The following is a 46475-nucleotide window of genomic DNA, read 5'->3' on the forward strand; positions in this document are numbered from 1 at the left end:
TTTTCACAGGAGTAAAAAAGATTGAGCAGAAAAAGTATAGTTAAAGGATATATAACAGATCTATTCATTTTGGCGTAATTAATTTAAAGTTATAATAGCTCTTCATTATTTATATTTCCTGTGTTAACGAATTAGCTTGATATTTATTTTTGAAGAGTTAAAATTATGAATAAGGTTTGACTCAAAGAACTGAGTTATCTGAATTAAGAGGATGAAACAACTAATGCTCGTCCTTTTTATCTTCTAGAATTTTTTTCAAAATATTAATTACGTTAGGTTCATCATAAATCCTATTATTAATTATTAGTATTGGAGTTTGAAATATAAAATTATCTTTTAAAACGTCAATATTCCTCAATATTTGTTTATGGACATTTATCGAATTATAATCTTCTTTAAAATCTTTTATATTTAGTCCTAAATGCTCCGCAAATGATAATATAAGAGAGTCACTCAGAATACCATCGTGTACTCGCTCAATTACGAAATCGTTCATAGCATCAAATGCATTCTGATTATCTGCCGCAATTGGGGCCTTTGCAAACTTTAGCAATTGATCACTGAAGTATACAAATTTAAATTGGGCAATATCTTTATATCTGTCAGCAAGTAGTTTTATATCATCGTAAATAGTATAACAATGCAAACATTCATAGTTTGAAATCACTGCAATTTCCAAGCAACAGCCATTTCCCGTTTCCATGATATGTGGCCCCTCTAAATTGCCTTGAAATTCCCTGTGAAAATCTTTTTTTAAAAAAACGGATACTTTGGCATCATCAATTAACTCACTTTTAACTCCATTAAGACTTACTTGATAAACCGCAGTGTTATATATGGCTTCTGCCCTTATCGAATCATTTGCTAAAACAGCTTCATAATCATTGTTTTTTAATTCGATTTCAAGAGCTGAAGTAAAGTTCTTAGGAGTGTAACTTTTTATAAATTCATATTTAGTTTGATTCGCTCTATGCGCCTCTTCTTCCAGTAACATATCAATAAAAAAATCGCTTATAGCGTTTAATTTTAAATTATAAATTTCATTTGAAACTATCGAATCCAAGTCCTTATCAGTTAAATTGATATCTTCATATTTGGCAATAACTACATCATTTCTATTCTCGTTTGAAGAACAACTGAAGAATAAAAATAAAGTAAAAATGAAACAACTTTTTTTCTCATTTTAATTTATTAAACAGGAAGGGCTAGCCCACCTCCCCCATTGGTTTAAAAATTATAATTCACTAAATTTATATGATTTTATCAATAAGTTACGATTCCAAATATACTCTTTACCAACTGCATCGTTTGGAATTTTAACCACCTTACAATTTGCTAAATCTGAACCGCTCTCAATTTCTGGTTGCCATGGACAGGAACCGTTAACAAATGTATACATAAACCAAGTCCCACCTGCACCATAATTATAAGTGAATGCAGTTGACCCTTGTGGAACAGTCCCATAATAGCACTCACCAAAATTATTACTATCGTAACTCCCTAAAGGACAAACCTTACTATACGCGTATTCAGAATCCAAAGAGTAAAATACATAATAGTTATAATTATTTTGACGAAAATCTTGATAAACTAACATTGCAACTTTTTTCGGATTTCTACTTTCGTAATCCCAATAATGTGCATAACCATAATTACCGGGATAAATAAACCAATTTCCAATTCCATTTACTTCATAATCCTTCCACAAAGTACTATACCAGTTATTTTCCTTGTATTTATATTTCAACATATTGTTATATCCGTAGCCTTTGTGAATTGCACCTATATGTGTTTGTGTATTAGTATTAGCCACATAGGTGATTGGCGCTTTCGAAAATAAGCCATTTTTCAAACCCTTACTTTTGATGTTTAATGAAAAGAACTTCATATTTGCTTCAAAACTATGGTTAACAAGCTCTATTATGAGGTTAGATTCAAGCTGTTCGCCTTCCAAACTAACTTCATCATTACTTTCTCTTGGAGAATTCAAAGCAATGTCTATTTGCTTATTATTGTTAGTGCTTATTTCTAATTCATTATTATTTAGAAAATCAGTTATTACACTCATATTATCAGAATGCAATGCATACATAACGTAATTTTTATTTGTTTCATCATAAACAATAATCTCATGTTTAAAATTTTTGTATTGTGTCTCCTCAAAATTAGAAATTTCCGTAGAATTAGAATTAACTTTTTCTTTAAAATCCTCTTTCTTGCAAGAAAGCATTCCCAATACAATAAGTGCATAAATTAAATACGATTTTTTCATAGTAAATATTTTTATTTTATATGTTTTAGTTCTTAAAGGCAACTAAAATTAACCTGAAATAATTTGACTAGTATTATTTTTTTGTAAACTTAATATGCTTCCCCGCAATGTTACCACTAATTATTTGCAACGGCAATAACCAAGCGATCAAATAGCCTTTCGCCAAAATACCTTCTATTCAGTTTGTAGCAGAACTCATCTAAATACAATTGTAAATATTTGCGTTTTATTTTGTGATAAACGCCAAGGAAATTCCGTTTTGCATTACTAATTGCAATATGCACCCACTTAAGAGTCTCTTTAGTTGTTTCCTTTGTAGACTTCTCCATTATGTGCGTTTCAACTAAATCAGCAATATCAACATAACTTGTGCTCTTATCAGAAAAAACAATAGATTGTTCATCTACATTCTCAGATATAGTTTCGTTTACAGATTCTTTCTTATGACTGTCAAGTACTTTCATTTTATAATATCTACAAGATTTTGAGACTTTTCCTGTTTCAATATCCTCTAAATAGGTTGATTCAGCCATAACTGCAACATTTTGTTGTTTCTGACTTCCTTTACCTCTTTTCAATTTTATTCCATCTGGTGTAGCTTTTTCAAAGTAAGCTTCGTCAAATTCTATCATTCCTTCAAGCGTGTATTGGTTGTCTCTATTTCCCATAGCGTTTCTAATTCGATGCATCAAAGACCAAACAGTATCATATCTATTGTGGCCTAGTTGTCGTTGTAATTCACAAGCTGAAAAACCTTTTTTAGTACATGTCATGAAAATCATAGCTAAATACCAGGTTCGCACTGGTAAGTTGGACGCCTTCATAAATGTACCACTTCTCAAAGTAGTCCTAAAACGACATTCACTACACTGCCATTGCCACTTGGACTTTAGCCAATAATGTTTTTTACATTTACACTTTTGACAAGTGATCCCTATCTTTTCTCGTTGCTCTTTAAAGTGTGTTTTACAACTCTCTTCAGTTGGAAAAATTTCTACAAATTCTAGAATATTCATGCCTTAATGTTTAAATTTAAAGCAAAGTTAGATCACTACTACGTAATCTATTTATGTTCTAGTGGTATGATTGCGGGGAAGCATTAAACTTAATTAAAAAATCAATCTGACCTAATTAAACATTTCAAATAATATGTATCTTTTGAAAATATAATATCATTGGTGATATCTTTATGTAGTGTTTTTTTGATAAATTAACTTTAGATATTACAAAATTTCATAATTAAACAGTCTGAAATCTTGTGGTTCAAAACAATTAAAAAATATCTATAATGCTAAGTAATGATTACAAAGGCTTTTATCCTTAATTAATGATTAGTTTTAAAATAGAAATTTGCTTAAATTCATTTGAAATATGTGTGTAATCCCGATGATTATTTAAGAAATGACCTTTATTCAAAAATTGATCCTCGCCATTAAGACATACTTATTGAATTTCTAATGCTCGTTGTGATTTGACTAAAATATCTATAATATCTCACACCATTTAATTTTAGAAATATATCGATGATAGTGAACTTCTAAAAGACACCATGGATAAAATTTAATCTTGTTAACACAAAAAAAGGCGATTACCTTTCGATAATCGCCTTTCTAAAATATGTATTCAGTCTAAACCTTAAATCCTTGGCATAACGCCGTATTTAAGACTTTTTTGTCATAGACTATTTTCCAGCTCTCTTACGTGCACCCTCATCCAAAAGAATCTTACGAATTCTCAATGATTCTGGTGTTACCTCAACGTATTCATCGGACTGAATGTATTCCAAACTTTCCTCTAAAGACATTTTGATTGCTGGAGCAATACTGATTTTATCATCAGCTCCTGAAGAACGCATGTTTGACATTTTCTTCGTTTTCGTAACGTTAATTACCAAATCTCCTTGTCTAGAATTTTCTCCAATTACTTGACCTCCATAAATTGCCTCGTTAGGATTAACGAAGAATTTACCTCTGTCTTGTAAGTTATTCAAAGAATAAGGAATTGCTGATCCTTTCTCCATAGAAATTAAAGAACCATTTTGACGTCCAGGGATTTCTCCTTTGTACGGTTGGAACTCAATAAATCTGTGGTTCATGATTGCCTCACCAGCAGTTTGAGTTAACAAATAGTTACGTAAACCAATAATTCCTCTTGAAGGCACGATGAAGTCAACAATCATACGGTCACCTTTGGCTACCATATTCGTCATTTCACCTTTTCTTCGAGAAACTGCCTCAACCGCTGTTCCAGAGAATTGTTCAGGTAAATCAATTGTTAATTCTTCAATTGGTTCGTGCTTCTTACCATCAATTTCCTTGATGATTACTTGTGGCTGACCCACTTGTAATTCGTAACCTTCACGACGCATTGTTTCAACCAATACAGCCAAGTGCATTACCCCTCTTCCGAAGACCAACCATTTATCCGCTTTTTCAGTTTGCTGAACACGCAACGCTAAGTTTTTCTCTAATTCCTTCGTCAAACGCTCTTGAATGTGACGAGAAGTAACAAACTTCCCTTCTTGTCCGAAGAATGGTGAATCGTTAATAGAGAAAGTCATGCTCATTGTTGGCTCATCAATAGTGATGGTTTCCAATGGCTCAGGATTTTCAGCGTCACAGATAGAATCTCCAATATCAAATCCTTCAATTCCAGTTACCGCACAAATATCACCAGGCTGAACACTGTCTACCTTAATTCGCTCCGTTCCTTCGTAAACAAACACATCTTTGATGCGGTGTTTTTCTTGCGTTCCATCACGTTTAGCAAGAAGGATTGGCATTCCAGGCTTAATTGTTCCTCTTTGCAAACGACCAATTGCGATACGTCCAACAAAAGAAGAAAAGTCTAAAGAAGTAATCAACATTTGGGTATTTCCCTCTTCAATTTTCACTGGAGGGAAATATTCCAAAATTGAATCTAAAAGCGGCTCAATAGAATCGGTTTGTTTTTTCCAATCTTTAGACATCCACTTATTCTTTGCAGAACCATATACCGTTTCAAAATCTAATTGATCTTCATTCGCTTCAAGTTCAAACATCAAGTCAAAAACTTTCTCATGAACCTCATCAGGTGTACAGTTGTCTTTGTCTACTTTATTTACAACAACTAATGGTTTTAATCCCAATTGAAGTGCTTTTTGTAGTACAAAACGTGTTTGTGGCATTGGTCCTTCAAAGGCATCTACCAACAAACAAACACCATCCGCCATGTTCAATACACGTTCTACCTCACCACCAAAATCGGCGTGACCAGGAGTGTCAATGATGTTAATCTTTGTTCCTTTATAATTTACAGAAACGTTTTTTGATACGATGGTAATCCCTCTTTCTCTTTCTTGATCATTATTATCCATCATCAATTCGCCAGCATTTTCACGATCTCTCTCGCTAAATGACTCTCCTGCTTCGATTATACGGTCAACCAACGTAGTTTTACCGTGGTCAACGTGTGCTATAATCGCTATATTTCTAATTTCCATTCTTCGTTTATCTGGGTTTTAGTGTAATTTTATTATTATCTTCTTCTTCTGCTTGAACCACCGCCTGAGCGACCTCCACTTCTGCTTCCGCCTCCGCTTCTTCCACCACTGCGTCTATCTCCACCAGAGCGACTTCCTCCACGGCTTCCACCACGACCTCTACCACCTCCACCTGAAGATTTTTCTTGGGTTTTTTCAATGTTCATGCTTTTCCCTTCGAAATCTGCACCATTTACTTGCGCTAGAATTTTATCTGCATCAGATTTATCTGCATCAAAAAATGAGAAGGCTGGCATAATATCAATTCTACCAATCGTGTCAGATTTTAATCCTGTAGCATCGCAAATTACACGCAATAATCCACCCGGATTCAAACCATCTTTATCTCCTAAAGAAACGAAGAAACGTTGTTTGTTTTCATCTGTTCTTCCTCTGTCTCTTCTTCGTCCTCTATCTCTATCGCGACCTCTATCGTCACCACCTCGATCAGATGCTTTTGCATTCAAGTCTCCGGCTTTCTTGTAATAATCTAAGAAACGGTTAAACTCAGCAGAAACGAATTTTTTAATCACTTCTTCTTTAGTTAGTTCCTCTAAATCTGCTAAGATATGTGGAATGAAAGGAGCTATTTCTTCTTCGTTTACTTTCGTTGCTTTTACTTTGTTGATCATCGATTCCAACTGGATAGCACAAATTGCTTCCGGTCCAGGAATTTCAGCTGGAGTAAATTTCTGACCAATAATCTTTTCGATTTGATTGATCTTATATTTCTCACGTGTGTTGATCAAAACAAGAGATTCTCCTGTATTTCCAGCACGTGCTGTACGACCACTACGGTGCGTATAGTTTTCTACCTCATCTGGCAGATTATAGTTAATTACGTGAGTAATATCGTCCACATCAATTCCACGAGCAGCAACATCAGTAGCCACAAGCAATTGAATGCTTCGGTTTCTGAATAAGTTCATTACTCTGTCTCTTTGTGCTTGGGATAAATCTCCGTGCAATGCTTCTGCGCTGTACCCTTCTTTTCCAAGTTTTTCAGCTACTTGCTGCGTTTCTCTTCTTGTACGACAAAAAACAAGTCCAAATATCTTTGGGTTAAAATCGATTAAACGCTTCAATGCAGCGTAACGATCTCTTTCTTTTACTGAAAAATAAATGTGGTCAATGTTGGCATTACCTTCATTTTTGTTTCCTATGCTCACCTCAAGTGGATCAGTCATATACGTTTTCCCAATTCTTGCCACTTCTTTTGGCATTGTTGCAGAAAACAACCACGTACTTTTTTCTTCTGGCGTAGCGCTCAAAATGAAATCCAAATCTTCTTTGAATCCCATGTTTAGCATTTCATCTGCCTCATCCAATACTACTACTTCAACTTCATTCAGTTGAATTGCTTTGCGTTTGATCAAATCAACTAAACGTCCTGGTGTAGCTACAATAATAGAGACTCCGTTTCTGATGTTTTTGATTTGTCTTTGAATGTCTGCTCCACCATAAACGGCTTCCACAGTTGCACTTTTTTCGTACTTAGAATAGTTTTGTAAATCTTTTGCAATCTGCAAACATAATTCCCTAGTTGGACAAATAATTAAGCCTGTTGGATATTTTCGGCTTTCTGTAATTCTGTTCACTAATGGTAATCCAAAAGCGGCAGTTTTCCCTGTTCCAGTCTGTGCTAATCCTACAAAATCACTCTTAGACTTGAGTAAGTGTGGAATGGCTTCTAACTGAATTGGCGTTGGCTGTTCAAACCCCATGTCTGTAACAGCTTTGACCACTTGGCTTCTCAGCCCTAAATCGTTAAAGGTCATACTTTTATTTAAAATTTGAGTGCAAAGGTACGACATTCTCAAGAGAATCAAGATTTTGAGGTTTTTTTTATTGGTTTTTTTTCGCGGACTAGGCTGAAAAGTCAAATAGAGGGTGTTTTTTAAGATGTTGATTTTGTGGAGCGTATGAAATAATGGTTAATTTTTAATTGTTAATCCGCCATTTGTTGGACAAGTTGCTTAACACCTTCATTGTCATTTACTTGTAAATATAGATTACTTCCCTCTCTTTCTCCTCTCTCACTCTTAGCTTTACCACAATGAGTGCGCGAGATTTCACTTAGAGAAGCAGCGTCCTTGATTGGCATGAAGGAAATGAGAAAAGTACACCTGCGGTGTTGGAAAAAAAATGAAACCTAAAAAACATGGTCTATTTAAATAAAACGGAGTTCTAATGCAAACATACCTGACAAGGAAGGTGCGATTCCATTTCAGCATTCAAAAAACAGAAGTTACGAGGAGATTGCATATATTTTAGAAAAAGTAGGAGCTGAATAAAAATTAATGATATTTGTGAAAAATGTAAAAATTGTCCACCAGGCTGGTGGACAATTGCAAAACAATAAAGGTTCCTTATAAAGAAGCCAATGGGGATAAGCGAGTTCACTTTTGGTGAATTACCGAAAATAATTCAAAATAACATGCCTACGGTTGAGGAATTAGAAACAGAACTTAACAGAAAAAAATAAATGTATTGAAATACATTATCAGAACTGGCATAACTCCCTACTGGTGCATTTAAATATTAAATGCGTATCCGATACTTTACCAGTAAATTTAGAATTAAACTTAAATCCTCCATAAAACCTGCGTTTTATGAAATATGGTATATTATTAATTTCAAGATATGACAATATTTAGGATTCATGACGCAAGCAATCCGTGTTTATCCGAATTCGCCTGAGGTGAAAATCCGTGTTTATCCGCGTTGCTTGCAGTTCTGCTGAGCTTGCCGCTGCATCCGTGTCATCCGCGTTCCATTACAGCGCAAACCATTTGCTAGGGAATAGAGCTTAAATGATTTCACTACTGGCAAAGATCCCGACAGGTATTAAATATTATTTCTATCTTAGAAAAAACAGGAGCATAACAGCACCAAAACAGAAACACAAAATTTAAAAGAAGATGAAATTATTTTATGCTACATTGGTTTTCATTTTTGTTAACGGAATTGCTTTCGGGCAAAGTGAAAACGAGAGACAACAGAACAAGAATCACAAACAAAAAGCTATGTCAGAAAACAATACAGAAACGGTATTTACAGAAACAGACATCAAATTTTTAAGACATTGTTTAGTCTTGGCAGAAGAAGCTTTGCAAGCGGGCGACCAGGCTTTTGGATCTATACTTGTCAATGCGGATAATGAAATTATTGCTGAGGCCAGAAACAGAATCAATGAAAAGAATGTATTCGCTCATCCAGAAATTGAGCTTGCAGAATGGGCTTTAGAAAACTTAACTTTAGAAGAACGAAGAGAAAGCATAATGTACACCACTGGCGAACATTGTCCGATGTGTGCCGGGGCTCACGCTTGGTCACAAATAGGTGGTTTGTATTATTTAAGTTCTGCAAAACAACTGCAACAATGGTTAAATGAGTTTGGAGTTGATGAAGCACCAATAGTTTTTATTCCAGCGGAAGAAATCTTAAAAAATGTAACAATTAAAGGTCCAGCAGAAGGAGCATTATTAGAAGAAATAAAGCAAAAACACAAGCGTTATTTTACAGAGTAAAACTGATAAAGAAGAAATAGATATCTCATGAATTAGCAAAACTTGTAAAAATGCGAGTTTTGCTAATTGATATTTTAGCACCTTTAATTTTATTGTCCTCAAATTTGTCAGGCACTGATGGCCATATCTGAAATCATGTTTAGAATACGATAATCATAAAAAAATTAAAGTTTAGAGACAAAACTCATAAAACACACCAATCAAAACTTAAAATTGTCAAGTATTATGTTTCATTTACTTGACAATTTAATTAAATATCGTACATTTTCCTTAAATGACAGTCACTCAAAAAATACAAACCAAAATTAGCACGATAAAAGAAGGCAGCACTTTTAAATACCAGAAATCTCCTTGATAACCAAACAATTAAAGAGTCAACACAAAAGCCATCGAGGGATTTATAAAAAGAAAATTAAAAGAGTTTCTTCTGGTATTTTTCAAAAACCTAAACAAACTATTTTTAGAGAACTAAATCTCATCAACTCCAATCTATCCAAACAAAAACCCACCCCCCAATCCACAACAACCCCCCAAACTTCCACCCACAAACCCTCACTCCCTGAAAACAAAACCCTACTTTTACCATCTTTAACTAAAGGATGGAAAAACTCGACGAAAACGGATTAAATAAAGCATCGCGCACCCTATTATTGATAGGTGTATTATTCGTGGCTATAAATCTAAGACCAGCACTTTCAGGAATTGGGCCTTTAATAGAATTTATCCAACAAGATATTGCCATTTCAGAAACCTTGTTGGGACTTCTAACCACACTCCCTTTGTTGGCTTTTGGAGTTATTTCAACCATTACTCCTTTATTTACCAAGCGTTTTGGTATTGGAAATACTTTAACTGGCGCATTAATTTTGTTGACTTCGGGAATCTTAATTCGTTCTATTGGTGGTATTTTCTCTTTGTATTTAGGAACGATTCTATTGGGAATAGCGATTGCTTTTGGAAACGTACTTATTCCTGCTTTAATCAAGAGAAATTTTCCGCATAAAGCCGGAATTGTCACAAGTCTGTATTCTGGAATTATGTCCTTTGGCGCTGCAATTGCCGCTGGACTAAGTGTTCCTTTAGTTGTAGAATTAAATTTAGGTTGGAGAGGATCCTTGGCCATTTGGGCAGTCTTGGCAATTATCGCATTAATCATCTGGATTCCAAACATCAAACGCATCAATAGAACTCCACCAAGACGAAGCTTTAAGGAAGCCATGAAAAAACTAAGTGGTTCATTATTGGTTTGGAAATTGGCGCTTTACATGGGCTTACAATCTTTGGCTTTTTATGTTGTTTTGGCGTGGCTGCCCGCAATTCTTATCGACCGTGGAATTGATGCTTCCTATGCGGGTTGGATGTTGTCATTATCACAAGCCACAGGAATTATTGGAGCAATTTTGATTCCCATTTGGGCGGGCGCTAGAAAAGACCAAAGATTAGTTATTGTCTCTTTAATCATCGTTGAAGTTCTGGCCTTGATTGCATTAATGATTCCTCAATTGGGCTTAATGGAATTGTGGGTGGGAATCATTGGATTGGTGCTTGGAGGGTCTTTTGGATTGGCACTTTTACTTATCGTTCTGCGCTCTAGCGATGCCGAAACCGCAACAGAACTCTCTGGAATTGTACAATCCATAGGCTATTTCATTGCAGCAACAGGACCCTTTTTAGCAGGTTTAATCTTCGATTTAACTGAAGTATGGAATTATTCCTTGCTTCTTTTAATTCTCGTCGCAGTTCTCAAACTAATTATGGGTGTAGGCGTTGGAAAAGACCAAAAAGTCTAGTTCTTTGCAAGAAAACTTCAAATACTGCGTTATGCTTGTTTTAAATTGTAGTCATTTATAAAAATAAACTCGTGACAATTTAAAACTTCACATGCCTTGTCTTTAAAGCTTTCTTATCAAAGACCTAATAATGAAAAATTTTCTAACCGAGGAAGAACGACAGAATTTCCGCGACTTCCTTCCTAACTATGATTTTTCCCTCCATGGCTCTCCCGAGTAAATTGCGTGACTGAAGTCTGTGAAATAACACCAAGTGCCACAGGCGCTCCCTACTCAACTCTCATCTTCCTCTTCCCCTTCTCTGCGAATCTCTGCGTCATTCTCCCAAAACTCTTCATTTTTCTCCCTTCATCTCTGTGAAACCCCCCCATTTATCTCCATGAAAAAACCAAGTACCGAAGGCGCTCTCCGCATACCTCTGCCCCTTTGCGTAATCCTCCCCCCTCTCCCTTCTTCAACTCTCCCCTCTTCTCTGCGAAACTCTGCACCTCTGCGAAACTTTGCGTCACCTTTTTTTCCTTATCTTCCCCCCATGTTTAAAAATCTTACATTCATTTTTCTCGTGAGCTGCACATTTCTCACTCCAAATCTATACTCTCAGAAATTCTCCTTGGGAATATTCGGGGGAGTAACTTCTAGTCAGATTAGTGGCGATGGGATTCATGGTTTTGCGCAGTTTGGAGCAATCGCTGGGGCAGATGTAGCCTACAGAATTAATGCAAATTGGTCTGCTTCTTTGGGGTTACAATTTAATCAAAAAGGAGCGAGAAATTATCAATCAAAAACTGTTGCTAGTGCCTATAGACTAAGGGTAAATTATGCAGAAGCGCCTGTAATGTTCCATTATCATCTTAATAAATTTCAATTTGGCGCTGGACTTTATCTGGGGGCGAAAATTAATCAAAAGGAAAGAAATAGCTTTGGTCCTTTAGATCCAACAAGAGAATTTAAAGCTCTGGATTTAGGTATGCAACTGGGAATTAATTATGAAATAAGGGAAGATTGGCAAGTGGAATTGCGTTTTCAGAATTCTATTGTTCCTGTGAGGAATCATTCAGCTGATCAGCTTTATCCGCCTGCGCTGTTTGTTTTGGGTGAATGGCATCAGAGGTATTTGAATAAAGGACAGTTTTTTACTGGTTTGAGTTTGGTGATGAGCAGAAGATTTTGAAAATAATTTCACCTGTGGTGTGAATTTCTCCCACTGATTTCCGCAGATCTTTTTGGTGGGCGCTTCGCTTGTTTTTCTCCCGCAGAATTTCGCAGATTTCGCAGATCTGTTTGCTTAGGGTTGTTCTGAAGGTTTCCCCGCAGATTTCACAGATTTTTTTTACAAAAATGGTTTGATGATGCGGTACACAATAGAAAATAAAGAGTGAGAATGAAATAGAGTAAGTGAGACACGACAGCTAATTCTTAATCAAGCAGTTTTCATCAAAGCATAAATCAAGCCTACTGCATAAAGCCTATAGCCCGCAGCTAAGATGTTTGGTGGCCGCTTTGCTTGTTTTTTCCCCACAGATTTCACAGATTTTTTTTACAAAAATGGTTTGGTGATGCGGTACACAATAGGAAATGAAGAGTGAGAATGAAATAGAGTAAGTGAATCACGACAGCTAATTCTTAATCAAGCAGTTTTCATCAGAACATAAATCAAGCCTATTGCATAAAACCTATAGCCAACAGCTAAACACCTTTCACTCTTTCCCAAAGTTCTCCAATCAATTTCTTTCCGTCGGCTACATCCTTTTCCGTTTCTTCTAAAGTGATCGTTCCATCGTTATTTTCTATGATTTTATATTGAAAAACGAAATTTGTGGCGTCTCCTTTTGTACTCAGCAAACCGAATCTTAAATCATTGTAAAATAAATCTCCGTCTTTTTCAGTTACGGTGAACCATCCATGAGAAATACGGATCATGCGTTGCATTTTTTCATTGTCAACCAAATGGTCTATCAACTCATGATTTTTTGGATAACTAGAAAATTGGATATCACTTTTGTCGAAGAAAGAATAACTTCCTATTAAAAAATCATCTTCTCTTTTGATATTTGCGGTCCAAAGGATTGTATTTAAAGGTGCTGGCTTGGTGTCAATTTCTTGATAAGTGATATTTTGCTGTTCCAAAGCCTCTTTAAATTGATAAAAAGAAACTCCTTTCAGCAAGAATGTCAAGGCCAAATAACTAGAACTAATGAGCAATCCTAACCTATTGTAGCTCTGGCGTTTTGGTGAGTCTTTCTTTTGAAACATTGCCATAATCAGAAATGTTAAGAAAGGCAATGTATATAGAGGATCGATAACAAAAATGGTTTTAAATGCCAAGCGAATATCTAAAGGCCAGAAAAGTTGTGTTCCCCAAGTGGTGTGCGAATCTAAAATGGGATGAGTAAACAAAGCCCAAAAGAACAACATGGACCAGCCTTTAACCGATTTATAGGAATCTATTTTGGAGACGAGCCAACCAAAAATTGGAGCAAAAATGACGGAAAAAAGTATGGAATGCGTAAAGCCTCTGTGAATTTCCAAAGCCCTTACCGTATCTACAAAAAAGGAGGAAATCACATCTAAATCGGGAATTGTACCCGCTATCGCACCATAAAACATGGCTCTATTTCCCACTTTCTTACCTAAAATCGCTTCTCCAACGGCAGCACCTAATACAATCTGGGTTAAGGAATCCATACTTTCTAACGCTTATAAAATGAAAAATAATTTGGCAAAACTAAGAATTAAAACAAGCCCTAAGGTATTTAGTTTAAATTGACTATAATTTTAAGGTGTATTGTAACATCAATGTTCTTGGTGCTTCAATTTTTAATGGTCTCAACGAATAACTATTGTTCAATAAATTACTGCAAATTAAGGCAATCTTGTGCTTTTTATTCATGGCATAACTCACCCTTGCATCAACAATCAAAACTCCGCTATTATTGGTTTCGTAATAATCCATATAACGAATGTTCTGAATTGTACCTACAGCTTCTGTAAGCTCTTCGAACTCTTCAATTACACCATCCATATTTTCCATTTTACTGAAATATTTTAAGGATGCGCCAATAGAGAGTTTTTCGTTATAGGTCCATGAAACATCTGATTTTATACTGTGCAAAAATCTATACTTCAGTATTTGACGACTAGAATCTAAAGACGTATTGTTGTAAGTATACTCTTTCGGGTTTACGGGATGTTCGTCAATGGCATAAACGTCATCTGAATTCAATGTGCGCGGAAGAACATAGTTATAACCCAACATAAACACAATTTCGTTCTTTTTATTCGGCTTTGCAATTCCAGAGAATGAAGCGTCAATGCCCAACACTCGGGATTTTCCTGTGTTTAGAAATTTGAATCCTGCACCTGTTGGACTTGATATGTCCCAAAACCCAAACAAATATTCTATGGTATTGTCATATTCCTGCCAAAATCCTGCAACATCAATATACCCATAAATCTTCCCAATTTTAACTCCTTGTTTTATTCCCACTTCGCTATTGGTAGAAGTTTCTGGTTTTAGATCAGGATTGGCAAAAACTCCAAAATTCCCCACTCCTGTTTGAATAAATCGTTCCGTAATTGTAGGAAAACGATAGCCTTGACCATAAGACATTCGTAGGTAAGTTTCTTGGTGTAGTTTTATATTTCCGCCCGCTCTAAAAACGGGTTGAATTGCGGTTTCATTGCTATTTAATTCAAAATATTCTAATCTTCCTCCAACAGATAAATTAACAATTTCCCACATCTTTTTCTCTACTTGAGCATATCCCGAAACATTCAGCAGGGTGTTTTCTGGAGTTCCAGAACCGGCATACATTTCAGCGTAAGAATCGGTGTAAGTTGAGCTAAGTCCACCAATAAACTCAATTCCCGCTAGTTTTCGGTAAGAACGTTGAAATTGATAATCGATATAATATAATTCAGATTGATTGCTTTGACCTGCGGTGATGTCATTATCGGTGTACAAAAATCTTGCTCTCAATTGGTGTTTTGTACCCGATTCTAAATTCAAATCAACATAAGGATCCAAATTAAAAATAGTTTGCTTTTGCAAGAAAGTTGCTCCGGGATAGCCTTGATAAAGTCCTGAAGTGTCATTCAACCATGCAAAAGTCATTGGCGATTCGCTTAGCATTCCGTTTCCATTTAATCCGTATGAAAGCCCTTTCAACTTTTTGGAACGGCGACGAATATTGAAGTTAATTCTCGCGCGTTTAGAAATCATTTGTTCGTTGGTGAAATTAGAAACGGTATCAGGAAAAGACTGCGCAATATATGGATCTAATCGTGGTGCTCCAATATAGCCTTCATCATAATTCAAGTTTCCGCCAAAAGTGATGTCCCAATTCCCTAGTTTTCTAGAATGAAGAAAATTAGCACCTGAAATCAAAGAGGGGCTTTTTTCTTGCCAAATCTGGCTTGTATCATTCGGATAACTATAAAAACCAGTATATAAATTCACTTTCGTTAATGGCGTATTGGAAGGATATTTCGTTCGAATATGAATCGCTCCTGAAAGTGCAGAGCTTCCAGAAAGAACAGATCCTGCTCCTTTCACTACTTCAATTTGTTTGATGTTTTCAACGGGAACAAAACCCCATTCTGGACGTCCAGCATCACCCGAAAGCAGAGGCATATCATCAACAATAACTGCCACTTTGCTTCCTACTCCAAATGTAAATCCGCTTCCCCCACGAATTTGTGGTTCACCATCCATGATATTTAATCCAGGCGTTTGATCCAAAATAGTTTCGACGCTTCGGGTATTTTTGCTTTCTATAATTTCTGGCTTTATAATTTCCAAGGAAACTGTAATGTCCTCTGGTCGCTTATCAAACTTCCCTACACGAACCTCAACCTCGTCGAATTCTGTGACATTTCCATAACTTTTCAGTGTAATATTGTATTCAATAAATTGATTTTCTAAAATTGTTACCGTAAAGGTATCAGTGATCCTATTTGTAAAGCGACAAATAATTTTGTTGTTGCCTACAGGAAGTCTCAACTTATAATTTCCTTCCACATCTGTTGAAGCGCCAAGTGTAATATCTCCACGGTAAATGACAGATGCGCCAATAAGCGGCTGACCTTTTTCATCTACAACCTTACCAATTACAGTACCTTCTTGACTATAGCTAAGGAAAGAAAGAAAACAAGTTAAAATGAGCGCAAACCTCATGAGAAAATCTTTGAGTTAACAATCAATTATTGTAGAATGTACAGTTTTTTGGTAAAAATTTCACGCTCATTTTGAATCATAATGAAGTAAATTCCTGAATCGTGATTAAAGGGTATTTTAGTTTTTGCCTTCCCGGATTGAATCACTTTTCCAGAAAGATCGGCCACTTGATAACTCACATTTTCTTGATTCTCTAATGTAAAGTATAAAAATCCATTCGATCCATTCACCGCAATCTCTGTCGCAGCAAAGTCATCAACTTCAAGGGAGTTATAAATTAACTCTAAATCGTCGATAATTAACTTTGTTCCTTCTTTTGAAATTGTGCTATCCCCAGCTGCAATTGTAGTTAAAATATACGCTGGATTCATTGCACTTTTATAGTTGAAAGCCTTTGAGAAGCGCGTCCATTCTGTTTGAGGTGTTACAAAATCAACCCTTAGATTTGCTATTTCATTGTTTATTGTTGCGTTATTCCTAGGCAGTCTTCCTTCAGTACCCGAATGTAAGATAATTTCAATTTTTCCCTTATCGCCGCTCATAGGTGCGTATTTATACCATCCCACTAAACTATCAGGTCTACCAGAAAATTCGGTATGCCATTTTGGATTTCCAGCATCTGTAAAAACATATCCATTACTTGGAGTATAATCTGCATGCACCCTTCCATTGGTAATAATTCCGTTTGCAGAAATACCGATCAGTGTTTTTACTTCTAATTCTATGGCATAGTTTCCTGTTCTTCCTGCCACCCTATGTAAAACCTCTGGAGCTATTGCTGCCAAGGCATCAGCTGTTTTTATTGAACTCCAATTAGTAGGTTCTGCAATTGCAGAACCTTCATCATCCCAGTTTTCAAAGCCAGAATTTTGCATTTGCTGCTGGGCAGAAAGGGTGTGCACAAATAAAATTAGCGGAATAAAGAATAAAGGATTTTTCATAATCTTTTGTAATGATTGAAATACAAAAATACATTTTATTCGTTTGAGAAAATCTAAAACAAAAAAAGACTCAAAAAAAACTGAACCACATCGCTTGAATGCTTGATTAAAGTCTTTCTTGAGTCAACTCTGCAAGAGAAAGTTTGCCTGTTAAAATTGAACCCCTTCAATAAAAACCCAAACAAACTATTCAAAAGACGAATAGAAAAGCGAAGGGGTTGTGTCTTTTTGAAAAAAAAAGTGGTTACCCGCTATCATACCAGTTCTTTATTATAGAAATAACTAGCTATAAATTATGACTTTGAAGCCAAATTAATATTTAACGATAATCAAAAAGAGATTCCTCAGTCGTTTAACTCCTTAGGAATGACAGGTGTTATGTATTATTGATTGGGGAAAGTTGCTGAAGCTTTGCTTCAGCAACTTTCCCCACTAAACAACCTATCGATTGTCATTCCGAAAATACCGAGTATTGAGGAATCTCTTTTGTTGATTAGAAAATCTTCAATAAGTCATATTAAACTAATCTCAAAGGTTTAAATTGAAATTAGTGGTCACTTTAAGTGGAATCACTAAAAAAATGAAAATTTTAAAATTTCGCATATACAATTGACTACAGGTTTACCTATTAAAAAGCAAGCATAACTGATTTCAGAGGACGGAGTAAAATCAAGGACAAAACCATAAAACCATAAATTAACAGAACTTAGCATCTCCTATTTTTCATTCCATCTTATAAGCAATAGTTTTGAGGATAAATTTAAACAGTTAACTATGAAAATAACAACAATTCTATTGGCAAGTGCATTATCATTTGGAACCGCAGTAATTGGTCAGCAAGAAATGATTCCAGCACCAGTTCAAGAGCAAAACAAAGAAGTCACGGATCAAGAGTTAGAGAAGTTCGCTCTAATCTATCAAGATGTTCAAATAGAGAGTCAGGAAATGCAAAAAGAAGCCATTGCTATTATCCAAACAGAAGGAATGGAACTTGAGCGATTCAACGAAATTTCTCAAGCCCAGGCCGATCCAAACAATACGAGCGAAGCCAGTGAAGAGGAAAAAGCACAAATAACAAAAATCAATACACAGATGCGAGAAATCCAAAGCTCATTCCAATCTAAAATTGCGGAAATAGTGCGAGAAAAAGGAATGACAGTTCAACGCTATCAAGAAGTTTATACGGCTGTTCAACAGGATACAGAACTACAACAAAAGTTTGGTGCGTTAATTCAAGGATAAAAACTATTTTATTATAAAATACTGATAAACAGAGGTGAATTGAATTTTACCCCTGTTTTTTTTATCTAATCGGTGGGTGTTCCCGTCAGGAATAACTATATTTAATCAAAATTATAAATTATGAAAGCGCCGTTTAACTTATTCAAGTGGATTGAAGACAATAGAGATTTATTAAAACCACCTGTTGGAAATAAAAATCTTTACGTTGAAGCTGGAGATTTTATTGTTATGATTGTTGGTGGACCAAACTCAAGAAAAGATTATCATTACAATGAATCTGAAGAACTGTTCCTCCAAATTGAAGGTGACATTACAGTTCGAATTCAAGAACAAGGAAAAGCGAAGGACATTCAAATTCGTGAAGGCGAATTATTTTTACTTCCCGCAAGAACTCCCCACTCTCCAATTCGAGGTGAAAACACCGTTGGTTTGGTGATTGAAAGAGTGCGCAAAGGAACCAATCTTATTGATGGCTTGATGTGGTTTTGTGAATCCTGTAATCACCCACTAAAAACTTATAAATTCAAATTAGAAAATATCGAGAAAGATTTCCTTCCACGATTTAAAGAGTTTTACGGCTCAAAAGAAAATAGAACTTGCGATAATTGCGGCAAAGTGATGGAAACGGACGAACGTTTTATATAATTGAAGCTTAAAACATCTGACTTTGAAAATTGAGCTGATTAGTGTTTTCGATCTTATGGTTGGTTTTGGATGGCTTATCATTCTCATGATTTTCTTTTGGATTGTGCGCCTAATCAATGTAGAAAAACCACATTTTAAGCTTTTCTATCCCGCTATGCTTTTCAAACTGGGCTTTGGGTTGTTATTTGCACTTACTTATACTTTGGTATTAAAAGGAGGTGACACAACGGCCTATTGGGAGGGAGCAGTAAAACTAAACCATTTGTTTTGGGATAGCCCGGAGGCATATTTCAGAGAAATGATTCAAATTCCTTCCTCAGAAACTATTCGTAATTATTTTAATCAACGTACTGGTTATCCTCCCTCCTGGATTTATAGAGAACCGGAAAGCTTTTTCGTGAGTAAAATTGTGTCTTTGTTTACTTTTGTGACCTTTAATAGCTATTTAGCGATGTCCCTATTGAGCGCTGCAATTGTAGGGTTCACTTCTTGGAAACTATATGAATTAGTTAAAGACTTTACATTTTGTAAGCATTGGATTCTCGCGGGGGCAACACTTTTTATTCCAACTGTTGCTTTCTGGTCTTCGGGAGTTTCAAAAGACACTTTTGTATTGGCCGCATTTCAAACGATAGTTTACATTGTATTTTCATTGCTCTTAAAAAAGAAGCAATTCAATCTGAAGTACTTTTTATTGCTTTTCATCTCCATCTTCTTTCTCTATAAAATGCGTGACTTTATGCTAATTGCAATTGCTGTCCCTTTAGCCACTGTAATGATGTCTCGTATAATCAAAAACATGAAGAGCAACCCATTAGTGCTTTGGACTTTTCGAATACTATTTACAACTGCGGCAATTGGACTCACCCTAATTTATTTGCAAACACTAGGAAATCAGTTAGCGGAAAATGCCTACTTAGAGGAATTAGCTGTTGTGCAGCAAGATTTTGCTCAAAACAAATTATATACGGGACCAAAATACGACTTGGGAATAACAGATTATTCGCCTATTGGTATTTTAGGGGCGGTTCCAATCTCCATTTTCACGGCTTTTTATCGTCCATTTTTATGGGAAGCTAGCAGCGCATTTCTTTTACTCAGTGCCTTAGAAGGTATCTTTATGATGGCCTTAACTTATGGCTTCTTTTTTAGATCTGGTAGAATTAAAAAACACTTTCAATTTATTAAAAGCAAGGAGTTTTTAATATTTGCGCTTCTATTTTCTTTAATACTGGGATTTTTTGCTGGGTTTACCTCTGGGCTATTCAATGTACTGATTAGATTTAAAGCGCCTTTTATGTCGCTTATTGTTATCTTTTTAGCATCACGACAACCAAAAATAATTAAACAAAGTGTTGGTGGAGATACTCAGCGGTAAAAGCAAATATCCGGATTTCCAAGTGAAAAGGTAAACATAATTCCGAACATAGAATACCAATCTTTGGTTTCCGCGTTTCCTCTACTGCCTGTCATTTTAATTTCAGAAGGCGATCTATCAGCTAAGCTTGCAGCAATATTTCCATTTTGTTGAGCCAATTCAGCTGCATTCAAAAACTCCCCTTTTCCCACATCATCTAAATAGTCTGTGAAAGTTTTACGCAATCCATATTCTAAAGAAACGGCTGCTCTTTTTCCTAAATTAATCTTGAATCCAATTCCGAATGGAATAGCCAATTGCACTAAGGGATAAGCGTTTTGGCTTGTCAACTCACTGTTTTGCCCTTCTGTTCCTATGGTTTGCAAGCTCACCAATTCACCGTTATAATCTGTTTTGGGATCCATTTTAAATACTCCCATATCTATAAACATATAGGGAGTGAAAAAATAATCTTTATTTCCCATTTTATAATTGAGATAATTAAACTCAAGTCCTCCAGCCACTTCGAAAATAGACGATTCAAAAGAAAGGTTTCGTGCAATTTGATCTGCATATCCTGATTCCGAATCATAAGCTTCTACCTTTCCATAGCGAACAGTTCCTCTTAACTCTATCCTGGAATTGACATGAAAGCGATAGATCATCCCAAATGATAAATTGGTGTTATTAAAATGCTTGTATTTGTTTAAATCTCCAATGTAGTAGCTCCCTCCCCCCATAAAACCAAGAGAAGAACGCGATTTGAAATTTTCTAACTGCCCGTGAGTTGATCCGATGATTGAAAAAACCACTGCTAAAGTCAATACTATTTTAAAAATGAATTTCATTGGGAACAATCAAACGACAAAAATAGATAATTATTGTTGAAAGTCCCTCAATTATTGAAACAGAAGCTCAACTCCATTTTCCTTTTCATTCTTCTCGGCAATACTTCCTCAAGAAATTTCCCTCCGAATTCGGTGCCTTCGACAAGCTCAGTCACCGAAGAGTATCCCGATGACCGAGCCTGTAGAAGCCATTGAAGAAACAAAGGAAAAACCTCAAATTTGGCAAGCTCCGTGCAGCTCTACACCGGCAGACTCAGCACAGGTGTGAAAACCCTCGTTTACCTCTATATAAAAACTAATACTAAGGCGATCTTTGCGTATCCCTGACGTCACTCTGAGAAATTCGTAATTGATAATTCGTAATTACTTCACAACCTCTTTTTTCTCTTTGTCCCTCAGAATTCGGCAATACTTCCTCAAGAAATTTCCCTCCGAATTCGGTGCCTTCGACAAGCTCAGTCACCGAAGAGTATCCCGATGACCGAGCCTGTAGAAGCCATTGAAGAGACAAATGAAAAATCTCAAATTCGGCAAGCTCCGTGCAGCTCTACATCGGCAGGCTCAGCACAGGTGTGAAAACCCTCGTTTACCTCTGTATAAAAACTAATACTAAGGCGATCTTTGCGTATCCCTGACGTCACTCTGATGTAAATTTCTTTTTCAACTCGTTGGAAATAGAAATTTGCGAGGAATCTTGTCAGTTAACCGCTTATTCACATTATTGCGGTATTAGGTATATTTATCGGTAAAGTTACGGGTAGACATTACAGAAAAATTAAAATCAAACTACTCATTTCTTTGATCAATTCCCCACATCATTTTCTCTCGAATGGTTTTAAAGAAACCGTTTTCACTAAATTTCACCACATTAATCATGAAATCTGCTTTTCGCAACTCTATTTCTGTACCTGTTTTTACTGGCTTTGAATGCGAGTCTAAAGTCAGTAGGAAATTCCTGTCTCTCCCAATCGCTTTTAAAGTAATGGGAATATGGTCTGGTACAATCACAGGACGCACATTTAAGTTATGCGCAGCAATTGGAGTTAAAAAATGAACGCCACAACTCGGATAAATAATTGGCCCTCCACAACTCAAACTATAGGCTGTAGATCCTGTAGGCGTTCCAACGAGTAATCCATCGGCCCAGTAAGAATTCAAATATTCTCCTCCTAAATAGGCTTCCACAGTTATCATTGAAGCGGTGTCTTTTTTGTGTACCGCAAGTTCATTAAGTGCTAAATTTCTATCTCCAAAAATATTTTCTTGGGTTTCTACATTAATCAAACTTCTCTTTTGGAAAGTGTAATCTTTCTTTTGAATTCTATCGATCGTTCTTTCAAAATCTGCCGTATTTGTATCTGCCAGAAACCCTAAACGCCCCGTATTTATCCCCAAAATTGGCACACCGCTATTTCTCACGTAGCTCACGCATTTCAAGAACGTACCGTCTCCTCCAATACTGATTGCCATATCGATCCCAGAAATAAAATCGGTGTGGCTGTTGAATATTTGGTAGCCTTCCTTTAGTCCAATTTGCTGTTTTAGCTGCTTATAAAAATCTTCCTCAATAATAGGATTCCAATTCAAATCTTCCATTTGCTTAAAAATCCTATTAAAAAATAGAACTTCGTGCTTCATTATTTTACGAGAATATATCGCTACGTTCATTGATTAAATATTCAAATAATTCATTAATTCATCATAACGATCTTTCAAATCATCATGATAGCTATTGCGCTGAAAACTTGCCTTAACGTGATAATCATAGCGTTCCAAAGCTTTAATTACCCTCCCCAATTCCAGTTGGTTAATTTTAAGGGTTAATTCCAAATTCTTGGACATTTCGCTCGAGGTAATGAAAGAGCTTAAAATTTTTGCATTTTCGCTTTCCACAATTTGAGAAATCTGAGCTAAAGAATAGTCAGTATCGCTCATTTCTAAGACAATAATTCCACCCGCTTCCTTAATACTTCCAGTTGCTGCAATATTCTGCATTAAATTCGAAATACTAATATTTCCCAAGTAGTTCTCTTCCTCATCCAACACCGGAACCACTGTTAAATGGTCGATGGATGCCAGGTTTAATACTTCGTAAACATGGGAAGTACCTTTCACGTAAGGGCGTGGCAAATGGCTAAACAATTCTGTTAGGGTATAAGAAAGATCCGCTTTATCCAGCAAATCATCTTCTGAGACCAAGCCCACAAAACTCTCCCCTTTTAGCACAGAAAGATGATTTACTTTAAATTCATCCATCCAAAGCAAGGCCTTTTCTCCCGTATCCGTATGTTTTAACGGCGGTATTTCGTCTGTTATAAGTTCAATTCCTATCATTATAGTGACCAAAGTAGTAATTCTACGTTAATGTATATAACTTTGTTGCTAAAAAATAATTCTAGCATGGCAAAATTAAGCGTTAATGTGAATAAAATAGCAACAATTCGTAACGCCCGTGGAGGTGATGTTCCTAATGTTGTTCAAGTAGCAAAAGATTGTGAACGTTTTGGAGCTGAAGGAATAACCATTCACCCTCGCCCGGATGAAAGACATATCACAACGAAAGATGTTTACGATTTAGACAAGGTAGTAACTACGGAGTATAATATTGAGGGATATCCTGATGAACGTTTTATGAGACTCGTTGAGGAAACCAGGCCTACTCAAGCCACCTTGGTTCCTGATGGACCCGATGTTTTGACTTCGAATGCAGGTTGGGACACCGTAAAATACAAGGACATGCTTACGGAAATATGCTCACAACTGGCAGAATGGGGCGTTAGGTCAGCTATATTTGTAGATACCAACCCAAGCAACATAAATGGAGCTAAAGAAGTTGGTGTAGATCGCATAGAACTATATACTGGCCCTTATGCAGACCATTACGAAGAGGATAAAGATGCAGCCATTAAAGACTATATTTCTGCTGCAAAATTGGCCCATGATTTAGGCCTAGGAATCAATGCTGGACATGATTTAAGCTTGCTTAATTTAGCTTTTTTCAAACAGTCTATTCCCAACTTAGCGGAAGTAAGTATTGGACATGCATTAATTGCTGATGCGCTCTATTTAGGACTGGAAACAACGATTAAGAAATACTTAGAACTGCTTAAATAAATAGTCTTTTCGATTGTCTTTTAAGGCGTCTTTACAACTTTTTTCATCATAGGCTTTAAAAGGACGAAGACACGAGCAAGCATTCTTATAAAACAAAATAAAAATGGAATTACACTATAAACAATTTGGAGAAGGGAAGGCATTTATTGTATTACACGGACTTTTTGGATCGTCGGATAACTGGCAAACCCACGGAAAAAAATTAGGGGAATATTTCGATGTTTATCTCGTTGACCAAAGAAATCATGGTGAATCTGGCTGGAGCGATGAATTTAGTTATGATGTTATGGCAGAGGATTTACATGAGTTTATTCAATCTCATCACTTGGAAGAAATCATTTTAATGGGGCATTCTATGGGCGGTAAAACAGCGATGCGCTATGCCCAGAAATACCCAGAAATGATAGACAAACTCATTATAGTAGATATGGGAATCAAGGAATATCCTGTCTCTCACGACACCATAATAGAGGGCTTAAAATCTATCGACTTGTCTGTTATCCACTCTCGCAGTGGGGCATCAGAACAGCTATCAAAATACATCAACAATAAATCTATTCGTCAGTTTTTATTAAAAAACCTGTACTGGAAAGAAAAAGGTCAATTGGCTTGGTCGATAAATCTTCCCGTGTTGGAGGAAAAATACGCTGAAATAATAAAAGCGCTACCAGAAGTAGAGACTCTAATTGATACTTTATTTATTGCTGGAGGAAAATCAGACTATGTCTTAGAGGAGGATCATGATGCCATTAGAAAACTGTTTCCTTTGGCCGATTTTCACACCATTGACAGAGCGGGACACTGGATTCATGCCGAGGCACCAGAAGAATTTATTGAAGAAGTTTTAGGTTTTGCTTTGAGGTAGTTGACTTGGACTGCGCTCAGCCAAATGCAATATCGCAAGAACAATAACAACAAAGACCACTATAAAGACCACTATAAAGAAGACTACAAATACAATCATTTTTGGTTGGCTTAGCGTAGCTACAGCCACCAAAATAAAAATCCCGCACTCCAATTGGATGCGGGATTTTTAATTACATAGTGCTTGGACGGAAACACAACAAATTTAAAATTGAATCTTTTGAGTTTATTTTATCTTTTTTCTTGTCGGCTGATGCTAAGGCATCTCCTAAAGAAACAAAAATAAAATAATTCTCAAAATCTATACAATTTGTAAAAATCGTCTGTTTCCGACCAAGCACTAAATAGAATAACTATTCAAAATTTTCAAATCATTATTCTGCTGATTTATCATTGTTGGCAGAGTAATCCATTCTCATTACTTCACCTTCCGTACGACGGTTGAACTGGTGTAGTTTTTCGAATACCTCTTTGTTCGATGTTTTAAACTGGTTAATGTACTTTTCAGTCAATTCAACTGCGGTAAACTCTCCTTCTGGCTTGTTTGCATAATATTGGTCATTTTGTAAATAAACAATACGTGGAGTGCTTTCCCCTTTACCCACTGGAACCAATCTTGCTGGATCAACACCTTTTTCTTTTACCAGATAGTCGATACAAGATTGTGCTCTTCTTTTTGATAGAGAAGCATTCGCCGAAGCTGAACCACGTGCATCTGAGTGAGAAACCAATCTCAATACCATTCCAGGATATTCATCTAACAATTCGTAAACATAGTTTAATGAATCTTTAGAGTTAATTTCACCCTCTTTTACTAAAAGATCTGCACGACCTAAAGCATAACGTACCTCTGGAAGAACAATTGGTGTTTTTGGCAATAGACTCATTTCAAGAATAAAGTTTTGGTCATAAGCCAATCCTATGGTTGAGAACTCTTCCACATTGTCACTTGGGTGATAACCTTCTAAAGGCAGAACCTTAATGGAGTAATCTCTATCCTCATTGATAAAACGACTTCCATCTGGTTGTTTGTCCCAAAATATTTCACCTGAAGAATTTGTAGTTCCTTTAAATACAATTGGTTCTACTTCATCTTCACCTTCCTCTGTTTCTTCTGGAATTTCAGTTACTTCAACAATTGCTCCATCAATTCTAGATGCTCCACCTATTTCTGCAACAATTACTTTCAAGTCAAAAATATTTGGCGGTAACTCATAAGACCAAATGTCTGGCAACTCACGTGTACCTTTAGAGCCTTTTCTGTTTGAAGTAAAATATCCAAACTTCTCAGTAACCTCCGTTAAGTGATAGTCATTAGCATCAGAGTTAATTGGTGTACCCATATTTTCCGGCTTACCAAACTTCGCTGTGCCCTCTAGTTTTGGGGCTACAAATATATCCAATCCACCCAAACCTTTGTGTGCATTTGATGCGAATAACAAATCTCCATTTAGTGCGTATGTTGGGAATAACTCATCACCGTCTGTATTAATTTCTGGACCTAAGTTAACAGGTGTTGTCCAAGTGTCTTCTCTTCTTTTGTATTCAGAATACCAAAGGTCTCTTCCTCCAAATCCACCTGGCATATCAGATGCAAAAATCAACATTGAACCATCTTCGTTTGGCAATGGATGCCCTACACTGATAGAATCTTGTAATCCTAAAACTACTTTTGAAGGAACTCCAAAACCTCTACCTTTTTTCTCGGCAGACCAAATCTGGCAACCTAGGTTCTTTTTAAATTCAGAAGGACATCTTGTAAAGTATATTGTTCTAAATCTTCCATCCATAGTTATGTGACCTTCACTAAACTCTGTATTTAAGCTATCTGCCTCAAATAATTTTGGTTCTGTCCAGTTTCCTGATCTGTCCATTTCTGCTTCCCAAATATTGAAATAACCTTCCCCTGTAATAGGATCTTTTCCTGGACTCACAGCTGCTTGGCGTGTAGAAGAAAAAGCGATTGCAGTACCTCGACGGTTAGAAATAACAGGAGCCATCTCTAAACCTTCTGTATTAATTTTGAGTTCTGACTTAACGGTATAACGTGTACGGTTATCCTTCATCACTGCAGCATCTTCGAGAGAAGCCAGTGCATTTAAAGCTTGCTTATCATTCGGTACTAACTCCAAAAAGCTTTCATAGTTTGTTCTGGCTTTATCGTATTCACCTTTAATTTTGTAAGCACTTCCTAGCCTGAAATAGACATAAGGATTTTGTTTAAAATGCTTTAAATCGACAGCACGCTGATACCAGTCAATAGACTTGTCGGTATTAAAGGCTTGCGCATAAGAATATGCAGCTTTATAGGCCAATTCTGATTTTAAAGCGAGTGCTTTATCATTTTTAGGAGAAATCCGCTCATAAGCTTTAACCGCTAGCTCAGCAGCTTCATAGTATTTCCCACTTTCAAAAGCCGCATCAGCTCTGTGTACCGCAGCTGGCTGTGCAAACGCCAAAGCTGAGATGAATATTGAAATTAACAATAAATAGTTTTTCATAAAAGCAATATTTAACAAGTTATTTTTCCGAAAGAAACTAATTTAAAAAATTAAACACAAGTAATACCTCTAAATTTATGGCGTTACCTCGAATAATCTTATAAAATTAATACTTTTTAGTTATTTAATAGCCATTCTTCATAATATTTCAAAGGCCTCAACGAGAACAAGCTCACTAGCAAGCCATTAAAATCGTAAATCGATTCACAAGAAGCAAAAACGAAGCCAGAACATTCAAAGACTTCCTATTTTGACACTTGTTAATTTTTATCTCGTGCAGAAAGATATACTTCCCAACGTTCTAAAACCGCAGCAAAATCGCTCGGAAGATCAGAATCAAAACGCATAAACTCTTTTGTTTTAGGATGAACGAAACCAAGGGTTTTTGCATGAAGAGCTTGACCGGTAAGCAAGGCAAAATTATTTTGCACAAAAGATTTATACTTGGAAAAAGTAGTTCCCTTTAATACTTTATCCCCTCCGTACTCCAAATCATTGAACAAAGTATGCCCTATGTGCTTCATGTGCGCACGAATTTGGTGTGTTCTTCCTGTTTCCAGCTTACACTCTACCAAAGTAACGTAACCAAAACGACGTAAAACTTTATAATTGGTTACTGCATGTTTACCATAATCTCCTTCAGGAAAAACAGTCATTAACTTCCTGTCTTTGATGGACCTTCCTAAATTACCCGTGATGGTTCCCTCATCTTCTATTACATCTCCCCATACCAAAGCATGATAACGTCGCTCGGTAGTGCGGTCATAAAATTGCTTTGACAAGTTGGTTAACGCATCTTCCGTTTTCGCCACAACCATAAGTCCGGTGGTGTGCTTATCTAATCGGTGAACCAAACCCGGGCGACCATAAAAGTCATCAGACTTAGAGGGCAGCTGATCAAAATGATGTATCAAACCATTCACTAGAGTTCCAGAATAGTTTCCATATCCTGGATGCACAACCATATTAGCTTGCTTATTAATTACAATTACGGTATCGTCTTCATAAATGATATCCAATGGAATGTCTTCGGGAATTAATTCAAGCTCACGCACTGGATAAGGCATCACTATTGCAATCTCATCCTCTGGTTTAATCTTATAATTCTGTTTTACCGCCACTCCATTCACCAAAATATTGCCATTTTTCGCAGCGGTTTGAATTTTGTTTCGTGAAGTATTTGCCAAACGATCAAGTAAAAACTTATCAATTCTCAATACTTCTTGACCTTTATCGGCGGTAAATTTATGGTGTTCGTATAACTCTTCGTTTTCTGTATCTTCGATGTTATCGTTTTGATTTTCTTGCTGCATCCTTATTGAACTACTAATTTCTTTGTTTGTATAACCTGTCCTTTTTCTAATCTATTTACAAGATAAATTCCTTGATGAATCATAGAAATGTCTATTTGTTCTTTGCTGTTAAAGCGCTTCACAATTCTTCCGTTTAAGTCTCTCATTTCAAAAGATGTTGAATGATTAAAATTCTCTCCTTTAATACTTAATACGCTACTTGCTGGATTTGGATACAATGTAAACTCAAAATCCGGCGTCGAAAGGGTTCTTTTTTCTAATCCCAATTGATAATCCAATTTACTAGACACTAGCGGACGCATCATTATTGACCCCTCAAAGTTTGAGTTATTCCAATTTCCTCCTCCATCAACACTCCAAAAAATCTTATCGGAATTATCGTTATTCACATCAAAACCCATATTTAATGGGGCTTCATCAATTTGCCTCATTCCAATATAATAAGTTTCCCCCACGCCAACCCTCATGGTATCTTTAAAAAAGTAAGTTCTGTACTTATTTCTTCCATAAGTATAAAAAGGTTGTCTAGGAAAGAAAAACTCATCTTCATAGATAACATTTCCTGGTTGTCCATTTTGATCATCCCACACTGTTAAGAGGAACAAATTATTCGAAACATCTAACACTGTAGGAACAAAATGAACTTGAATTGCAACCAAAGAATCTGCTTCGTACGCATTGAATTTATACGCCAACAACCCTTGCTCTCCTGTTATACCATAGGCCTTTTCTGCAGTTCCATCATCATAGGCGTAATAATTCTTAAACACTTGCTGCCCAAAGGTGGTATCATTTATTGGATTATTTGGAAATTGTGCACTGGCTATTGCTTCATAATCGAAAATTGCCATTGTATCATTAATTAAGGTATGGTCGTAGGCATATCCTGTTGAGAAATCGTGCTCACTTCCATAAGTTGTACGTGGCGAATAGTTAATGTTCCCACCAGAAAGAGTAGCTGCATTTAAAGTGTAGTTACCTTCCAGAGTGCCCTCATAATATATATTTACACTCCCGTTTTGATTGTTTTCCGTTAATTCGCTTCCGTTTCTTACTGTTACATCTACCGCACTGCTCATTTTGCCTGCAGGATTATTTCTATAATGCTTCCACGGAACACTGATGTAATCTTCGATTAAACTAGATATAGGATAAACGATAGCAAAATCTTTGAACAAGGTATCTTGATAACCAGATAGCGTTCGAACATCAACATAATCTATATGAAAATGATCCAAGGCTCCTGCTAATGCACCATAATTTGAGAATCGGAATTGAAATCCTTTCTGGAAGTAAATTGGATCTTTTACTGCAATATGAGCCACTTGAAAATCTGTGGTTTCACCAGGACCTGTTCTCCAAACTCTTTTCCACAGTTGATCTACTGGCGAATAAAACTCAAGAAATAAAGAGTCTGAGGTTGATGACGATTCTTCAGGAACATCACCAAAACCTTCCTTTTGATATAGGAAGCTAAAATAAACAGAATCGGCAGGACTGTTGCCAGAAAGGTCTAAAGGTTTTGCGGTTAAAAGATCGGCGATTCCATTTGTGCTGGTGCTAAAATTGTAAGGATAACCAAATGCATCTAATCCATCGAAAGTAACAACACCTAGCGACCATGGATTTACGGCAAACCTATAGTTATGGTAGGCCTGATCATCGAGCCATAACTTTTCAGGATTATTGATGGAGGCTACAAAAATCCTTGCAGAATCCTGTACATACTCAGGATTATTTACCCAAATTGTATCTTCAAGATTTCCACTTCCATCCAGTGTATCATAAATAATATAGCCAGGAAAAGCGTAGGTTTGAATATGATTTGGAGCATAAACAGATAAATCATCAAATAAAAATCTAACCGAATCCAAATAATCATAAGTAGTTTCCTCTGTCACGGCATCATAAATTAAACGATAGGTTCTTGTGTTAGTTAAGACTGTAGAAGGTGGCAATGGCACATTGGTATTCTCGTCCAACATTCTATAAAACAATTCTTCCGTCACATTTGGATCTGAGAATCCGGCATCGTATTGTTGAAATTTATTTCTCGAGAAATCATCAAAAAACGGAAGTGTGAGTGTATCCGTTTTATAAATAAAAGTACTGTCAAAACTATTTTGCAAAGCTTTAGTTTCAATCTTTTCCTTGTGAAACAAATCTGGGTTTGCAGTTAAGGGACTTAGGCCATCTTGACCCAAAACGACAGTTGCCAAAAAAGAGAATAATAAAAGTTGAATATATTTCATGAGCATTGTTTTCCTAATCGATTAACCCACCTTCATTTGGGGATAAAAATACAGTAATGGTAGATCCCTCAGGAATCCTGCTACTATCAGAAGCAACAGGAGTTTGACGAATCACTCGTGCATTAAGACTATCATTTGCGGTTTCACAACCAGAATAAACAGGGTAAAGTCTTAAGCTCGAATTACCTAAGAAACGCTCCTCAGCTTCATTTATTGTAAGTCCGTTTAGATTAGGAATATCTACCATATCTCCTTGTGTTTTTTTCCCTATCGTAAGTTCAATTACAGAATTAATCGGAATTTGTTGACCTGCAGAAATATTTTTTCCTTGATACTTTTGCGAAATAACACTTCCCTGATCTTCATTACTTGGAACGAAATTAACTCTGGTACGAAGGCCTTTGGTCATTAAAACAGCTTCTGCAAAACGATGACTCTTACTAACTACAACAGGAACCATAACTAATCGAGAACGTTTAGAAACACGCACACGTATAACGCGATCAGACTTCACCGACAAGCCAGAGGAATCTGTTGGCATGGGGTTTTGATAAATTATTGTTCCTTCAACTAAATCCGGATTATAAATAGAGTCTAAAATTTCATATTTTAAATCTCTATCGCCCAATAGCGTAGGAATGTCTTTTACATTATTATTCAACAAATTTGGAACTTCAATATTTTCGCCATGTTTCGTGTAGCCATCAAAATAGCTGGTGCCACCCCAAATAATAAGGAACCACACAATACCAAACAATAAAACATTGATGATGAATTTTCGACTAATAATAAAATTACCAAGCTTCTTAAAGAACCCCATACTTCAAATTGGAATAAATAATTAAACAAAACTAACTAAATTGTTTAAAACCTTTTGAGTTATTTTGGATGGAATGGTAAAAAATTAAAAAGCAGAAGGTGAAATCCCAAAAAACACCGCAAATGAAAAAAGGAAATCTCTCCTTTTAGCAAAAAAAGAGGATGAAAGCTAAAACTGCGCTCATCCTCCTCTTCTGAAATTTAAATTATTTTCTGATGCTACAGAATCGTAACTCTTCTTACTTCATCCCTGTAACGCACAACATAAGTTCCCTTACTTAGCATTAATTGCTTTGCTTTTCCTTGGTAAATCTCTTTTCCTAGTAATGTATATACAGTGTAGCTTTCTTCTCCCTTGAAATCAACATTAATTTTTCCATTGGCAGAAGGGTTTGGATAAATATTGAACATTGTTATCTCTTCAGTCGAAACACTTAAACTGGTAATGTCAACATTTTGTTTTAAAGAATCTGATTGGCACTGTGCAGAAGTATGCAATGTTACTTCATAAATTCCGTTTGCCGCATAAGTGTGTACTGCGTTCTCTTGGGTTGAAGTTTGTCCATCTCCGAAATCCCAGTAATCAAAAACTCCATCTGTTATGCTTGGTGTAAATGTAACTTGTGCAGAATTTACTGTTGTTGTGAAAGTATTATTTGTCAGATCAGGACGGTAATCAATTTGAATGGTATCCACCAAATAAACCACATGGTCTGCAACTCCTTGCAAATAGGTTGTCTCGGTCGAATTCATTCCATTCGGTACAAAAGTATTTCCCGTAGAAATCCCATCAAAAATGATATTATTAAAAATACAAGCCGCTAAATAAGAACCTTTGATGGTTGGGTGACTACCATCAGATGTATATAAATCATTAAATCCAACAACAGCATTTGGGTCTTGATTTACATGAGCAAATCCAATTCCAATAGGAGACAGCATTGCTTCGGCTTGATCTGCCATATAAGTATAGGCGTTAAACAATCTTGTATTCATCTTCTCAAAAGTGTTAATCCCAACCCATTGTGGATCTCCATTTTGTCTTCCCCAAGTTGAATAAAACAAAGGAACTGAACATTCATTATTTGAATAAATACTGTCTACAAGAATTTCAGCATAAGGATAAACACCTGCTTGAACTTGTGCATCTGGAAAGGACGGCTTTTGACTTTGCTCTTGAATAACAACAAAATCCCAATCTTTTGATGCGATTTTTGATAATGTCGTTGCGTTTGTTGTGTGTTGACTCAATTGCGCTCCTCCAGGAATACTCGCATCAGAAATAACAATATTGCCATCAGCTTGCGCCATAGAGCTAATTAACGCCGGTAAATTATTTGCACTTGTGTAACTATTTCCTATAAATAGTACCTTTTTGGTAGTTTGACTAAATCCTGTAACAGTAACTAGCAATAAAGCCAAGCCTAAAATTCTTTTCATATTTGTTTAATTTAACCCGAAAGACGCAGGGCTGATAAAGTTAGTTGCTAAGGGTTGTTTTTAATTTTTAACTTAAAATGCAGTATTATTGGATTCCTAATATTTCCAAAAACTCTTGAATTGAAAGAGTATTTCCTCATTTCGCACTAAAAAAATTCAGCAAGACCCATTAAGCCTTGCTGAGTGTTAAAAATATGAAAAGTTTATCGAAATCATCATTAGTTAATTTTACTAATACGTTTTCTATAAACATCTCCGTTATTCTTTGTCATTTCGATTGTATAAACTCCATTTCCACCTTTTAAGAAGAAAGAAAATTGAGGAGCGCCTACTAATTCAAATTCTTGAACTATTTTCCCTGTCATGTCGAAAACACGGATGTTTGCTTGTTCGATGGTATTAGAAAAACTCATTTCTACATTTCCTTTTGATGGATTAGGGTAAATATTCACTACGTCGATAGCGTTATTATCTAGTCCTACGTTATCAATACGCAAGCAGTTCGACGTTTCACTGCAATTTCCTGATGAAACAATAACTGCATAATTTCCATTTTCTGTAGGAGTAAAAGTTGAATTTGTTGCTCCAGCAATTGGTGCATTCCCGTTATCACAATCTACCCACTGGTATGTCGTAAAAGCAGGATCAGCTTGTAGAGTAGCACCATGATTCAGGTAATTAATTTGAGAATTTATTCCTTCAACTGTTAAATCTAAAGTTAAAATAGAATCACAATTTGTGGAGTTATTGATTGCATAAACGTAGTTTCCTGAAGCAGAATATGTTTGTCCACTAACTGACCAAGTGTAATCTCCACATGAATTCACGACTTCAGTATTTGCTGCAGATGATAAATTTGGCGGCAAATCAAAAGCTTCAACTTGATCATACCTATTGTCGCTAGAGCCTTGATCTGCAGAAAAACCTAGACCTCTTTTTGCGAAGACATTCCAGATTAAACATTGGTTATCCCCATTATTGAATATCTGATCAGCTTGTAAAATAGCATCTCTTCCGTCAACAAAACCAGGATAACACCCTTGAAGTTTTAAACCGTCAATTACCAATTGCATTGCGATGTTGTTTCCTCCTGTTCCGGTATAAACATCAGGATCGAATCCATATTTATTGATAAAAGCCCAATTTAAGTCCCACAACATTGTTGCCCACACAAATCCGATTCCATGCGGATCAGAAATTGATGAGTTATTTGTTGTTGCATAAGTTGCATTATTAATATTGAAATCTGTGCTGTATCTTAAAGGACGAATTCCTCCCCCTGTGGTTAGCTCACCAGTTGCAAAAGTTCCAATTCCTCTTCCATCAGTTCCTAAATCTCCTGGCTCAATGGTCAACATCATTCCAAACCAATCCGACCAGCCTTCGCCCATTTGTTCAATGTTTCCTAAACAACCCGCCATATCAGCACCACCTGTTAGACGGGTAGAAATTCCGTGTCCGTATTCATGTGCAATTATTCCATTGTCAAAATCTCCATCAAAGAAATTGCTTCCATTAGGAGATTGAAGTGTTGCATTAACCGGAGTTCCACCTTGAATCTGATTGATTATACTATTTCCGTCGGCTAATGAAATCATTATCGAAGGAATTCCAATTCCGGCACCTGTTCCTCCCATCGCAATAATATTTCCTTGAACATTATTCACAACAATCACGGCCACTGCTCCCGCAAGTTCAGCATTTTCAACTTTTGCAACAAAACTACACCCTCCTCTTTTTACAAGGACAATTTTTCCATTTATTGCGGCTGAATTAACTGCAGTCTGACATCCGTCCATAGCATCACCAGAAGCATCATCGTAAATCACAATATCTGAAGTAATTGGTGTAACAGGCACAATTGGTCCGAAACCAGCTTGTTTAGTTGAATAAATCCCGCTTATAGAAGATGGGGAATTTACGGTCAATAAATCAGGATCAGCTGATGACCAAAGGTACATTTGCATTCTTGGGTTATAACCATCAGGGCCCGTGGCCATATTTGCGTTGTTCATTCCTCCACCGTCTTGTGCTTGAGCAATAACATAGTCATCATCAAAACCACCATTTCCGTAGTTATTTTGTTGGAAATTTCCACTTGCTTCATCAAACCCGTAATGATACCAAACATCATGCATGACATTGTTCATATAAAACAAGTTAGTAATCGCAACATCCTCATAGTCAATTGGCGCCAAAGTTAAATCTAAAGGGAAATCAAAATTCAGTGTTGAACCTCCATCCGGCATATAACCTAAAACATCAGTATCTGCTCTATCTTCACTTGCATAAACATTATTTCCTTGCGTTGTTGTAAACTCTTGACCCACAACACCATCAACATCATGCCATCCATAAGGAGAAGCTGTTAAATCTGCTGGATCGATTAGTAATTGTCTTCCTCCGTGAATTGGACTCTCCACCGGTAATGCAAAAACGTTATATCCCGCTCCTGAACGCGGACCTGGTGTTGGTGAGCTAATTTGTGTAAAATCTACCTTTCTGTGATTGTGATTAGCGTGAGAAGCTCCATGATTTTCTTTCCCATTAATATCGCAGCTCAAAACCCAATCCATTTTATCTAAAACAGCACCTGTTTGGGCATCTACTCTCATACTCCACCAATGCTTTTGATCTAATTGGTAAATATGTAAATCCCAAACTGCACGCACTGTAGCTTCATCTACTTTAAACAATTTAAAATCAACCGTAATGTTTTCAACAGATAAATTTTTTGCTTCGAAAACATAATTATCATCTCCATTTGACTCCAATTCTATGATGTCACCAATGTTTTCTGCACCGATATTTCTAGCAGCTGAAATAATAGCGTCTTTGGCTGAAATAGTTGCGGTTGATGTTTCAATTTTATTTTCTAGATCTGAAATAAAGCCGTTAGAAGTCAGGAATCCTTCATTATCTTTAATGGCAATTACACTAATCGCGTTATAAACCAAAATATCGTTAGAAGATTGGTGAACATAATAAAAGCCAACATTTCCTTTTCTAGCGTTGTGATGATTTACTAATTTCCAATTCTTAATATCGGTTGTGGTTAATCCATTTTTCCTCGCATTTTCATCCAGTGTTTGCTGAAGAATTACATCTGCATTCTGACCAAAAGAGAAGAAGGGTAGAATGAATAAAAGAAGAGAAATCCTCTGAATAAATATTTTCATTTTTATAAGATTTTATAAGCGTATATTCCAAAAGTAAGCTAAAAAAACGGCTAATCATGCACATTTGGAATCTCAATATATTGCTTTTGAAATTATGCGACAAATAATTAATCAGCTTAAAGCTTGAAATTTATTTAAACGGAAGGATTGCTTATTAAACGGAGAAAGAATTGCTGAGTGCAAAGGTTGTAGTCTTATTTGTTTTTGTACTTTTGAATTAAAGCCAATGAAAGAAATTCTTCACATAAAAAACATGGTTTGTCCGCGGTGCATTACTGCGGTAGAAAACGTTTTGCAGGAAATGAAAATTTCTTTTGAAAAGATTGAATTGGGTCAGGTAGAAATAAACCAAGAATTGAATGATTCTTTACGAGAGAATCTCAGTAAAAAACTAAACTCATTAGGATTTGAATTGCTTTCTTCTGGAAAATCTCAATTAATTTCAGAAATTAAAACAGCGATTATTCAGCAAATTCACCACAGTAAAGAACCATTAACGGTTAATTTTTCGAATTTTTTGAGTGAAAAGCTCAATTATGACTATACCTATTTAAGTCGTTTATTTTCTGGTGTTGAAGGAATAACCATCAATAGATTCATTGTGATTCAGAAAATTGAAAAAGTGAAAGAATTGCTCTTTTATGATGAAATGACCTCTGCCGAAATTGCACATCAACTGAACTATAATAGTGTTGCTTATCTATCTGGAATTTTTAAGAAAGAAACAGGAATGACCTTGACACAGTTTAAGGAATTGCGTGGTTCGAATCGGAAGGGAATTGATTGGTAGGGGCGATTTGCAAATCGCCCTTACCAAACGACAAAAAATCATAACCTTCCCTCAAAATAACGTAACACATTTGGTGTTTTAATTCACGATATTTGTGTTTCAACAAAAAAATCAAATTATGAGCACACAAACAATAGAAAAATCTACATTTCCTGTAACAGGAATGACTTGTGCGGGTTGTGCTTCAAGCGTTGAAAACATCCTCAAGAAAATGAATGGGGTAACAGAAGCCGGTGTGAACTTCGCTTCCAACAGTGTTTTAGTTTCCTACGATACTGAAACTGTTAGCAAAGAAGAATTAAAATCGCATTTACAAAGTGCGGGTTACGATATTATCATTACAACGGAAAACGCAAAAGAAGAACAAGACGAGTTACAAGATAAAGCATACAAAGAAGTCAAAAAGAGAACATTTTGGGCTGCAATTTTAACATTACCCGTTTTTATATTGGGAATGTTCTTTATGAGTTGGGAACCGGGGAAATATATTTCTTTGGCCTTTGCTACTCCAGTACTATTTATTTTTGGAAGAAGCTTTTTCATCAATGCATGGAAACAAGCCAAACACGGAAAAGTGAATATGGATACGCTTGTCGCATTGAGTACAGGAGTCGCCTATTTGTTTAGTATATTCAGTACATTTTTCCCTTCATTTTTTGAAGCGCAAGGAATTACAGCCCATGTCTATTACGAAGCAGCAACTGTAATTATCACTTTTATTCTTTTAGGAAAAGTAATGGAAGAAAAGGCAAAGTCGAATACTTCGACAGCACTAAAAAAGCTAATGGGTTTACAGCCGAAAACTTTGCGTGCGATCATCAATGGATCTGAACAGGAAATTCCAATAGAAGCTGTTGAAAAAGGAAATACAATTATTATTCGTCCGGGAGAAAGAGTACCTGTAGATGGAACAGTCATCAAAGGAAATTCTTTTGTGAATGAAAGTATGATTACTGGAGAGCCAACAGCTGTTGAAAAATCGGAAGGAGAAAAGGTTTTTGCTGGAACTGTAAACCAAAAAGGAAGTTTTCATTTTACTGCGGAGAAAGTAGGGAAGGACACTTTTCTTTCTCAAATTATTAGACGTGTTCAAGAAGCACAAGGAAGTAAAGCTCCTGTTCAAAAATTGGTGGATAAAATCGCGAGTATTTTTGTTCCAACGGTAATAGGAATCGCTATTCTGACATTCATTGTTTGGCTGAGCGTTGGCGGAGAATTGGCCTTTTCTCATGGTTTAACAACAGCAATTGCCGTTTTAATTGTCGCTTGTCCGTGTGCACTTGGTTTAGCTACTCCAACCGCAATTATGGTGGGAATTGGAAAAGGAGCAGAAAACAATATCCTAATTAAAGACGCTGAAAGTTTAGAATTGGGACATAAAGTTGATGCGATTATTCTTGATAAAACTGGGACAATTACCAGAGGTAAACCGAATGTAACTGATGAAAAATGGCTTATTTCAGAAGACAAGGAGCTTTTACGTTCTAAACTCTTGGCTTTAGAGGCAGATTCAGAACATCCATTGGCTGATGCGGTCATTAGAAAACTTAAAGAAGAAGGCGTTGAAGCTTCAAAAATGACAGATTTCAACAGTATCACTGGTCAAGGAGTAAAGGCCTTGGACGAAAATGGAAAAGCTTATTTTATAGGTAACCGTGCATTAGTAGAAGGACAAGGAATTACAATTGATACAGCTTTAAGCGATACAATTCAAAACTGGCAAGACGAAGCCAAAACAGTGGTTTTCTTTACAGATGACAAACAATTATTGGCTATTTTAGGAATTGCAGATGAAATTAAAACAAATTCTATCAATGCAATTAAAGATTTAAAAGACTTAGATGTTGCCGTTTACATGTTAACAGGAGACAATCAAAAAACTGCTGCGGCTGTAGCTAAACAGGTTGGAATTTCGAATTTCAAAGGAGATGTTATGCCTTCTGATAAGTCAGATTTTGTGAAAAAATTGCAGGAAGAAGGTCGAGTTGTGGCAATGGTTGGAGATGGAATTAACGATTCAGAAGCTTTGGCGCAAGCAGATGTGAGCATTGCCATGGCGCATGGTTCAGATATCGCTATGGATGTTGCCAAAATCACATTAACTACTTCTGATTTAGCAACCATTCCTAAGGCCTTAAAACTGTCCTCAAAAACAGTGAAAGGAATTCGTCAGAACTTATTTTGGGCCTTCTTTTATAACGTAATCAGTATTCCGATAGCTGCAGGAGTACTTTATTCGGTGAATGGCTTTTTATTGGACCCAATGATTGCTGGTGCTGCAATGGCATTTAGCTCTGTTTCTGTAGTGCTCAACAGTTTACGATTAAAAAATATAAAACTTTAGATTGAAATATCGAAAATAATAATTAGAATTGGGGCTTCGGTAGCTCGTTGCCTTCGACAAGCTCAGTCACCGAAGAGTATTCCGATGACTAGCTTGTCGAAGGCAACAATTGAAATAAATAATTAGGTTTATTTTAGGGTACGCAGTAACCTAAATCATCAAAAATGATTGAAATAGAACAAATAGATGAGAGTTACTGCTATATTTTATACAATTAAATAAAAAAACAACATGGAAGAACTTAGATTTAAAACAACGTTGAAATGTGGTGGATGTGAAGAAAAAGTCACTCCGGGTTTAAATGCAATCAATGAAGTTGAGGAATGGGATGTAGACTTAGATAGTGACGACAAAGTATTATCGGTTACAGCAACAAAAGATGTTTCTGCCCAAATTATCGAAGCAGTCGAGAAAGTGGGTTTTGAAATCACCAAAATAGATTAGTTGAGCATTAGTTGTTAGACAATAGATGTTAGACAAATAGACTTTTCTCTTTGTCTAACATTTTTATTTATTAAAGATTTTTAAAATCTTATCGGGAACTTTACCCATTATTTAATATTCTACAATAAAAAGTACTCTCTTTAACTAGGCCAGATCCTTCCAGAGTTGAAAATAGAAATTTGCGAAGGATCTTGTTAGTTTGACGCTGAATCAAATTATGGTTGGGTTAAATATATTTACTGGTAAAGTATCGGATAGGCATTTAAACTTTTACAACTTCACGATTTTATATACATTCTGACCTTCACCATTAAAAATCCTTAAAGTGTAAATTCCTTTTTCGAGGTAATTGATATTTATGATGGCTTCATGGGAATTATTTAAAGCTTTATTTTCTTCTAAAACATTTTTTCCATTTAAATCTCGCATTTCTATTTTCAACGTATTTTCATTTGAAGGATTCATGATTTTTATATATTCTGTCGCTGGATTTGGAAATACAGAAATGTTTTGAAAATCTTGCTCATGTACACCTACATCAGGCCAGCCAAATCCGCACTCCACAACTGAAAGTCCTACAGTTGTTGAATCATTTGCACAAGGAGCATTATAAACAACATAAGTATATTGATAATAACCTGTAATTGAAGGAGCAGCTGTTGTGGAACCATTTATCGGGTTTCCCGCATAATCAAACCAAGTACCACCCAAAGACACATTGCCTAACAGCATATCAAACAAAGCAAATATTTGGTTTTCACAAACAGTGTACTCATCAACAGCGTATCCTGATGAATTGGAACCTATTACATTAATTGTAGCTATCGTAGTATCGTAACAAACTAATCGCTCAACATAATAAGCTTGATACGTTCCCGGAATAAGTGTGGAAACGTTTAAAATTGAATCTTGTGTTAAATACCCCGATTGATATGGAAAAAACCAATCGCCTCCTCCGTTTGGCTTTATGATAATATTGTCATTAAGATTTATTGCTCCATCCACATGACAAACATCTACTGACCCATCTTGTCCAGTTGTACTCACACAATCATCAATTCTTACCTCATCCAATAAAATATCATTATAAATTGCTTGATTGCTTGTCAATGTTTGATTCACCATAAAACGCACTTGAATGCTTTGATTCATAAAAGCATTCAAATCATAATTTTGGAATCTCCATGCTGAACTATCTCCTGATAAGGTGTCTAAATTCGTCCAAGTTGTTCCATCAAAAACATCTATAATTAGCGGAGTATTGTCTCCCGGGAAGTCTGTGTTATTGCTGAACCATTCAAAAGATAAATAGGGAGTTGTTAATGCTGAGAGATCAATTTCTGGAGAAATCAACATCATGCTGTCCGGATTTGGATTGGAGCCATCAGCTTTTGCAAATTCTCCCGCGAGCCTTCCATTGTTGACTGCGCCATAATCTCCTTGATCGTTAAATTTCCAAAAGTTATCTGGACTTGTGCTTGGGTCAGATGAAAGATTATCCCAACAAGTGGGAGCCGCGCCGCTATCAAAAGATTCATAAAAAGGTGCTGGTACTGGTAGACAGCTCGTTTGTGCATTTAGATTAAATCCCAATGCAAAGGCTGTGAATGTTAAGAGTGCTTTGAGTAATGTTGTTTTCATAGTGTAAAATTTAATAATTTACTGTTTCACGATTTTATATACATTCTGACCTTCACCATTATAAATCCTCAAAGTATAAATTCCTTTTTCGAGGTGGTGTATATCCAAAATTGCTTCTGAAACATTATTCAATGCTATATTTTCTTCTAAAACTAACCTTCCATTCAAGTCTATCATTTCTACTTTTAATGCTGAGGTGTTTGAAGGATTTAGAATTTTGATGTGATTTATTGCAGGATTTGGGGAGATTGAAATGTTTTGGAAATCCTGTTTTTTAAGACTTACGTCACCACCTGGGTTCCAGCATTCTTCCACATTTATTATCACCCCAGCGGTATCGTTATCGCAGTTAGTGTTATAAACAACGTAGTAATAACGATAATATCCTGGAATATTTTCAGAGATAACCAAGGAACTATTTAGTTGAGACCCTGTAAAGTCAAACCAAACACCACCAATGGCAACATTGCCGCTTAAATGATCAAAAAGTGATACAGGTTCCTGCTGACAAGCCCATGTTTCACCATCATTACCCGCCGATTCATAGTTATAAAAAGATATTGTTGCTACAGTTGTATCATAACAAACCAATCTTTCGATATAATACACTTCATAAGACGATCCTTGATTTAGATTTGAAACATTAAAAAAAGAACCACTTACTAAACCAGGCTGACTTGGATAAGACCAATAACCACCACCATTGGGTTTCACGATAATGTTATCATCTAAATTCACAACACCTCCAGTAATACAAATTTGAGCTGTACCATCTTGACCAGTTGTACTCACACAATCATCAATTCTTACCTCATCCAATAAAATATCATTATAAATTGCTTGATTGCTTGTCAATGTTTGATTCACCATAAAACGCACTTGAATGCTTTGATTCATAAAAGCATTCAAATCATAATTTTGGAATCTCCATGCTGAACTATCTCCTGATAAGGTGTCTAAATTCGTCCAAGTTGTTCCATCAAAAACATCTATAATTAGCGGAGTATTGTCTCCCGGGAAGTCTGTGTTATTGCTGAACCATTCAAAAGATAAATAGGGAGTTGTTAATGCTGAGAGATCAATTTCTGGAGAAATCAACATCATGCTGTCCGGATTTGGATTGGAGCCATCAGCTTTTGCAAATTCTCCCGCGAGCCTTCCATTGTTGACTGCGCCATAATCTCCTTGATCGTTAAATTTCCAAAAGTTATCTGGACTTGTGCTTGGGTCAGATGAAAGATTATCCCAACAAGTGGGAGCCGCGCCGCTATCAAAAGATTCATAAAAAGGTGCTGGTACTGGTAGACAGCTCGTTTGTGCATTTAGATTAAATCCCAATGCAAAGGCTGTGAATGTTAAGAGTGCTTTGAGTAATGTTGTTTTCATAGTGTACTTTTTAATCGTAATCTGCTTTAAATCAGAATTAAAATTACGGTAAAAAAATGAGAAATCAATACAGATAGAAAGTTTTTCAATAGGAATACCCTTTTAAGTCGAGAATGTAAAAGCCAATTTTCTTCCCTACGAGATTTAAAATTAATGCTTGTTGGGAACTTTACCCATTATTTAATATTCTACAATAAAAAGTACTCTCTTTAACTTGGCCAGATCCTTCCAGAGTTGAAAATTAAGATTTTTAACTCTGGTTAGGATGACAGTTGTAGGCGCTGGGAGGCAAGTGAGAGGGGAAAAGCATATCAAAAAAAGATATTACAAAAAAAGAGACCTATTGCTAGATCTCTTTTTTGATTTAATTGGGTTGAGATAAATTCACAATCTCTAAACTTTTATTCTATTGTTTTACAATTTTGAAAGTAGAAACAGCATCTGCCACTTTCGCTTTTACGAAATATGTTCCATTTGATAATGTTGACATATCAATAGCTAGTGCTGCGTTGTTGGCTTTAACTTCCATAACTACTTTTCCTGTTAGGTTATAAACGACAACTGATTCAATATTACTTACTGCAATGATGTTGAGCACTGAACTCACTGGATTTGGAGCGTAGCTTACATTTACCAACTCGTTTTCAGAAAGCCCAACAGTAGATGTAGTGAAGTTTGCAGCATTACTGATTGTTGTTCCTGCTTGGTCACAATCTGCAATGACATAAACATCATAAGAAACTCCGGCTGTTAACCCTGTGATTGAAACTGTTGTCACTCCTGTCGCAACTATTTCTGTTATCAAAGGTGTTGCAGTCATTGGGTCTTCACCCGCTAAATAAACCTCAACTTCGTAACCCGCTGTTGCAAACGCCGTTTGCTGCCACCGTGAAAGTTTGAGTTGTATCGATCGCCGTACTATTATTTATACTTTGGAAATCAGCCAATTGATTTATCATTGCTGCAGCATTAGTATTTGTTCCGAAAGCTACTTTCATTTTTTCAGTGTTAGTTCCAGTGCTTCCATAAGTGTAAGAAATCTCATAATCTACACCAGCCTGTAATTCAACTCCTTGTGTATAAAACCAAGTATTTGCGTCATTGAATGCATTAGAAGCATAATTTAATACATTCCCAGTAAATCCATTATTTGAATAAGCCAACGTTTTCCAGTCATTTCCTGTTCCAACATTATCATTTGTTGTACAATAAGGCAATCCAGGCAAAGTAACGGACTCAAAACCTTCGAAATAAGGCACTGTTGTCGTTGTACAATTTGTTTCAAACAGTTTTGGTCCTGTCATAGAACTTTCATCCATTGGAGAACAAACCGCAGTAACATAATATTCATATTGTGTATTTGGGTTTAAGCCAGTAATTGTAGTTTGAGGAGTTCCTGTAACATTTACTGAAGTTCCTGAAACTGTTGGATCAAAACCAGCAGCACCATAAACTACGTCCCGTTCTGTTTCTGTTCCACCTGCTGTCCAAGAAAGATCTGCATCACTTGTAGAAATATTGGCAACACTTAAAAGCGAAGGAGCCAAACAAGTTGGAGATACATAAACATTAATATCATCCAAGTACAAGAAGTGCTGATTTGCCAGTGAACCCGCTTGAAAACCGAAATAATAAACATCTGTTGTTGGAACTGTAAAGTTCACCACACCCGTAGCTGCTTGTCCGCCTGTAATTCCTGCATGTTGATTAATGTATCCGGTCATGCTTCCTGACGCAGGAGTTGTTCCATAAGCGATACTTAATTGTTCTGAATAAGTAGCACTGTTATTTCCGTATTTATATGAAATTGTATAATTCGTACCCGCAGTTAACTGAATACCTTGCGTGTAGAACCATGCATTTGCGTTGAAATTAGCATTGTAACTATATCTTAGCACATTACTAACAAATCCATTTGACGCAACAAAGGCTGTTGCCCAATCATTCCCCGACCCAGCATTTTCGATATACGTACAGAAATCAATTGCTGGTGTATTCAGATTCTCAAAGTCCATTGTGTAAGGAACAGTTGTTGAGCCGCATAAAGTCCTGATTGAACTTGGCCCGACTTTAACACTCAAATCATTGATTCCACAAACTGCAAGAACATAAAAATCATATTGAGTGTCTTCCGTTAATCCCGAAATAGTTGTTGATGGCGTACCATTTACTGTCGTTGTTACTCCTGCTGTGTTGGGATCGAAACCAGCGGCACCATAAATTACTTGCCATTCTGTTTCCGTAGCCCCCGCTGTCCAAGCTAAATCTACAGTTGTTGTGGTAACATTGGAAGACAATAATGCAGATGGTGGAAGACATGAAACGGTATTGCTTATAGTTAATGTATAGTCTTCTGCTTCTCCTGTTCCTGTAGTACCACACGGATTCAAATTGTTAGAAAAGAATTCAATATGATCAATTACGATACGCATTCTGTAATTCCCAATAGCCGTTCCTGCAGGAACATTAACTGTGCCTGAACCATTTGAATAATATCCATTGGCAGGACTGATTACCTTTTCAGTACCGTCAAATATAAAATCATTATTCCAGTCAATCCAAACGCCATAATTATAATCAAAATATCCACTTGGACCCGGATCAAAAACGGCAGTGATGTCAAAATTTCCACCAGGAAAAGATTCAACCGTCATCGTGGTGTAATCTCCATATCCATTTGGTGACATTGTAGTTCCAAGGTTAGAGATATTTGTTATCGCATTCTGAGTTGAAAAATCAGAAATAAAATGTGTTGTACTCGTAGATGAGAAAGTACAATAAGTTTGGCTGTTCGCTGAGAATACCCCTAACAGCATCGCTACAAATAAAGAAAAAGTAAATTGTTTCATAAAACTGTGTGTTATTAAAAATAATAGGGTTACCCCTTTAAATCTCAAAAAGCATTTTCGTTAATTCTATTGGATTTTTAACTAAAACGCTTTGATAATAAATGGATAAGAAGAGATCCTTCCCTCAGAAAAATAAAAATTTTTCCAAGGTTCAGGATGACAGTTTCATAGGGTGTTCAATCAAAAATCAGGGTTTGGAAGTGATGGCGCGTTGCGCC

The 46475-nt window shown here is 36.1% G+C and carries 33 protein-coding genes (1 of these 33 only partly in view); 11 read left to right on the forward strand and 22 right to left on the reverse strand.

What is annotated here, in order from left to right:
- The 6 genes from DIT68_RS11700 to DIT68_RS11725 all read right to left on the reverse strand — a co-directional run.
- Positions 1-68, reverse strand: partial view of a DUF4249 family protein gene (locus DIT68_RS11700; protein ID WP_109359991.1) — the 5' portion only. It extends 952 nt beyond the left edge of the window; only the first 68 of its 1020 coding nucleotides appear in the window; its start codon is at positions 66-68; its stop codon lies off the left edge, out of view.
- Between the two features lie 152 nt (positions 69-220).
- Positions 221-1063: a DsbA family protein gene (locus DIT68_RS11705; RefSeq protein ID WP_146194204.1), complete on the reverse strand. Its 843-nt coding sequence runs from the start codon at positions 1061-1063 to the stop codon at positions 221-223.
- Between the two features lie 171 nt (positions 1064-1234).
- Complete coding sequence (locus DIT68_RS11710) at positions 1235-2272, reverse strand: hypothetical protein (RefSeq protein ID WP_109359993.1); 1038 nt, start codon at positions 2270-2272, stop codon at positions 1235-1237.
- Positions 2273-2388: 116 nt separating this feature from the next.
- Positions 2389-3288 carry an IS1595 family transposase gene (locus DIT68_RS11715; protein ID WP_109359994.1) on the reverse strand — a complete coding sequence of 300 codons (900 nt, stop codon included), beginning with the start codon at positions 3286-3288 and terminating at the stop codon, positions 2389-2391.
- A gap of 665 nt (positions 3289-3953) precedes the next feature.
- Positions 3954-5753: a translational GTPase TypA gene (typA, locus tag DIT68_RS11720; protein WP_109359995.1), complete on the reverse strand. Its 1800-nt coding sequence runs from the start codon at positions 5751-5753 to the stop codon at positions 3954-3956.
- Between the two features lie 35 nt (positions 5754-5788).
- Positions 5789-7570 carry a DEAD/DEAH box helicase gene (locus tag DIT68_RS11725; RefSeq protein ID WP_109359996.1) on the reverse strand — a complete coding sequence of 594 codons (1782 nt, stop codon included), beginning with the start codon at positions 7568-7570 and terminating at the stop codon, positions 5789-5791.
- A 1143-nt stretch (positions 7571-8713) separates the two neighbouring features.
- On the opposite strand from DIT68_RS11725, the gene DIT68_RS11730 reads away from it, so the two are divergent.
- From DIT68_RS11730 to DIT68_RS11740, 3 genes are all read left to right on the forward strand, one after another.
- Positions 8714-9322 (forward strand): nucleoside deaminase, encoded by a 609-nt coding sequence (locus DIT68_RS11730; RefSeq protein ID WP_109359997.1) that lies wholly within the window; start codon positions 8714-8716, stop codon positions 9320-9322.
- A gap of 599 nt (positions 9323-9921) precedes the next feature.
- Complete coding sequence (locus DIT68_RS11735) at positions 9922-11112, forward strand: CynX/NimT family MFS transporter (RefSeq protein WP_109359998.1); 1191 nt, start codon at positions 9922-9924, stop codon at positions 11110-11112.
- 532 nt (positions 11113-11644) lie between these two features.
- Positions 11645-12283, forward strand: coding sequence for a porin family protein (locus DIT68_RS11740; RefSeq protein ID WP_158276178.1), 639 nt, complete (start codon positions 11645-11647; stop codon positions 12281-12283).
- Positions 12284-12798: 515 nt separating this feature from the next.
- On the opposite strand, the gene DIT68_RS11745 is transcribed toward DIT68_RS11740, so the two are convergent.
- The 3 genes from DIT68_RS11745 to DIT68_RS11755 form a co-directional block, all read right to left on the reverse strand.
- Positions 12799-13797, reverse strand: a complete 999-nt coding sequence (locus tag DIT68_RS11745; RefSeq protein ID WP_109360000.1) for a metal-dependent hydrolase — start codon at positions 13795-13797, stop codon at positions 12799-12801.
- Between the two features lie 82 nt (positions 13798-13879).
- On the reverse strand, positions 13880-16288 hold the full coding sequence (locus DIT68_RS11750; protein WP_109360001.1) for a TonB-dependent receptor: 2409 nt from the start codon (positions 16286-16288) through the stop codon (positions 13880-13882).
- Positions 16289-16314: 26 nt separating this feature from the next.
- Positions 16315-17229, reverse strand: coding sequence for a T9SS type A sorting domain-containing protein (locus DIT68_RS11755; RefSeq protein WP_109360002.1), 915 nt, complete (start codon positions 17227-17229; stop codon positions 16315-16317).
- 774 nt (positions 17230-18003) lie between these two features.
- Here DIT68_RS11755 and DIT68_RS11760 point away from each other — a divergent pair.
- From DIT68_RS11760 to DIT68_RS11770, 3 genes are all read left to right on the forward strand, one after another.
- Positions 18004-18471 (forward strand): DUF4168 domain-containing protein, encoded by a 468-nt coding sequence (locus DIT68_RS11760; protein ID WP_109360003.1) that lies wholly within the window; start codon positions 18004-18006, stop codon positions 18469-18471.
- 120 nt (positions 18472-18591) lie between these two features.
- A complete protein-coding gene (locus DIT68_RS11765; RefSeq protein ID WP_109360004.1) occupies positions 18592-19116 on the forward strand; it encodes a 3-hydroxyanthranilate 3,4-dioxygenase in 525 nt (174 codons plus the stop codon).
- 22 nt (positions 19117-19138) lie between these two features.
- Complete coding sequence (locus tag DIT68_RS11770) at positions 19139-20494, forward strand: hypothetical protein (RefSeq protein WP_146194205.1); 1356 nt, start codon at positions 19139-19141, stop codon at positions 20492-20494.
- On the opposite strand, the gene porG is transcribed toward DIT68_RS11770, so the two are convergent.
- The 3 genes from porG to DIT68_RS11790 all read right to left on the reverse strand — a co-directional run bounded on the left by porG (position 20485) and on the right by DIT68_RS11790 (position 23655).
- Positions 20485-21321 carry a type IX secretion system protein PorG gene (gene porG / locus DIT68_RS11775; protein WP_109360006.1) on the reverse strand — a complete coding sequence of 279 codons (837 nt, stop codon included), beginning with the start codon at positions 21319-21321 and terminating at the stop codon, positions 20485-20487. The two genes, DIT68_RS11770 and porG, sit on opposite strands and share 10 nt — an antisense overlap.
- Positions 21322-22107: 786 nt before the next feature.
- On the reverse strand, positions 22108-22989 hold the full coding sequence (locus DIT68_RS11785; protein ID WP_109360008.1) for an NAD kinase: 882 nt from the start codon (positions 22987-22989) through the stop codon (positions 22108-22110).
- A 3-nt stretch (positions 22990-22992) separates the two neighbouring features.
- The gene (locus tag DIT68_RS11790) at positions 22993-23655 is read right to left on the reverse strand and encodes a CBS domain-containing protein (protein WP_109360009.1); all 663 of its coding nucleotides are present in this window, start codon (positions 23653-23655) and stop codon (positions 22993-22995) included.
- 66 nt (positions 23656-23721) lie between these two features.
- Here DIT68_RS11790 and DIT68_RS11795 point away from each other — a divergent pair, with 66 nt between their 5' ends.
- On the forward strand, positions 23722-24435 hold the full coding sequence (locus tag DIT68_RS11795; protein WP_109360010.1) for a pyridoxine 5'-phosphate synthase: 714 nt from the start codon (positions 23722-23724) through the stop codon (positions 24433-24435).
- A gap of 103 nt (positions 24436-24538) precedes the next feature.
- Positions 24539-25300, forward strand: coding sequence for an alpha/beta fold hydrolase (locus DIT68_RS11800; RefSeq protein ID WP_109360011.1), 762 nt, complete (start codon positions 24539-24541; stop codon positions 25298-25300).
- A 373-nt stretch (positions 25301-25673) separates the two neighbouring features.
- Here the strand turns inward: DIT68_RS11800 and DIT68_RS11805 are convergent, their stop codons facing one another.
- From DIT68_RS11805 to DIT68_RS11830, 6 genes are all read right to left on the reverse strand, one after another.
- A complete protein-coding gene (locus DIT68_RS11805; RefSeq protein ID WP_146194206.1) occupies positions 25674-27800 on the reverse strand; it encodes an OmpA family protein in 2127 nt (708 codons plus the stop codon).
- Between the two features lie 260 nt (positions 27801-28060).
- Positions 28061-29113 (reverse strand): RluA family pseudouridine synthase, encoded by a 1053-nt coding sequence (locus DIT68_RS11810; RefSeq protein WP_109360013.1) that lies wholly within the window; start codon positions 29111-29113, stop codon positions 28061-28063.
- 2 nt (positions 29114-29115) lie between these two features.
- Positions 29116-31365 carry a T9SS type A sorting domain-containing protein gene (locus DIT68_RS11815; protein WP_158276179.1) on the reverse strand — a complete coding sequence of 750 codons (2250 nt, stop codon included), beginning with the start codon at positions 31363-31365 and terminating at the stop codon, positions 29116-29118.
- 13 nt (positions 31366-31378) lie between these two features.
- On the reverse strand, positions 31379-32185 hold the full coding sequence (locus DIT68_RS11820; RefSeq protein ID WP_109360015.1) for a PASTA domain-containing protein: 807 nt from the start codon (positions 32183-32185) through the stop codon (positions 31379-31381).
- A 218-nt stretch (positions 32186-32403) separates the two neighbouring features.
- On the reverse strand, positions 32404-33624 hold the full coding sequence (locus DIT68_RS11825) for a DUF4886 domain-containing protein (protein WP_109360016.1): 1221 nt from the start codon (positions 33622-33624) through the stop codon (positions 32404-32406).
- Positions 33625-33842: 218 nt separating this feature from the next.
- Positions 33843-36803, reverse strand: a complete 2961-nt coding sequence (locus DIT68_RS11830) for a T9SS-dependent M36 family metallopeptidase (RefSeq protein WP_109360017.1) — start codon at positions 36801-36803, stop codon at positions 33843-33845.
- A 226-nt stretch (positions 36804-37029) separates the two neighbouring features.
- On the opposite strand from DIT68_RS11830, the gene DIT68_RS11835 reads away from it, so the two are divergent.
- From DIT68_RS11835 to DIT68_RS11845, 3 genes are all read left to right on the forward strand, one after another.
- The gene (locus tag DIT68_RS11835; RefSeq protein WP_109360018.1) at positions 37030-37593 is read left to right on the forward strand and encodes a helix-turn-helix domain-containing protein; all 564 of its coding nucleotides are present in this window, start codon (positions 37030-37032) and stop codon (positions 37591-37593) included.
- A gap of 118 nt (positions 37594-37711) precedes the next feature.
- Complete coding sequence (locus tag DIT68_RS11840) at positions 37712-39937, forward strand: heavy metal translocating P-type ATPase (protein ID WP_109360019.1); 2226 nt, start codon at positions 37712-37714, stop codon at positions 39935-39937.
- Between the two features lie 231 nt (positions 39938-40168).
- Positions 40169-40381: a heavy-metal-associated domain-containing protein gene (locus tag DIT68_RS11845; protein ID WP_109360020.1), complete on the forward strand. Its 213-nt coding sequence runs from the start codon at positions 40169-40171 to the stop codon at positions 40379-40381.
- 270 nt (positions 40382-40651) lie between these two features.
- On the opposite strand, the gene DIT68_RS11850 is transcribed toward DIT68_RS11845, so the two are convergent.
- From DIT68_RS11850 to DIT68_RS11865, 4 genes are all read right to left on the reverse strand, one after another.
- A complete protein-coding gene (locus DIT68_RS11850) occupies positions 40652-42022 on the reverse strand; it encodes a T9SS type A sorting domain-containing protein (protein ID WP_109360021.1) in 1371 nt (456 codons plus the stop codon).
- 18 nt (positions 42023-42040) lie between these two features.
- Positions 42041-43408, reverse strand: coding sequence for a T9SS type A sorting domain-containing protein (locus tag DIT68_RS11855; RefSeq protein ID WP_109360022.1), 1368 nt, complete (start codon positions 43406-43408; stop codon positions 42041-42043).
- 406 nt (positions 43409-43814) lie between these two features.
- Positions 43815-44213 (reverse strand): T9SS type A sorting domain-containing protein, encoded by a 399-nt coding sequence (locus tag DIT68_RS11860; protein ID WP_158276180.1) that lies wholly within the window; start codon positions 44211-44213, stop codon positions 43815-43817.
- Between the two features lie 40 nt (positions 44214-44253).
- Entirely contained in the window at positions 44254-46257 is a 2004-nt protein-coding gene (locus DIT68_RS11865) for a GEVED domain-containing protein (RefSeq protein ID WP_109360024.1), read from the reverse strand.
- Positions 46258-46475 lie beyond the last annotated feature (218 nt).

This window comes from Brumimicrobium oceani (assembly GCF_003143775.1).
Lineage (GTDB): Bacteria > Bacteroidota > Bacteroidia > Flavobacteriales_D > Crocinitomicaceae > Brumimicrobium > Brumimicrobium oceani.

Bases quoted from the DNA above. Each gene is read 5' to 3' on its own strand.
- DIT68_RS11710 (WP_109359993.1), bottom strand. From the start codon at position 2,272: ATGAAAAAATCGTATTTAATTTATGCACTTATTGTATTGGGAATGCTT.
- DIT68_RS11715 (WP_109359994.1), bottom strand. From the start codon at position 3,288: ATGAATATTCTAGAATTTGTAGAAATTTTTCCAACTGAAGAGAGTTGT.
- typA (WP_109359995.1), bottom strand. From the start codon at position 5,753: ATGGAAATTAGAAATATAGCGATTATAGCACACGTTGACCACGGTAAA.
- DIT68_RS11725 (WP_109359996.1), bottom strand. From the start codon at position 7,570: ATGACCTTTAACGATTTAGGGCTGAGAAGCCAAGTGGTCAAAGCTGTT.
- DIT68_RS11730 (WP_109359997.1), top strand. From the start codon at position 8,714: ATGAAATTATTTTATGCTACATTGGTTTTCATTTTTGTTAACGGAATT.
- DIT68_RS11735 (WP_109359998.1), top strand. From the start codon at position 9,922: ATGGAAAAACTCGACGAAAACGGATTAAATAAAGCATCGCGCACCCTA.
- DIT68_RS11740 (WP_158276178.1), top strand. From the start codon at position 11,645: ATGTTTAAAAATCTTACATTCATTTTTCTCGTGAGCTGCACATTTCTC.
- DIT68_RS11745 (WP_109360000.1), bottom strand. From the start codon at position 13,797: ATGGATTCCTTAACCCAGATTGTATTAGGTGCTGCCGTTGGAGAAGCG.
- DIT68_RS11750 (WP_109360001.1), bottom strand. From the start codon at position 16,288: ATGAGGTTTGCGCTCATTTTAACTTGTTTTCTTTCTTTCCTTAGCTAT.
- DIT68_RS11755 (WP_109360002.1), bottom strand. From the start codon at position 17,229: ATGAAAAATCCTTTATTCTTTATTCCGCTAATTTTATTTGTGCACACC.
- DIT68_RS11760 (WP_109360003.1), top strand. From the start codon at position 18,004: ATGAAAATAACAACAATTCTATTGGCAAGTGCATTATCATTTGGAACC.
- DIT68_RS11765 (WP_109360004.1), top strand. From the start codon at position 18,592: ATGAAAGCGCCGTTTAACTTATTCAAGTGGATTGAAGACAATAGAGAT.
- porG (WP_109360006.1), bottom strand. From the start codon at position 21,321: ATGAAATTCATTTTTAAAATAGTATTGACTTTAGCAGTGGTTTTTTCA.
- DIT68_RS11785 (WP_109360008.1), bottom strand. From the start codon at position 22,989: ATGAACGTAGCGATATATTCTCGTAAAATAATGAAGCACGAAGTTCTA.
- DIT68_RS11790 (WP_109360009.1), bottom strand. From the start codon at position 23,655: ATGATAGGAATTGAACTTATAACAGACGAAATACCGCCGTTAAAACAT.
- DIT68_RS11795 (WP_109360010.1), top strand. From the start codon at position 23,722: ATGGCAAAATTAAGCGTTAATGTGAATAAAATAGCAACAATTCGTAAC.
- DIT68_RS11800 (WP_109360011.1), top strand. From the start codon at position 24,539: ATGGAATTACACTATAAACAATTTGGAGAAGGGAAGGCATTTATTGTA.
- DIT68_RS11805 (WP_146194206.1), bottom strand. From the start codon at position 27,800: ATGAAAAACTATTTATTGTTAATTTCAATATTCATCTCAGCTTTGGCG.
- DIT68_RS11810 (WP_109360013.1), bottom strand. From the start codon at position 29,113: ATGCAGCAAGAAAATCAAAACGATAACATCGAAGATACAGAAAACGAA.
- DIT68_RS11815 (WP_158276179.1), bottom strand. From the start codon at position 31,365: ATGAAATATATTCAACTTTTATTATTCTCTTTTTTGGCAACTGTCGTT.
- DIT68_RS11820 (WP_109360015.1), bottom strand. From the start codon at position 32,185: ATGGGGTTCTTTAAGAAGCTTGGTAATTTTATTATTAGTCGAAAATTC.
- DIT68_RS11825 (WP_109360016.1), bottom strand. From the start codon at position 33,624: ATGAAAAGAATTTTAGGCTTGGCTTTATTGCTAGTTACTGTTACAGGA.
- DIT68_RS11830 (WP_109360017.1), bottom strand. From the start codon at position 36,803: ATGAAAATATTTATTCAGAGGATTTCTCTTCTTTTATTCATTCTACCC.
- DIT68_RS11835 (WP_109360018.1), top strand. From the start codon at position 37,030: ATGAAAGAAATTCTTCACATAAAAAACATGGTTTGTCCGCGGTGCATT.
- DIT68_RS11840 (WP_109360019.1), top strand. From the start codon at position 37,712: ATGAGCACACAAACAATAGAAAAATCTACATTTCCTGTAACAGGAATG.
- DIT68_RS11845 (WP_109360020.1), top strand. From the start codon at position 40,169: ATGGAAGAACTTAGATTTAAAACAACGTTGAAATGTGGTGGATGTGAA.
- DIT68_RS11850 (WP_109360021.1), bottom strand. From the start codon at position 42,022: ATGAAAACAACATTACTCAAAGCACTCTTAACATTCACAGCCTTTGCA.
- DIT68_RS11855 (WP_109360022.1), bottom strand. From the start codon at position 43,408: ATGAAAACAACATTACTCAAAGCACTCTTAACATTCACAGCCTTTGCA.
- DIT68_RS11865 (WP_109360024.1), bottom strand. From the start codon at position 46,257: ATGAAACAATTTACTTTTTCTTTATTTGTAGCGATGCTGTTAGGGGTA.